The organism is Streptomyces sp. NPDC005931, from assembly GCF_042871235.1.
GTDB lineage: Bacteria > Actinomycetota > Actinomycetes > Streptomycetales > Streptomycetaceae > Streptomyces.
In genome coordinates this window covers 203,407-258,297 of sequence record NZ_JBIAIG010000010.1, presented here as the reverse complement: position 1 = coordinate 258,297, position 54,891 = coordinate 203,407, and the positions used below count along the sequence as shown (strand labels likewise).

At 73.6% G+C, this 54,891-nt stretch carries 54 protein-coding genes and 2 pseudogenes (1 of these 56 only partly in view); 32 read left to right on the top strand and 24 right to left on the bottom strand.

Annotated features, from left to right (window positions below):
- Positions 1-88: 88 nt before the first annotated feature.
- Positions 89-1,036 carry a DMT family transporter gene (locus ACFYOV_RS23595; protein ID WP_389090359.1) on the bottom strand — a complete coding sequence of 316 codons (948 nt, stop codon included), beginning with the start codon at positions 1,034-1,036 and terminating at the stop codon, positions 89-91.
- Positions 1,037-1,110: 74 nt separating this feature from the next.
- Between ACFYOV_RS23595 and ACFYOV_RS23590 the strand changes: the two genes are divergently transcribed.
- Positions 1,111-2,034, top strand: coding sequence for a LysR family transcriptional regulator (locus tag ACFYOV_RS23590; protein ID WP_389090358.1), 924 nt, complete (start codon positions 1,111-1,113; stop codon positions 2,032-2,034).
- Between the two features lie 39 nt (positions 2,035-2,073).
- On the opposite strand, the gene ACFYOV_RS23585 is transcribed toward ACFYOV_RS23590, so the two are convergent.
- Both ACFYOV_RS23585 and ACFYOV_RS23580 read right to left on the bottom strand, forming a co-directional pair.
- Positions 2,074-2,541 (bottom strand): pyridoxamine 5'-phosphate oxidase family protein, encoded by a 468-nt coding sequence (locus ACFYOV_RS23585; protein WP_389090356.1) that lies wholly within the window; start codon positions 2,539-2,541, stop codon positions 2,074-2,076.
- 180 nt (positions 2,542-2,721) lie between these two features.
- Positions 2,722-3,261: a Rieske (2Fe-2S) protein gene (locus ACFYOV_RS23580; protein ID WP_389090355.1), complete on the bottom strand. Its 540-nt coding sequence runs from the start codon at positions 3,259-3,261 to the stop codon at positions 2,722-2,724.
- Positions 3,262-3,411: 150 nt separating this feature from the next.
- Here ACFYOV_RS23580 and ACFYOV_RS23575 point away from each other — a divergent pair, with 150 nt between their 5' ends.
- Entirely contained in the window at positions 3,412-4,176 is a 765-nt protein-coding gene (locus ACFYOV_RS23575) for a HipA family kinase (protein ID WP_389090353.1), read from the top strand.
- Entirely contained in the window at positions 4,173-4,556 is a 384-nt protein-coding gene (locus tag ACFYOV_RS23570; protein ID WP_389090352.1) for a DUF3037 domain-containing protein, read from the top strand. Before ACFYOV_RS23575 ends, ACFYOV_RS23570 begins: the two co-directional genes overlap by 4 nt.
- 24 nt (positions 4,557-4,580) lie before the next feature.
- Here the strand turns inward: ACFYOV_RS23570 and ACFYOV_RS23565 are convergent, their stop codons facing one another.
- Positions 4,581-5,069, bottom strand: coding sequence for an excalibur calcium-binding protein (locus ACFYOV_RS23565; protein ID WP_389090351.1), 489 nt, complete (start codon positions 5,067-5,069; stop codon positions 4,581-4,583).
- Between the two features lie 311 nt (positions 5,070-5,380).
- Between ACFYOV_RS23565 and fabG the strand changes: the two genes are divergently transcribed.
- From fabG to ACFYOV_RS23540, 5 genes are all read left to right on the top strand, one after another.
- Positions 5,381-6,142 (top strand): 3-oxoacyl-ACP reductase FabG, encoded by a 762-nt coding sequence (gene fabG / locus ACFYOV_RS23560; protein WP_389090349.1) that lies wholly within the window; start codon positions 5,381-5,383, stop codon positions 6,140-6,142.
- Between the two features lie 12 nt (positions 6,143-6,154).
- Positions 6,155-6,913, top strand: a complete 759-nt coding sequence (locus tag ACFYOV_RS23555; RefSeq protein ID WP_389090348.1) for an SDR family oxidoreductase — start codon at positions 6,155-6,157, stop codon at positions 6,911-6,913.
- A gap of 190 nt (positions 6,914-7,103) precedes the next feature.
- Positions 7,104-8,690: an ABC transporter substrate-binding protein gene (locus ACFYOV_RS23550; protein WP_389090347.1), complete on the top strand. Its 1,587-nt coding sequence runs from the start codon at positions 7,104-7,106 to the stop codon at positions 8,688-8,690.
- A 90-nt stretch (positions 8,691-8,780) separates the two neighbouring features.
- Positions 8,781-9,464: a uracil-DNA glycosylase gene (locus tag ACFYOV_RS23545; RefSeq protein ID WP_389090346.1), complete on the top strand. Its 684-nt coding sequence runs from the start codon at positions 8,781-8,783 to the stop codon at positions 9,462-9,464.
- Between the two features lie 170 nt (positions 9,465-9,634).
- Complete coding sequence (locus ACFYOV_RS23540; RefSeq protein ID WP_389090345.1) at positions 9,635-10,156, top strand: hypothetical protein; 522 nt, start codon at positions 9,635-9,637, stop codon at positions 10,154-10,156.
- 730 nt (positions 10,157-10,886) lie between these two features.
- Here ACFYOV_RS23540 and ACFYOV_RS23535 read toward each other — a convergent pair.
- The gene (locus ACFYOV_RS23535) at positions 10,887-11,399 is read right to left on the bottom strand and encodes a DinB family protein (RefSeq protein WP_389090344.1); all 513 of its coding nucleotides are present in this window, start codon (positions 11,397-11,399) and stop codon (positions 10,887-10,889) included.
- A 43-nt stretch (positions 11,400-11,442) separates the two neighbouring features.
- Entirely contained in the window at positions 11,443-12,033 is a 591-nt protein-coding gene (locus ACFYOV_RS23530) for a TetR/AcrR family transcriptional regulator (protein ID WP_389090342.1), read from the bottom strand.
- Positions 12,034-12,110: 77 nt separating this feature from the next.
- Between ACFYOV_RS23530 and ACFYOV_RS23525 the strand changes: the two genes are divergently transcribed.
- Positions 12,111-13,334 (top strand): FAD-dependent monooxygenase, encoded by a 1,224-nt coding sequence (locus tag ACFYOV_RS23525; protein ID WP_389090341.1) that lies wholly within the window; start codon positions 12,111-12,113, stop codon positions 13,332-13,334.
- Positions 13,306-14,211: a Gfo/Idh/MocA family protein gene (locus tag ACFYOV_RS23520; RefSeq protein ID WP_389090340.1), complete on the top strand. Its 906-nt coding sequence runs from the start codon at positions 13,306-13,308 to the stop codon at positions 14,209-14,211. Before ACFYOV_RS23525 ends, ACFYOV_RS23520 begins: the two co-directional genes overlap by 29 nt.
- On the opposite strand, the gene lnt is transcribed toward ACFYOV_RS23520, so the two are convergent.
- Complete coding sequence (gene lnt, locus ACFYOV_RS23515) at positions 14,135-15,700, bottom strand: apolipoprotein N-acyltransferase (RefSeq protein WP_389090339.1); 1,566 nt, start codon at positions 15,698-15,700, stop codon at positions 14,135-14,137. The two genes, ACFYOV_RS23520 and lnt, sit on opposite strands and share 77 nt — an antisense overlap.
- Before the next feature lie 264 nt (positions 15,701-15,964).
- On the opposite strand from lnt, the pseudogene ACFYOV_RS23510 reads away from it, so the two are divergent.
- The 3 genes and pseudogenes from ACFYOV_RS23510 (at position 15,965) to ACFYOV_RS23500 (ending at position 17,992) form a co-directional block, all read left to right on the top strand.
- A pseudogene (locus ACFYOV_RS23510) lies at positions 15,965-16,563 on the top strand (hypothetical protein).
- 40 nt (positions 16,564-16,603) lie between these two features.
- Positions 16,604-17,215: a DUF4291 domain-containing protein gene (locus ACFYOV_RS23505; protein ID WP_389090338.1), complete on the top strand. Its 612-nt coding sequence runs from the start codon at positions 16,604-16,606 to the stop codon at positions 17,213-17,215.
- Between the two features lie 36 nt (positions 17,216-17,251).
- Positions 17,252-17,992 (top strand): SDR family NAD(P)-dependent oxidoreductase, encoded by a 741-nt coding sequence (locus tag ACFYOV_RS23500; protein ID WP_389090337.1) that lies wholly within the window; start codon positions 17,252-17,254, stop codon positions 17,990-17,992.
- 45 nt (positions 17,993-18,037) lie between these two features.
- Here ACFYOV_RS23500 and ACFYOV_RS23495 read toward each other — a convergent pair whose 3' ends face one another.
- The 3 genes from ACFYOV_RS23495 to ACFYOV_RS23485 form a co-directional block, all read right to left on the bottom strand.
- Positions 18,038-18,217 carry a hypothetical protein gene (locus ACFYOV_RS23495; RefSeq protein WP_389090336.1) on the bottom strand — a complete coding sequence of 60 codons (180 nt, stop codon included), beginning with the start codon at positions 18,215-18,217 and terminating at the stop codon, positions 18,038-18,040.
- A 98-nt stretch (positions 18,218-18,315) separates the two neighbouring features.
- Entirely contained in the window at positions 18,316-19,191 is an 876-nt protein-coding gene (locus ACFYOV_RS23490) for an undecaprenyl-diphosphate phosphatase (protein ID WP_389090335.1), read from the bottom strand.
- Positions 19,192-19,387: 196 nt separating this feature from the next.
- Positions 19,388-19,858, bottom strand: coding sequence for a winged helix-turn-helix transcriptional regulator (locus ACFYOV_RS23485; RefSeq protein ID WP_389090334.1), 471 nt, complete (start codon positions 19,856-19,858; stop codon positions 19,388-19,390).
- A 117-nt stretch (positions 19,859-19,975) separates the two neighbouring features.
- Here ACFYOV_RS23485 and ACFYOV_RS23480 point away from each other — a divergent pair, with 117 nt between their 5' ends.
- A complete protein-coding gene (locus tag ACFYOV_RS23480) occupies positions 19,976-21,145 on the top strand; it encodes a thiolase family protein (RefSeq protein ID WP_389090333.1) in 1,170 nt (389 codons plus the stop codon).
- A gap of 50 nt (positions 21,146-21,195) precedes the next feature.
- On the opposite strand, the gene ACFYOV_RS23475 is transcribed toward ACFYOV_RS23480, so the two are convergent.
- Entirely contained in the window at positions 21,196-21,990 is a 795-nt protein-coding gene (locus ACFYOV_RS23475) for a TVP38/TMEM64 family protein (protein WP_389090331.1), read from the bottom strand.
- Positions 21,991-22,039: 49 nt separating this feature from the next.
- Here ACFYOV_RS23475 and ACFYOV_RS23470 point away from each other — a divergent pair, with 49 nt between their 5' ends.
- From ACFYOV_RS23470 to ACFYOV_RS23460, 3 genes are all read left to right on the top strand, one after another.
- Entirely contained in the window at positions 22,040-22,762 is a 723-nt protein-coding gene (locus ACFYOV_RS23470; RefSeq protein WP_389090330.1) for a DNA alkylation repair protein, read from the top strand.
- 508 nt (positions 22,763-23,270) lie between these two features.
- Entirely contained in the window at positions 23,271-24,440 is a 1,170-nt protein-coding gene (gene tuf / locus ACFYOV_RS23465) for an elongation factor Tu (protein WP_389090329.1), read from the top strand.
- 680 nt (positions 24,441-25,120) lie between these two features.
- Complete coding sequence (locus tag ACFYOV_RS23460) at positions 25,121-25,912, top strand: spermidine synthase (RefSeq protein ID WP_389090407.1); 792 nt, start codon at positions 25,121-25,123, stop codon at positions 25,910-25,912.
- On the opposite strand, the gene ACFYOV_RS23455 is transcribed toward ACFYOV_RS23460, so the two are convergent.
- Complete coding sequence (locus tag ACFYOV_RS23455) at positions 25,874-27,172, bottom strand: MFS transporter (protein ID WP_389090327.1); 1,299 nt, start codon at positions 27,170-27,172, stop codon at positions 25,874-25,876. The two genes, ACFYOV_RS23460 and ACFYOV_RS23455, sit on opposite strands and share 39 nt — an antisense overlap.
- A 60-nt stretch (positions 27,173-27,232) precedes the next feature.
- Positions 27,233-28,240 carry a hypothetical protein gene (locus tag ACFYOV_RS23450; protein WP_389090326.1) on the bottom strand — a complete coding sequence of 336 codons (1,008 nt, stop codon included), beginning with the start codon at positions 28,238-28,240 and terminating at the stop codon, positions 27,233-27,235.
- 144 nt (positions 28,241-28,384) lie between these two features.
- Here ACFYOV_RS23450 and ACFYOV_RS23445 point away from each other — a divergent pair, with 144 nt between their 5' ends.
- Positions 28,385-28,822, top strand: a complete 438-nt coding sequence (locus tag ACFYOV_RS23445) for a DUF4442 domain-containing protein (RefSeq protein WP_389090406.1) — start codon at positions 28,385-28,387, stop codon at positions 28,820-28,822.
- 250 nt (positions 28,823-29,072) lie between these two features.
- On the opposite strand, the gene ACFYOV_RS23440 is transcribed toward ACFYOV_RS23445, so the two are convergent.
- Together ACFYOV_RS23440 and ACFYOV_RS23435 are read right to left on the bottom strand one after the other, a co-directional pair.
- The gene (locus ACFYOV_RS23440) at positions 29,073-29,744 is read right to left on the bottom strand and encodes a CBS domain-containing protein (protein ID WP_389090324.1); all 672 of its coding nucleotides are present in this window, start codon (positions 29,742-29,744) and stop codon (positions 29,073-29,075) included.
- Between the two features lie 53 nt (positions 29,745-29,797).
- Positions 29,798-30,262: a cyclic nucleotide-binding domain-containing protein gene (locus ACFYOV_RS23435; RefSeq protein WP_389090323.1), complete on the bottom strand. Its 465-nt coding sequence runs from the start codon at positions 30,260-30,262 to the stop codon at positions 29,798-29,800.
- A gap of 267 nt (positions 30,263-30,529) precedes the next feature.
- Between ACFYOV_RS23435 and ACFYOV_RS23430 the strand changes: the two genes are divergently transcribed.
- From ACFYOV_RS23430 to ACFYOV_RS23420, 3 genes are all read left to right on the top strand, one after another.
- On the top strand, positions 30,530-31,435 hold the full coding sequence (locus ACFYOV_RS23430; RefSeq protein ID WP_389090322.1) for a universal stress protein: 906 nt from the start codon (positions 30,530-30,532) through the stop codon (positions 31,433-31,435).
- Between the two features lie 1,272 nt (positions 31,436-32,707).
- Positions 32,708-35,086 carry a phosphoketolase gene (locus ACFYOV_RS23425; RefSeq protein WP_389090320.1) on the top strand — a complete coding sequence of 793 codons (2,379 nt, stop codon included), beginning with the start codon at positions 32,708-32,710 and terminating at the stop codon, positions 35,084-35,086.
- Positions 35,087-35,184: 98 nt separating this feature from the next.
- Positions 35,185-35,835, top strand: coding sequence for a DedA family protein (locus ACFYOV_RS23420; RefSeq protein ID WP_389090319.1), 651 nt, complete (start codon positions 35,185-35,187; stop codon positions 35,833-35,835).
- Positions 35,836-35,935: 100 nt separating this feature from the next.
- On the opposite strand, the gene ACFYOV_RS23415 is transcribed toward ACFYOV_RS23420, so the two are convergent.
- Complete coding sequence (locus ACFYOV_RS23415; protein WP_389090317.1) at positions 35,936-36,469, bottom strand: gamma carbonic anhydrase family protein; 534 nt, start codon at positions 36,467-36,469, stop codon at positions 35,936-35,938.
- Between the two features lie 107 nt (positions 36,470-36,576).
- Here ACFYOV_RS23415 and ACFYOV_RS23410 point away from each other — a divergent pair, with 107 nt between their 5' ends.
- Positions 36,577-37,407, top strand: coding sequence for an acyltransferase (locus ACFYOV_RS23410; RefSeq protein ID WP_389090316.1), 831 nt, complete (start codon positions 36,577-36,579; stop codon positions 37,405-37,407).
- 8 nt (positions 37,408-37,415) lie between these two features.
- Here the strand turns inward: ACFYOV_RS23410 and ACFYOV_RS23405 are convergent, their stop codons facing one another.
- On the bottom strand, positions 37,416-38,273 hold the full coding sequence (locus ACFYOV_RS23405; protein ID WP_389090315.1) for a DMT family transporter: 858 nt from the start codon (positions 38,271-38,273) through the stop codon (positions 37,416-37,418).
- Positions 38,274-38,375: 102 nt separating this feature from the next.
- Here ACFYOV_RS23405 and ACFYOV_RS23400 point away from each other — a divergent pair, with 102 nt between their 5' ends.
- On the top strand, positions 38,376-38,948 hold the full coding sequence (locus ACFYOV_RS23400; protein WP_389090313.1) for a helix-turn-helix domain-containing protein: 573 nt from the start codon (positions 38,376-38,378) through the stop codon (positions 38,946-38,948).
- Between the two features lie 43 nt (positions 38,949-38,991).
- Complete coding sequence (locus ACFYOV_RS23395; protein ID WP_389090312.1) at positions 38,992-39,552, top strand: YbaK/EbsC family protein; 561 nt, start codon at positions 38,992-38,994, stop codon at positions 39,550-39,552.
- Positions 39,553-39,608: 56 nt separating this feature from the next.
- Here ACFYOV_RS23395 and ACFYOV_RS23390 read toward each other — a convergent pair whose 3' ends face one another.
- A complete protein-coding gene (locus ACFYOV_RS23390; RefSeq protein WP_389090311.1) occupies positions 39,609-40,916 on the bottom strand; it encodes a cation diffusion facilitator family transporter in 1,308 nt (435 codons plus the stop codon).
- 61 nt (positions 40,917-40,977) lie between these two features.
- Here ACFYOV_RS23390 and ACFYOV_RS23385 point away from each other — a divergent pair, with 61 nt between their 5' ends.
- Complete coding sequence (locus tag ACFYOV_RS23385) at positions 40,978-41,337, top strand: ArsR/SmtB family transcription factor (RefSeq protein ID WP_389090309.1); 360 nt, start codon at positions 40,978-40,980, stop codon at positions 41,335-41,337.
- A 21-nt stretch (positions 41,338-41,358) separates the two neighbouring features.
- On the opposite strand, the pseudogene ACFYOV_RS23380 reads toward ACFYOV_RS23385, so the two are convergent.
- Both ACFYOV_RS23380 and ACFYOV_RS23375 read right to left on the bottom strand, forming a co-directional pair.
- Positions 41,359-42,583 (bottom strand): annotated as a pseudogene (locus tag ACFYOV_RS23380) (4-hydroxybenzoate 3-monooxygenase).
- Between the two features lie 72 nt (positions 42,584-42,655).
- Positions 42,656-43,063 (bottom strand): CoA-binding protein, encoded by a 408-nt coding sequence (locus ACFYOV_RS23375; RefSeq protein WP_389090404.1) that lies wholly within the window; start codon positions 43,061-43,063, stop codon positions 42,656-42,658.
- A 179-nt stretch (positions 43,064-43,242) separates the two neighbouring features.
- On the opposite strand from ACFYOV_RS23375, the gene ACFYOV_RS23370 reads away from it, so the two are divergent.
- The 5 genes from ACFYOV_RS23370 to ACFYOV_RS23350 all read left to right on the top strand — a co-directional run bounded on the left by ACFYOV_RS23370 (position 43,243) and on the right by ACFYOV_RS23350 (position 49,656).
- Entirely contained in the window at positions 43,243-44,022 is a 780-nt protein-coding gene (locus ACFYOV_RS23370) for a hypothetical protein (protein WP_389090308.1), read from the top strand.
- Entirely contained in the window at positions 44,019-44,558 is a 540-nt protein-coding gene (locus ACFYOV_RS23365; protein ID WP_389090306.1) for a SixA phosphatase family protein, read from the top strand. The genes ACFYOV_RS23370 and ACFYOV_RS23365 overlap by 4 nt, the downstream gene beginning before the upstream one ends.
- 41 nt (positions 44,559-44,599) lie before the next feature.
- Complete coding sequence (locus ACFYOV_RS23360; protein ID WP_389090304.1) at positions 44,600-45,226, top strand: YigZ family protein; 627 nt, start codon at positions 44,600-44,602, stop codon at positions 45,224-45,226.
- 232 nt (positions 45,227-45,458) lie between these two features.
- On the top strand, positions 45,459-46,622 hold the full coding sequence (locus tag ACFYOV_RS23355) for an exonuclease SbcCD subunit D (RefSeq protein ID WP_389090303.1): 1,164 nt from the start codon (positions 45,459-45,461) through the stop codon (positions 46,620-46,622).
- 40 nt (positions 46,623-46,662) lie between these two features.
- Positions 46,663-49,656, top strand: a complete 2,994-nt coding sequence (locus ACFYOV_RS23350; protein WP_389090302.1) for an AAA family ATPase — start codon at positions 46,663-46,665, stop codon at positions 49,654-49,656.
- Positions 49,657-49,680: 24 nt separating this feature from the next.
- On the opposite strand, the gene ACFYOV_RS23345 is transcribed toward ACFYOV_RS23350, so the two are convergent.
- The gene (locus tag ACFYOV_RS23345; protein WP_389090300.1) at positions 49,681-50,127 is read right to left on the bottom strand and encodes an Lrp/AsnC family transcriptional regulator; all 447 of its coding nucleotides are present in this window, start codon (positions 50,125-50,127) and stop codon (positions 49,681-49,683) included.
- Between the two features lie 94 nt (positions 50,128-50,221).
- On the opposite strand from ACFYOV_RS23345, the gene ACFYOV_RS23340 reads away from it, so the two are divergent.
- Positions 50,222-50,701 carry a rhodanese-like domain-containing protein gene (locus tag ACFYOV_RS23340; RefSeq protein ID WP_389090298.1) on the top strand — a complete coding sequence of 160 codons (480 nt, stop codon included), beginning with the start codon at positions 50,222-50,224 and terminating at the stop codon, positions 50,699-50,701.
- Positions 50,702-50,875: 174 nt separating this feature from the next.
- Here the strand turns inward: ACFYOV_RS23340 and ACFYOV_RS23335 are convergent, their stop codons facing one another.
- Both ACFYOV_RS23335 and ACFYOV_RS23330 read right to left on the bottom strand, forming a co-directional pair.
- On the bottom strand, positions 50,876-52,564 hold the full coding sequence (locus ACFYOV_RS23335; protein WP_389090296.1) for a DUF885 domain-containing protein: 1,689 nt from the start codon (positions 52,562-52,564) through the stop codon (positions 50,876-50,878).
- Positions 52,565-52,596: 32 nt separating this feature from the next.
- A complete protein-coding gene (locus ACFYOV_RS23330; RefSeq protein ID WP_389090294.1) occupies positions 52,597-53,088 on the bottom strand; it encodes an Lrp/AsnC family transcriptional regulator in 492 nt (163 codons plus the stop codon).
- Between the two features lie 60 nt (positions 53,089-53,148).
- Here ACFYOV_RS23330 and ACFYOV_RS23325 point away from each other — a divergent pair, with 60 nt between their 5' ends.
- Entirely contained in the window at positions 53,149-54,333 is a 1,185-nt protein-coding gene (locus ACFYOV_RS23325; protein ID WP_389090293.1) for a trans-sulfuration enzyme family protein, read from the top strand.
- A 173-nt stretch (positions 54,334-54,506) separates the two neighbouring features.
- Here the strand turns inward: ACFYOV_RS23325 and ACFYOV_RS23320 are convergent, their stop codons facing one another.
- On the bottom strand, positions 54,507-54,891 hold the end of the coding sequence (locus ACFYOV_RS23320; protein ID WP_389090291.1) for a GNAT family N-acetyltransferase. Its footprint extends 1,055 nt past the window's final position; 385 of the gene's 1,440 nt are visible here — the last part of the coding sequence; its start codon lies off the right edge, out of view; the stop codon is at positions 54,507-54,509.

The window sequence follows — 54,891 nt, the reverse complement described above, 5'->3', positions numbered from 1 at the left end:
GCCGCAACACCGTCCAACGCCGCGACGCTTCGGCTTTCGCGCCGGGCCCGGGGCCGCCGTTGCGCCGTCGCTTTCCGCCCCGCCCGCGTCAGCCCCGCGTCCTCCTCGGCCGTACCTGAGTCAGCGCCGCGCCGGCCAGTACGACCACCGCGCCCACCGGGGTCGACCACGTCAGGGTCTCGCCGAGGATCGTGATGCCCGCGGCGGCGGCGATGACCGGGACGAAGTAGGTGACCATCTGGCCGGTCGTCGGGCCGACCTCCGCGACCAGGCCGTACTGGACGAGTACGGCCAGGCCCGTGCCCAGGGTGCCCAGCGCCGCGATCGCGAGCAGCGGTCCGACGGCGAAGCCCGCCGGCACGCTGGTGAACAGCGGGGTGACGACGGCCAGCTGAACGGTGGCGAGGAGCAGTTGCGCGCCCGTCAGCGACAGGTTCGAGTGGCTGCTGCCGGCCAGCGTGCGGCGGACGTAGATCCAGCCGACGGGGTAGCTCAGCGAGGCCAGCAGGGCCATCGCCGTGCCGCGGGCGTCCAGGCCGTTGAAGCCCTGCCAGGCGCCCAGCACCGTCAGCACCCCGAGGAAGCCCAGGACGAGCCCCGCCACCCGCAGCCGGGTCGGACGGTCCTCCGACAGGGCCACCAGCGACAGTGCCATGCCCCACAGCGGCGATGTCGCGTTGCAGATGCCCGCCAGCGTGGACGGGATGGTCAGCTCCGCGAACGCGAACAGGGAGAACGGCAGGGCGTTCAGCAGGAAGCCGGCCACGGCCAGATGGCCCCACGTCCGCGCGCCGCGCGGCAGTCGCTCCCGCCGCACCGCCATGGCGACCGCCAGGACCGCCGTGCCGAACGCCAGACGGCCGAGCGTGACCTGGAACGGGGCGTAGCCCTGGGTGCCGACCTTGATGAGAAGGAAACTGAAGCCCCAGATCAGGGACAGGGCGCCGAAGCGCAGGCGCCAGTCCAGTCGCGGACGGTGGCGGTCCGGCGCGGGGCCGGCCTGGCTCGGGGCGGTGGTCGCGGTGACGCTGCTCATGCACGCAACGATGCGGGAGCCGATCTCGTAGCACAATCGAGATTTCGCACCGGATATCTCGTAGCATCGCTTATATGTTGAACCTGGAGCGCCTGCGCACCCTCGACGCCCTCGCCCGGCACGGCTCGGTGAGCGGCGCGGCCGAGGCGCTGCACATCACGACGTCGGCCGTCTCGCAGCAGATGGCCAAGCTGGAGCGCGAGGCGGGCCAGCCACTGCTGGCCAGGAACGGCCGCGGCGTCCGCCTGACCGACGCGGGCCGGCTGCTCGCCGAGCACGCGGCACGCATCCTGTCCCAGGTGGCACTGGCCCAGTCCGACCTGGAGGCGCACCGCGGGCAGGTCGCCGGCGAGCTGCGGGTGTCCGCCTTTCCGACCGCCGCGCGCGGACTCTTCCCGGCCGCGCTCGCCGACCTGCGCCGGCAGCATCCCGAACTGCGGGTGCGCTCACGGGAGCTGGAGCCGGAGAACGGCATCGCCGGAGTGGTGCGCGGCGACCTCGACCTCGCCGTGGTGCTCGACTGGTACAACAAGCCGATGCCGCAGCCCGACGGCCTGGTCAAGGCGCCGATCCTGGACGACCCGGCCGACGTGGCGCTCCCGGTCGGCCACCGGCTCGCGGGCCGGGACGAGGTGGACCTCGCCGACCTGGCCGAGGACGAGTGGATCACCTGGGGTGAGGGCGAGTTCTGCCACGAGTGGCTGATGTTCACCCTGCGTTCGAAGGGCATCGAGCCGGTGATCGGGCACCGCGCTGCCGAGAGCCATACCCAGCTGGGGCTGGTCGCCGCGGGTCTCGGCGTGTGCATCGCGCCGCTGCTCGGTCGGCATCCGCTGCCCGCCGGGGTGGTGACCGTACCGCTCACCCAGCGGGTACGGCGGCACGTGTACGTCGTCTGGCGCGCGGACGCCGACCGCAGGCCGTCGATCCGGGCGGCGGTGACGGCGCTGCGTGCTGCGGGCGAGAGGGTGCGGGAGCCGGCCGGGTGCCCGGCGTGAGCGGGCGGGTGGCGCGCCCGGGGCGTGCGGCGGCGTGCGTCACAGGGCTGCCAGCTTCCTGAAGTCCCAGGACACGACCTTCTCCGGGGTCAGCCGCAGCCAGGCGTGCCGTCCGTCGTGCGGCATCTCGTCGAGCCCGAAGTTCTTGCGGGCGAACAGCGTCTCGGGCAGGTCCAGTTCGGCGTGCAGCTCACCCGTGCGCGGGACCTCACCCACGAACTCCACGCGCCCGGACAATTCGGCGCCGCGCAGTTCGTCGTACTCCTCGCCGGTGTCGACCACGACGGCCACCCGCGGGTCCCGGCGCAGGTCGGACCAGCGTTTGCTGCGCACCACGGAGTACAGCCACATCGAGGTGCCGTCCCAGGCGAACCAGAGCGTGCTGACGTGCGGGGCGCCGTCGGCGGACACCGTGGCGACGCGGCAGGTGCGCTGGGTGGTCAGGAAATCGTCCAGCTCGCCCGGCGTCATCATGATCTTCCGGCCCCGGCGCTGCGTGGCGGACATGCGGTCCTCTCTTCTCCCACGTCGTGCCAGAGAGATCCTCTGACATCACGTCAGAAAAGGATGGGCCGTCTCTCCCTCGCGCGCAATGGTCGCCTGCTCCCGCCCTCTCCCGCCCGCATGGTCCCCGCGCGGACCGTCGCGGGGACGCGCGGCGGCCGCACCCCCGCGACGGTCCGGCGCTCAGGCGAGGGTGATCGAGTCCCCGCTGACGGTGATCCGCACGGCGGGCAGCGGCTTCTTCGCCGGGCCGCTCTGCACACTGCCGTCGGTGATCGAGAAGTTGCTGTTGTGACAGGGGCAGTTGATGACCCCGTCGGCGACGCTCTCCACCGCGCACCCCCGGTGGGTGCAGGTCGCCGAGAACGCCTTGAACTCGCCCGCCGTCGGCTGGGTGACCACCACCTTCCGGTCCGCGAAGACCTTGCCGCCGCCCTCCGGGATGTCGGCGGTCGCCGCCAGCGCGGCACCGGCGGCGGCCCCACCGCCCGACCCGTCGCCGCCGGCGCCGCCCTTGTCCCGCGAGCCGGATGCGTCCGGGCCGGAGTCCACGGCGGAGCTCGACGCGTCGTCGCCGGAGCCGGTGCACGCGGCCAGCGCGAGGGCGAGCCCCGTCGCCCCGGCCGCGGCCACTACGGTACGACGGGCCGGTCCCGCGGGGCTGCCGCCCTCCTCGAGCGGGGCCGGGAGCCTGCGGGAGGGCTGGTGCGATGCGCTGGTCATGCCGGTGTGCCCCTTCCTGGGCGGGTGCCTGGTCGTGGACAGGTACGGCCGACGCCCCGGCGCCGTTCAGCGGGAACGGCTCCCCGCGGGCCCGCTGTTCGTGTCCCCGGTCGCCTCCGGCACGCGGCGGTACGCCAGTAGCCTGGGGCGATGCTCAAGGAAGTCATCGCGACCCGCTTCATCGCGCCGCTGCGCGAGGGCGGCTCGCTGCCGGGCCTGATCGAGGCCGACGACTTCGGCACCTACGTGCTGAAGTTCACCGGCGCGGGCCAGGGCCGCAAGACCCTCGTCGCCGAGGTCGTCTGCGGGGAACTCGCCCGTCGGCTGGGATTCAGGGTGCCGCCGCTGGCCACGGTCGAGGTCGATCCGGTGCTCGGGCTCGGCGAGCCCGACCAGCAGGTGCAGGAGCTGCTCAAGTCCAGCGGGGGCACCAATCTCGGCATGGACTTTCTGTCCGGCGCGCTGGGCTTCGACCCGGTCGCCTTCACCGTGAGCCCCGAGGAGGCCGGGCGGATCCTGTGGTTCGACGCGCTGGTGAACAACGTCGACCGCTCCTGGCGCAACCCCAACCTGCTCCGCTGGCGCCGCGAACTGTGGCTCATCGACCACGGCGCCACCATGATCTGGCACCACAACTGGCCCGGTGCCGAGTCCTCCGCGGCCCGCCCCTACGACGCCTCCGACCACGCCCTGCGCTCCTTCGCGCCGGACGTGGCCTCCGCCGCCGCGGACCTAGCGCCGCGGGTCACCGAGGATCTGCTCGCCGAGGTCACCGCCGAGGTCCCGGACGTCTGGCTGGCCGGCGAACCCGGCTTCGACACCCCGGAGGACCTGCGACGCGCCTACGCCCGGCCGCTGCTCGCCCGCGCCGCCTCCGTCCACCGGCGCATCCACGGCATCGAGGGGACCGCATGAACGACCGGCACGTCTTCGAGTACGCGGTGCTGCGGGTCGTACCGCGCGTCGAACGCGGCGAGTGCATCAACGCCGGTGTGCTCGTGTACTGCCGCCATGAGGCGTTCGTGGCGGCCCGCACCCACCTGGACGAGAACCGGCTGCTGGCCCTCGACCCGGACGCGGACGTGGCCGGCGTGCGGGCCGCGCTGCGTGCCGTCGAGGGCGTGTGCGCGGGTGGCGGTGCGGCCGGGCAGGCGGCGGGCGACGACGCGGGCCGGCGCTTCCGCTGGCTGATCGCGCCCCGCTCCACCGTGGTCCAGCCCGGCCCCGTGCACACCGGCCTCACCGCCGATCCGGCGGCCGAGGTGGAGCGGCTGCTCGACCTGCTGGTGCGCTGACCGGCGGGAGCGCGCCGGGGCGCGTCAGGTCCGACGGCGCCTGACCCAGTAGCCGGCCGCCAGCGCGCCGCCCGCCAGGAACGCCGCGCCGATGCCGATGTCCCAGTCGCTCGGGCCGGTGCCCGCCGAGCCGCCCACTCCGCCCTGCACACCCCGGGTCGGCGCGACGGCGGCGGGAGTCGTGGGCACCGTCGGAGCGGCGGTGGGCGTCGCGGTCGGGGGTGCAGTGGTGGGCGCCGGGGGCGCGGTGGTGGGCGCCGGCTGAGGATAGCTGGTGGAGGACGTGTGCCCGCCGGCCCGCCGGGGGAGCGCCTCGCACGCGATTCCGTCGTACGGTCCCTGGTCCTCGTCGAGGCGGTGGGGATCGTTCGAGTCCGTGTCGAACAGGGCCTGCGCGTCCTCCTGGTACGTGAAGTCGCGGCAGTCGAGGTCCTGGGCGTGAGCGGTGCCGGCCAGCGGAACGGCCGCGGCGAGCACGACGAGGGTGCCTATGGAACTGGTGCGACGGCGCATGGAGCGCCTCCTTTCCGGCCAACAACGGCTGGCGCTTCGACGCTAGGGGCGGTCCGGCGCCGCGGCGCTCCGCGGTACGCCGATCGGGTGCTCGGCGCCCGCGTCCCCGTTTTCCGCCGTTTCCGCGCGGGACGAACACGGTGGGAGATCCGAGGGTCCGGCGCCGGACGCGCGGGGAATGGATCACACAGCACGACGTGCCGTTGACACCGGGTGCCAGGGCTTCTAGCGTCACGTCTGCTGAAGGTACTAAGCGGTCGCTCACCCACGAGGCCGCAGGAGCCGCATCCCAAGGGCGAGGAGAAACAGCAATGTCCACCACTGAGCAGCGGGTCGCGGTCGTCACCGGTGCCGCGCGCGGCATCGGCGCCGCCACCGCCGTACGACTGGCCGCCGAGGGCCACGCGGTCGCCGTGATCGACCTCGACGAGGCCGCTTGCAAGGACACCGTCGAGAAGATCACCGCCGCCGGCGGCAGGGCCGTCGCGGTCGGCTGCGACGTCTCGGACGAGGCGCAGGTCGAGGCCGCCGTCGCGCGGATCGCCGAGGAGCTCGGCGCGCCGACCATCCTCGTCAACAACGCGGGCGTGCTGCGCGACAACCTGCTGTTCAAGATGAGCGTCGCCGACTGGGACACCGTCATGAACGTGCACCTGCGCGGCGCCTTCCTGATGTCGCGGGCCTGCCAGAAGCACATGGTCGACGCCGGCTTCGGCCGCATCGTCAACCTGTCCTCCTCCTCCGCGCTCGGCAACCGCGGCCAGGTGAACTACTCGGCGGCCAAGGCCGGCCTCCAGGGCTTCACCAAGACCCTCGCCAAGGAGCTCGGCAAGTTCGGCATCACCGCCAACGCCGTCGCTCCCGGCTTCATCGCGACGGAGATGACCAAGGCCACCTCCGACCGCGTCGGCATGAACTTCGAGGACTTCAAGGCGGCGGCCGCCACCCAGATCCCCGTGAACCGCGTCGGCGAGCCGGAGGACATCGCCAACGCGATCGCCTTCTTCACCGGCGAAGCGGCCGGCTTCGTCTCCGGCCAGGTCCTGTACGTGGCCGGCGGACCGCTCGACTAGGGAATACGGAACATGACTTCAGTGGAGCTTTCGGGCAAGGCGGCCCTCATCACCGGCGCCAGCCGCGGCATCGGCTACGGCGTCGCCGAAGCGCTCGTCGCACGCGGCGACCGTGTGTGCATCACCGGCCGCAACGAGGACGCACTCAAGGAGGCCGTCGAGAAACTCGGCCCCGACCGTGCCGTGTACGCCGTCGGCAAGGCACACGACGAGGCACACCAGGCCCTCGCCGTCGAGCGGGCGATGGAGGCCTTCGGCCGGGTGGACTACCTGGTCAACAACGCCGGCACCAACCCGGTGTTCGGGCCGATCGCCGACCTCGACCTGAACGTGGCGCGCAAGGTGTTCGAGACCAACGTGATCTCGGCGCTCGGCTTCGCCCAGCGCACCTGGCACGCCTGGCAGAAGGACAACGGCGGGGCGATCGTCAACATCGCCTCCGTCGCGGGCCTCGCGCCCTCGCCCTTCATCGGCGCGTACGGCGTCAGCAAGGCGGCGATGATCAACCTCACCGTGCAGCTGGCGCACGAGTTCGCGCCCAGGGTGCGGGTCAACGCGATCGCTCCCGCCGTGGTGAAGACCAAGTTCGCCGAGGCCCTGTACGAGGGCCGGGAGGCCGAGGCAGCGGCCGCCTATCCCCTGGCCAGGCTCGGCGTGCCGTCCGACATCGGCGGCGCCGTGGCGTTCCTCACTTCGGAGCAGTCGGACTGGGTCACCGGGCAGACCCTGGTCGTCGACGGCGGCATCTTCCTCAACGCCGGCGTGGCCTGACGCGCACCGGATCCGGCACGGGCGCCCCTTGACGAAAGCGGCGCCCGTGTCCGCGTTTCGGGGCGAAGGGGACGATGACAACGTCGTCATCGAGGTCCCCATCTCAAGGACCGTACCGGGGAGGGCCGCCGGGCGGAACACTGCGGTATGGTCTGCCGACCTCTGGTATGGCAGATCGAGGAGCGTGCGCGTGTTCAACCGGAACCGATGCCTGCGGCGGGTGGCGGCCATCGCGTCCCTATCGTCCCTGGTCGCCGGGTGCGGCGTCCTGTCGTCCGACACTCCGGAGGACGAGGGGCCGATTGTCGTGGGAACCACCAGCTCCCCCAGCACGCTGGATCCCGCTGCCTCCTGGGACAGCTCCTGGGAGCTGTTCCGCAACATCTACCAGACGCTGCTCAGCTACCCGGTCGGGGCGAGCACGCCCCAGCCGGACGCCGCCAGGAGCTGCGAGTTCTCCGACAGCTCGAACCAGGTCTACCGCTGCGAACTGCGCGAGGGACTGACGTTCTCCGACGGCGGCGCGCTCGACGCCAAGGCGGTCAAGCACTCGATCGACCGGGTCCGCTCGATCAACGTCAACGGTGGCCCCGCCGGCCTGCTGGGCAGCCTCGAGCGGGTCCAGGCGCCCAGCGAGCGCGAGGTGGTCTTCTACCTCAACAAGCCCGACGCCACCTTCCCGTTCGTGCTCGCCACCCCCGCCATGTCGATCGTCGACCCGGACAGCTACCCGGCGCGCGAACTGCGCAAGGACGGCGGCGTGGTGGGCTCGGGCCCGTACACCCTCGAGTCGTACGACGAGGGCAAGGAGGCCGAGCTCGTCCGCAACGACCGGTACAAGGGCTACGCGGAGCGCCGGAACAGCGCGGTGACCATACGCTACTTCCAGGACTCCAGCACCATGGTCAAGGCGCTGCGGGACAAGCAGATCGACCTCACCTACCGCGGTCTGGCAGCCGGGGACGTCATCGACCTCCAGGGCAAGACCTCCAAGAAGGAGGAGATCCAGCTCGTCGAGGGCAGCGGCACCGACATCAACTACCTGGTGTTCAACCCCAAGGATCCGTGGGCAGGGAAGAAGGCCGTCCGCCAGGCCATCGCCCAGGTCGTCGACCGCGGCGCCATCGCGCACAAGGTCTACAAGGACACCGTCGACCCGCTGTACTCCATGGTCCCCAAGGGCCTGACCGGCCACACCACGGGCTTCTTCGACGACTACGGCGACCCGAGCGTCGCCAAGGCCCGCGCGATCCTGACCGAGGCGGGCATCACCCAGCCGGTGCCGCTCACCCTCTGGTACACCACCGACCGCTACGGTTCCGAGACGGCACTGGAGTTCAAGGAACTGGAGCGCCAGCTCGAGGCGTCCAAGCTGTTCGACATCACCCTCAAGAGCCGGCCGTGGAAGACGTACGTGGCGGGCTACCAGAAGGGCGAGTACCCGGTCTTCGGGCGTGGCTGGTTCCCTGACTTCCCGGACGCGGACAACTTCATCGCGCCGTTCGTCGGCGAGCAGAACGCGCTCGGCACGCCCTACGAGGCGACCGAGATCACCAACAAGCTGCTGCCCCAGTCCCGCCGCGAGAGCGACCGCTCCAATGTGGTGAAGGAGTTCGAGGAGGCCCAGCAGATCCTCGTCGACGACGCCAGGCTGCTGCCGCTCTGGCAGGGCCGGCAGTACGTGGCGGCGAGCCGGGACATCTCGGGCGCCGAGCGGGCCCTGGACCCGTCGACGATCATGATGGTGTGGGAGCTCTCCCGGAAGACCAGCTGGTAGAGCGCCCGTCGGCGGTCCCCGGGGCCGGTTGTCAGTGGTCGCCTGTAGGTTCTTGAGCCTGCAAGTGACCGCAATCGTGAGGACGTTGACGTGACCGACATCGCCATGCTGCCCGAGTCCTGGCGCGGGGTTCTGGGTGACGAGCTGCAGCAGCCCTACTTCAAGGAGCTGACCGAGTTCGTCGAGGACGAGCGGGCGAAGGGTCCCGTCTATCCGCCCCGCGAGGAGGTCTTCGCGGCGCTGGACGCGACGCCGTACGACAGGGTGAAGGTCCTGATCCTCGGTCAGGACCCCTACCACGGCGAGGGTCAGGGGCACGGCCTGTGCTTCTCGGTCCGCCCCGGGGTGCGGATCCCGCCGTCGCTGCGCAACATCTACAAGGAGATGCAGGCGGAGCTGGGCACGCCCGTTCCGGACAACGGCTATCTGATGCCGTGGGCCGAGCAGGGCGTGCTGCTGCTCAACGCGGTGCTCACGGTGCGTGCCGGCGAGGCCAACTCGCACAAGGGCCGGGGCTGGGAGCGGCTCACCGACGCGGTCATCCGCGCGGTGGCAGAGCGGCCCGACCCGGCGGTGTTCGTGCTGTGGGGCAACTACGCGCAGAAGAAGCTCCCGCTGATCGACGAGACGCGGCACGTGGTGGTCAAGGGCGCGCACCCCTCGCCGCTGTCGGCCAAGAAGTTCTTCGGCTCGCGTCCGTTCACCCAGATCAACGAGGCGGTGGCCCGGCAGGGGCACGAGCCGATCGACTGGACGATCCCTAACCTGGGCTGAGGTTCCGGTGGGAGCGGGGATCCGGAGCGGCCCGGGCGGCTCCGGGCATCCCCGCACCCGGGCTTCGTGCCCGTGGGCCGTTCGGCTCCGTACGGAGCGGCTCGCCGGGAATGTCACCGCCCGCGGTTAGCGTCGGGGTGGGACAGCCGGCGAGCGGTGCGGAGGGCGCGGTGGCGGAGCGACAGGGTCGGACGGCGCCGGACGCCGTGCTGACGCGGATCGGGCAGATCGTGATCCTGCACCACGCCGGGGACCGCGAGGAGGCCCGGCGCCGCCTGCTCGACCTGTGGGCGGAGATCGGCGAGCACGGCGGACCGCTGCACCGCTGCACCCTGGCCCACTACCTGGCTGACACGCAGGACGACCCCGAGGACGAGCTCGCCTGGGACCTGCGAGCCCTGACGGCCGCGGAGGAAGTGGCCGGCGACCGGCTCACCGCGTACGGGGGCTCCCCGGCCGTGCGGGCGCTCTACCCCTCACTGCAGCTGAACCTCGCCGCCGACTACGACCGCCTCGGCCGCCCCGACGCGGCCCGCACCCACCTGCGCCGGGCCCGCGGCGCGGCACACGCCCTCGCCGACGATCCGTACGGCAGGGGTGTGAGGGCGGCCATCCGGGAACTGGAGATCCGCCTGGGAGAGGGCGGGGCACCGGGCGGGGGCGGCTGGGGACCGCCGAGGCAGCGTCCGTAGGGAGCGCCGGACACGGCCCGGGCACGGCGCCGACGGCACGGGCGGAACCGGGTCGCGCACGACCCCGCTGCGCCGGGATACGGCGAGGGATCCCCGTCCCCGGAGGCTCGTCGGGTCAGTTCGGGTACGCGTCTTTGCAGGCCTTCGCCTCCGGGCTGTCCGGTTGCCAGCCGCCCAACTCCCTGCCGAGGGCACAGACGTCCCGGTCGGGGCCGATCGGGCCGGGGGCGCCGGAGAGGCCCGGGGAAGGCCGGTGAGGGCGGTCCGTTACGCGGGGGGGCGGCGTGGGCCGGCGCGGGGCGGGCGGCGCGGTGGGTGGGCGGCGTGGTCCGGGCGTTGCCCTCCGTGGACGGTGTGGCCCACTCGGGGGGCGCCGCGTGGCCGCGGGACGGGGACGCGGGCCGTTTCGGGGGCTGCGACGGGCCGATCATCTCGAGCGCCTCGCGCGCCGGTGCCTGCACGACCTGCGTCCGGGTCCGCCCGTCCGGGCGCGGGTGCGGCGGCAGGGTCGCCACCGCCGGGCCGGGCACGGGAGGACGGTGGACCGTTACGCAGCCCGAGAGGGCCGTGACCGCCACGGTCACCAGAAGCGCTGCTGTGGTCGTCGTTCGCTGCACGCGCGCCACTCTGCTGGGGCGTGCGGCCCGGGGTGCGGCGGACAGGCGGAGGATGCCCCGCACGGGTGACGTCCCGCTCCGTACGGGGGCAGGCCCCGGTGCCGTGGGTGACGTCAGTCGCCGGTCGCGCCGTCGATCCGTTCACGGATCAGGTCGGCATGGCCGTTGTGCCGGGCGTACTCCTCGATCATGTGGGTGTAGACCCAGCGCAGGGTCACGGGACCGCCGCCGATCCGGCTCACGGCCCTGGAGTCGTCGTCCAGGCCGAATCCGGACGCGATGCGCCGGGCGATTCCGATTTCGGCCTGCCAGGTGCGGTACGCCTCCTGCCACGTGTCCGCCTCGCTGAGCCGGAATTCGCCGTCGGGGTCGGCGTCGCTGAAGTAGATCGGGCCGGGTGAGTCGTCCGCGAGCACCTTGCGGAACCAGATGCGCTCCACTTCCGCCATGTGCCGTACCAGCCCCATCAGGGACAGGGTGGACGGTGCCACGGCGGCCGTCCTGAGCCGGTCGTCGCTCAGGCCCTCGCACTTCCACGCGAGGGTCTGCCGGTGGAAGTCGAGCCAGCCCTCCAGCATGGTGCGCTCGTCGGCGTGCGGATCGGGGATGCGGCGCTCGGTGGTCATGCCCGCATCGTGCTGCACCGGAGGCGGCGCATCCAGCCGGTTTTCAGCTGCCGATCATCCCGTCCAGCAGCTCCCGCAGGCTCGCCCCGACCTCCTCGGGACCGGGGACACGCGCGCTGAACGACCCCGCCACGCAGGAGAACAGCAGCCCGTCCGCCCAGGCCACCAGGGACAGTGCGTGCCGTTCCGGGTCCCTCGAGCCGAGGGCGGTGACCAAGGCGGTGAGCTGTTCGCGGAAGCGGGCGCCGGCCGCGTCGAAGTAGGCCCGCAGTTCGGGGCGGCGGGTGGCCTCCAGCGCGAGTTCGTAGCGGGCCAGCGTCAGGTCCCGGTTGCGGGTCAGGGCGCGGTGGGTGGCCAGGGCGAGCGCGTGCACCACCGGGTCGGCGCCGGCCCGCGGGTCAGGCATCTCGTGCAGCGCGAGAACGCGTGCCTCGCGGTCGGCCAGTCGTCGCACCGCCAGCTCCAGCAGGGCCTGACGGGTGCGGGCCAGGTTCGACGTGGAGCCCTGTGGAAGGCCCGCCGACTCGTCGACCGCCCGGTGAGTGAGGCCGCGCATCCCGCGCTCGGCGAGCAGGGCGAGGGCGGTGTCGGCGACGAGGTCGGCGCGGTGGGCGCCTGCGGTGCGTACGGACATGACGTCAAGCTACCCGCCTCACTACGTCTGTAGTACAGTCGAGGCATCGGGCACTACATCTGTAGTTCGGAGGAGCCATGGCACAGGTGAGGCGGGCCGTCGTGATCGGTGCGGGGATCGGTGGCCTGACCGCCGCCGCGGCCCTGCACCGCAAGGGCGTGCGGGTGACGGTGCTGGAGCGGGCCGGCTCCCTGGAACCGGTCGGCGCGGCCATCTCGCTCGCCCCCAACGCGCTGCGGGGCCTGGACGTCATCGGGCTGGGCGACGACATCCGCGCCCTGTCCGCCTGGCAGGGCGACGGGGGACTGCGCGCACCGAGCGGCCGGTGGCTCTCGCGCTCCAGCGCCGCCGCCGCGGCCGAGCGCTTCGGCGGTCCTCTCGTCCTGTTGCACCGCGCCACCCTCGTGGACCACCTGGCTGCCCGGATCCCCGCCGGTGCCGTGCGCACAGCGGCCGAGGCGACGGTCCTCGACCCCGGCGACGCACACCGGCCCGCCCGGGTCGGCACCCCCGACGGCGAACTGGAGGCCGACCTGGTGGTGGCCGCCGACGGCATCCACTCCGGGGTGCGCCGCGTGCTCTTCCCCGACCATCCCGGCACCGAGTACTCCGGATTCACCACCTGGCGGGTGGTCGTCCCGCTGCCCGGGGTGCGGTTCTCCTCGCACGAGACCTGGGGGCCGGGCCGTATCTGGGGCACCCACCCGCTCAAGGACGGCCGTGTGTACGCGTACGGGGCGGCCGTCGCGCCTGCCGGTCGGCGCGCGGCCGACGAGAAGGCCGAACTGCTGCGCCGCTACGGCGACTGGCACGACCCGATCCCCGCTGTGCTGGCCGCCGTCCGCCCCGAGGACGTCCTGCGGCACGACGTCCACCACATCACCCGGCCGCTGCCCGCCTTCCACCGCGGCCGCGTCGCGCTGGTCGGGGACGCCGCGCACGCCATGCCGCCGACCCTGGGGCAGGGCGGCAACCAGGCCGTCGAGGACGCCGTCACGCTGGCGCACCACGCCGAGGACCTGGCCGCCTACACCGCGGCCCGGCTGCCCCGCACCACCGCCATCGCCCGCAAGGCCGTCAGGGTGGCCCGCCTCAACATGATGACCGGCCGCCTGGGCATCGCCGTACGCGACACCGCCCTCACCGCGCTGTCGAAGGCCGGTCCGGCGCTGGTCCTGCGCGGCTTCGACGGGATCGCCGACTGGCGGCCGCCGCAGTCCCCGTATGCTTCCGAACGGACCGCGGCAGGCAATCGTCAGAGGAGCACACCCCGTGAAGGTCGGTTGCATCGGACTCGGTGACATCGCGCAGAAGGCCTACCTTCCGGTGCTCGCCTTCCAGCCCGGGGTCGAACTGCATCTCCAGACGCGTACGCCGGCCACGCTCGCCCGGGTCGCCGACGGCCTCCACCTGCCGCCCGGCCAACGGCACGCCGATCTCGACTCGCTCCTCGCCCAGGACCTCGACGCCGCCTTCGTGCACGCGCCGACCGTGGTCCACCCCGACATCGTGACCCGGCTGCTGGAGGCCGGCGTCCCCACCTACGTCGACAAGCCGCTCGCCTACGAACTCGCCGACTCGGAGCGGCTGGTGGCGCTCGCCGAGGAGCGGGGCACCAGCCTGGCCGTCGGCTTCAACCGACGCTTCGCCCCCGGCTACGCCCAGTGCGCCGACCATCCGCGCGAACTCATCCTCATGCAGAAGAACCGGATCGGGCTGCCGGAGGAACCGCGCACGATGATCCTCGACGACTTCATCCACGTCGTCGACACCCTGCGCTTCCTGGTGCCCGGGCCGGTCGACGACGTCACCGTCCGCGCCCGCACCGAGGACGGTCTGCTGCACCACGTGGTGCTCCAGCTCGCCGGGGACGGCTTCACCGCGCTCGGCGTGATGAACCGCCTCAGCGGCTCGGCCGAGGAGGTCCTCGAGGTCTCGGGGCAGGACACCAAGCGGCAGGTGGTCAACCTCGCCGAGGTGATCGACCACAAGGGGCAGCCGACCGTGCGCCGGCGCGGCGACTGGGTTCCGGTGGCCCGGCAGCGCGGCATCGAGCAGGCCGTGCTGGCCTTCCTCGACGCCGTGCGCGCGGGCCGGGTGCTCAGCGCGCGGGACGCGCTGGCGACCCATGAGCTGTGTGAGCGCGTGGTGCGCGCGGTGCGGGAGCGGACCGCCTGAGCCGCGTGCTCCGCAGCACCTCGGCGACGGCCCAGGCGGCCAGCACCAGCAGCGCCGTGTGCAGCGGCCAGTCGCCGAGGCGGACGTAGGGCGTGGTGCCGTGGGCGAGCGGAACGTCGTACACCTGCGCTTTGCTCGTGTCCGTGCCGAGCCACGGACCGAGGCGCTGCCCGCCCGGGCCGTACACCGCGGAGACGCCCGTGAGGGTCGCGTGCACCATGGGGCGGCCGGTCTCGGCGGCCCGCAGGGCGGCGAGCGAGGCGTGCTGCTCGGGGGCCCAGCTCTGCTGGAACGTGGACGTCGAGGACTGGGCGAGCAGGACGTCGGCGCCGTCCCCGGCGAGGTGCCGGCTCATGTCGGGGAACGCGGTCTCGAAGCACACCATCGGGCCGATCCTCAGCCCGCCGCCCGTGTCCATCACCACCTGCCGCGCACCGCGCCGCCGGTCCTCGCCCGCCGCCTTGCCCACGGACGTGGCCCAGCCGAGCAGGGAGCGGGCCGGGATGTACTCCCCGAACGGCACCAGCCGCATCTTGTCGTACCGGTCACCGGTCGGGCCGTCCGGGCCGACCAGCACCGAGCTCTTGTAGATGCCGGGTCTGTCGGAGCGCCGGGCGTCCACGTTGACGAGGATCTCGGCATCTGTCGCACGGGACAGCGCCGCCAGACGCCGCGCCAGGTCGGGCCGCTCGGCGAGGTCGAAGCCGACGCTGCTCTCGCCCCAGACCACCAGGTCGACATCCTGTCCGGCGAGCCGGCGGGTGAGCCGTTCCTCGAGGTCGAACCGGCGGTCCGGCCCGGTCACGACACCCGGCTGCACGACCGCGATGCGGACCCGGTCGTCCGTGGCCGGCCGGGGCGACCACTCCCACGCCGCGGAGGCCACGGTGGCCGTGGCGACCAGCGCGGCGACGGCGGGCAGCCGGACGGAGCGGAGGGCGACGAGCACGGCCACGGCGACGTTCAGGGCCACGATCAGGAAGCTGGGCAGCCATATCCCCCCGACCGAGGCCAGCCGCAGTGCCGCCTCCACCTGCCACTGGCTCGCACCGAGCACGCCCCAGGGCCCGCCCAGCCCCTCCCAGGAGCGCACCAGCTCGATCGCCAGCCACCCCGACGGCAGTACGAGGAGCGAGGCCGCGACGCGCCCCCGTGACGGCTCCCCGCCCAACAGCCGGCGCACCAGCCAGCCCCACGGCGCCCACAGGGCGCCGAGCAGCGCGGCGATCACGAAGGTGAACACGTGCAGGTTCGGCAGCAGCCAGTGGTGCATGACCAGCATGAAGCCGAACCCGCCCCACCAGCCGTCGCAGGCCGCCCGTTTCCCGGTGGGCGCGGTGCGCGCCAGCAGGATCCAGGGGACCAGGGCGACGTAGGCGAACCACCACAGGGACGGGGCGGGGAAGGACAGGACGGGCAGGGCGCCCAGGACCGCGGCGGCGGTCGAGCGCCGCCACGGGGAGGCGAGCCAGTGGCCGAGCGTCTTCATAGGCGCCTCCCTACCCCGTGGTGCCTCCAGTGTGCGCCCCGGGGAAGATCCCGGATAGACCGTATCGTGATCAGTTGATCACACCGGCCCGCTGTCGGTTGGGAAGACGGCACCCTTTCTCCCGCACGACCACGCCGCTCGGGCGCCGTGGGTTCGTCGGGGCCCAGCACACGAGGCTCGGGGTGCGCACGACCGGTCGCCCGGACCGAGGCCCGGAGCGTGGATCATGGGGAGGTGGGGAAGCGGACCAGGAGAGCGGCCCGGGTGGAGCGACCGGGGACCGAACCGGAGCCGTCCGCATACCGGCGGGCACTGCGGAACCGGCTGCTTGCCGCCCCGGTGGTGCCCGCTCCCGAGCCCTGGCGGCCAGTCGTCGAGCCCTGCGCCCCCGTAGGGGGCTCCTCGGGATCGGCTTCGCCGCGCACCCGGACAGCGGGCACGATCTGGTGATGGTCGTCTCGCACGTCACCGGGGAGAAGATCGCCCGGGACGGGATCCGGGCCCGGAGGACAGTACGCCCGACGCCGGACCTGATCCGTCATGCCCGGGGTTGGGACGGGTCGCCGGCCGCCGGGTGCCCCTCGTCGGCCTCTTCGGCGGAGGACTGCACACCACGACCGCGGACGGCTGGATGCTGGAGGCCGTCGCGCCGGTCCGGCCGCATGAACGCGTCCTGCTGTCCCGGGACGGCGGGCTGCCCCACTGCGGCCCCTGCGGGTCGGTGGTGGCACATCTTCCACGCGGACCACTGCGAACTCCGGGCCTTCGGCTTCTCGCCCTCCGGGCAGACCCTGGCCGTCGCGACGAGCGGAGACCTGTCCTTGGGGACCTGCCGGGCCCCCGGCCACGGGGTGAGCGGATAATCAGTGGCCCTGACCGCGGGCGGGGGGCGAGGCTGGGGGTGTGAATGATCAGTCGGCCCGGCAGCGGCCCGTGTTCGAGGTTCGTGCTCACCACACCGAGTCCACCGTCACCGTGTACCAGGCGTACCGGCCGGAGATCGGCCGCGCGGCGGCCCGCCAGGGGCGTTTTCCCTCGGCCTGGAAGCGGGAGCGCATGACCTGGATCAAGCCGTCGTTCCTGTGGATGATGTACCGCTGCGGCTGGGGCACGAAGAAGGACCAGGAGACCGTGCTGGCCGTGGAGATAAGCCGGGAGGGGTTCGTCTGGGCCCTGCGGAACGCATGCCTGTCGCACCTCGTGCCCGCCCTGCACGGCGACCGGGCGGGGTGGCAGCGGCAGTTGCGGCAGTCGCCCGCGCGGGTGCAGTGGGATCCGGAGCGGGATCTGCACCTCGATCCGCTGCCGTACCGCTCCCTGCAGCTCGGCCTCGCCGGGGAGGCGGCGGCCCGGTATGCCGACGAGTGGATCGTGGGCATCGAGGACGTCACGCCGCTGGCGGCGGAGATCCACGGTCTGGTGCGCGCGGGGGAGCCGGACCGGGCGGCCGGGCTGCTGCCCGAGGAACGGCCCTACCCCCTGGACGAAGACGTTCTCGCGCATCTGCGAGCCTAGGGATCTTCGGCTGGGACTGTTCACCTGGAGGTATGCATGAAACGTCCGGTCACCGTGGTCACGGGTGGCAGCCGGGGTATCGGGGCCGCGACCTGTCTGCGCCTCGCGGCCGACGGGCACGACGTGGTCGTGAACTTCGCCCGGGACGCCGCTGCCGCCGAGGCGGTGGCGGACGGGGTGCGCGGGGCCGGGGCCCGTGCCGTCACCGTGCGCGGCGACACGTCCGTCGAGGCGGACGTGGAGCGGCTCTTCGACGTGGCCGAGCGGGACCTGGGGCCTGTGACGGGGCTGGTGAACAACGCGGCGGTGACCGGCCCGCTGGGGCGGTTCACGGACGTCGACATCGCGACCGTGCGCCGGGTCGTCGACGTCAACCTCATGGGCACGCTGCTGTGTTCGCGGCGGGCCGCGCGGCTGATGGTGCCGCGCGGTGAGGGGGCGATCGTGAACATCTCCTCCGGGGCGGCCACGCTCGGCAGCCCCGGCGAGTACGTGCACTACGCGGCGACCAAGGCCGCCGTGGACACGCTCACCCTGGGCCTGGCCAAGGAGCTCGGTCCGGACGGCGTCCGGGTCAACGCGGTCGCGCCGGGCGTGATCGACACGGAGATGCACGCCGCCATGGGCGCCCCGGACCGTGCCCGGCAGATCGCCGGCTCGGTGCCGCTGCGCCGCGCGGGCCGGGCCGAGGAGATCGCCGCGGCCGTCGCCTGGCTGATGTCGCCGGAGGCCTCGTACACGACGGGCGCGGTGCTACGGGTGGCGGGCGGCCGCTGAACCCGCCCCTAAGCGTGGCCGGCGGTCAGTGCGTCGCGGGTACGCTCACGCCGCCTCCACGACGCCGTCTCTGATCGCCGCCGCCCACTCGACCACCAGCAGCTCGTACTCGGCGCGCTCCTCGGCCGACAGGGATCCGCCCGCGCGGAGCCACAGGGCGCGGATCTGCTCGTTGACCTCGGCGGCGGGCCGCACGGAACCAGGGGTCACGAATTCGGGGGACATGCGGGCAAGCCTAGGGCCAGGCGCTGACACTGCGCTACCGGACGACTACGCGCACCGTATGGGTTCGGTCACTCCCCGCACCGCGGCGACAGGCGCGGTCAGCCCGCCGACTCCGCCGCGTGCGGGCTGAGGGCACCTGTGGCGACCAGGACGATGATGACGACGCCGAGCGCGATGCGGTACCAGACGAACGGCATGAAGCTCTTGGTCGAGATGAACTTCATGAACCACGCGATCACGGCATAGCCGGTGCCGAACGCGATGATCGTCGCGAAGATCGTCGGCCCCCACGAGACGTGGCCGCCCTCCGTGGCGTCCTTGAGCTCGAACAGCCCGGAGGCCAGCACCGCGGGAATGGCGAGCAGGAAGGAGTACCGTGCCGCGGCCTCGCGCCGGTACCCCATGAACAGACCACCGCTGATAGTGGCGCCGGACCGGGAGACGCCCGGGATGAGCGCCATCGCCTGGCAGACGCCGAATATCAGGCCGTCCTTGACTCCGAGGTCCTCGAGTCCCTTGCGCTGCTTGGGCGCGCGGTGCCGCCCGCCGTCCTCGTCCCGCGCCGCCAGCCGGTCGGCGACGCCGAGGACGATGCCCATGCCGATCAGCATCGTCGCGGTGATCCGCAGATCGCGGAACGGCCCCTCGATCTGGTCCTTGAGCGTTACACCGAGCACGCCGATCGGGATCGAGCCGACGATGACCAGCCAGCCCATCCGCGCGTCGTGGTCCCGGCGCATCTCCTTGTCGGTCAGCGAGCGGGTCCACGCGGACAGGATCCGCCCGATGTCCTTGCGGAAGTAGATCAGCACCGCGGTCTCCGTGCCGATCTGGGTGATCGCGGTGAAGGCCGCGCCTGGGTCCTCCCATCCCGAGAAGGCCGCGGTCAGCCGCAGGTGCGCGCTGGAGGAGACGGGGAGGAACTCGGTCAGCCCCTGGACGAGTCCGAGGATGAGGGATTCAAACCAAGACATGAGGTAACGGAGTCCAAGTGCCGATCGTGGAACGGGCGACGACGGGCACACCGGACCGCGGAGCGCGCGGTGATCAATGATCAGGTGTGCCGAGGGGGAAGCGTATCGCCCCCGGGTGACGGCTCGGACACAGGGGCTTCACGGCCGCCGCGCAAGGGGCTCGGCACGCCGCCGTCGCGGTCCGGGCCGGTGCGGCTCAGGCCGCCGCCGGGCCGCTCACCGTCCATCCCGCGGCCTGCGGATGCGGGGTCAGGTCCTCGTGCCGCACCGGATCTCCGCAGGCCCGGCAGGTGACGACCGGAATCAGTTCGTTGCCGCAGGCATGCTCCAGCACCATCGGGCGGTCGTCGTCCTGGCGGAGGTGGCGGTCGCCCCACTCCTTGAGGGTCAGCAGGACGGGCTCCAGTTCCAGCCCCGCGCGGGTGGGCCGGTACTCGAAGCGCTGCGGGCGCTCGCTGTAGGGGCGCTTGGTCAGGATGCCGGCCTCGACGAGTCGCTTCAGCCGCGTGGCGAGGATGTCGCGGGGGGCGCCGATGTTGCGCACCAGTTGGTCGAACCGGCCGTTGCCCAGGCACACCTCGCGCAGTACGAGCAGCGAGTACTTCTCGCCGACGAGCGCGAGGGCGTCGGCGATGGAGCAGGGGCGCGGGTCTTTTGAGGCGGCCATACCGCCAAGTCTAGAGGAGGGTTTGCTTTTCCAACTCATGCGGCTATGGTGAGTTCGGATTTCCTACTCACCAGTAGTGGCCCGGTCACCGCCCGGGCGGTCAAGGAGGCCCGCGCCATGCGTGACGCAGTCGTCGTCGAAGCCGTTCGCACTCCCATCGGGAAGGGCAGGCCCTCAGGTGCCCTCGCCCACGTCCACCCCGTCGAGCTCCTCGCCCACACCCTGCGCACCCTCGTCGAACGCTCCGGCGTCGACCCGGTGCTGATCGACGACGTCATCGGCGGCACCGTCGACCAGGTCGGCGAACAGGCCATGAACACCACCCGTTACGCCGCCCTGTCCGCGGGCTTCCCGGAATCCGTCCCCGCGACCACCGTGGACCGCCAGTGCGGCTCTTCCCAACAGGCCGTGCACTTCGCGGCGCAGGGCGTCATGGCGGGCGCGTACGACCTCGTCGTCGCCTGCGGCGTCGAGTCGATGAGCCGGGTGCCGATGTGGTCGAACGTGCCCGAGGGCAAGGACCCCTTCGGTCCCGGGATCGCCGAGCGCTACCCGGAGGGACTGGTCCCGCAGGGCATCAGCGCAGAACTCATCGCCGCGAAGTGGTCGCTCACCCGCGAGCGGATGGACGCCTTCGCGGTCGCCTCGCACCGCAAGGCCGCCGCAGCCTGGCAGGCGGGGCTGTTCGACGCCGAGGTGGCGCCGCTGGACGGCGTCTCGCGGGACGAGTGCGTCCGCCCGGACAGCACCCCGGAGATCCTGGCCGGCCTCAAGCCGGCCTACTACGACCCCGACCACGCCGAGCGCTTCCCGCAGATCGAGTGGAACGTCACCGCCGGCAACGCCAGCCCGGTCAACGACGGAGCATCCGCCGTCCTCATCACCTCCGGCGAGACCGCTGCCCGGCTCGGCCTGCGCCCGCTCGCCCGGCTGCACAGCTTCGCGGTCACCGGCTCCGACCCGCTGCTGATGCTCACGGGCGTCGTCCCGGCCACCGAGAAGGTGCTGCGCAGGGCCTCCCTCACCCTCGACGACATCGACGTGTTCGAGGTGAACGAGGCGTTCGCCAGCGTGGTGCTGGCCTGGCAGCAGGAGACCGGAGCCGATCCCGCCAAGGTCAATGTGCACGGTGGCGCCGTCGCGCTCGGTCACCCGCTGGGCGCGAGCGGCACCCGGCTGACGACGACGCTGGTCCACGCGATGCGCGCACGCGGTGCCCGCTACGGTCTGCAGACCATGTGCGAGGCGGGCGGGCTCGCCAACGCGATGGTGCTGGAACGCCTCTGAACGGCCCGTGGGGGCCTTGACGCCCCGGCTGCCTCCGGAGCCCGGATCCGTCAGCGTCCGCGGAGCCGGTGCCGCTTGCGCCAGGCCACCGCCGCACCCGCGAGGCCCGGTACGGCGATGCAGGCGAGCGCGATGAGGAAGGCCGGCGACGTCGGCGTCGAGGCACGGGCGCCGGCGACGGTGTAGGCGGCGGTGTTCGGGATCGAGCCGAGCGCCGTCGCCAGCAGGAACGGCAGCAGGCCCATGCGGGAGACGGCGGCACAGTAGTTCGCCGCGGCGAACGGCACGCCGGGGAAGAGCCGGGTTGCCAGCATGGACCGGAAGCCGTGCCGGCTGAGCTGGTGGTCCGCCGCCTGCAGCAGACGACCGCGCAGCAGCGGGCGCAGGGCGTCCTGCCCGAGCGCCCGCCCGAGACAGAAGGAGAGACCGGCGCCGAGCACCGTACCGGCCAGCGCCGCGCCCAGGCCCAGCTGCGAGCCGAACAGCGCGCCCGCGGCGAGGTTCAGCAGCGGACGTGGCACGAACGCCACCGTGCACACCCCGTACGCCACCGCGTAGGCCACGACCGCCGCCGCCCCGCCGAGCTGGGACGGCCAGCCGTCCGTCAGCAGCCTCTGCGGCTCGAGCAGCAGCATGGCGGTGGCCGCCGCCGCGAGCAGAACCACGAGCAGGGACAGCCGTGACCAGGGCGACAACAGGACTCTGGCACAGCGGGCGGCCGGGCCGGTCGCCGTGACGGGCCCGAGGGAGGAGGCGGCCGCGGGGACGGCGGCGGCGAGATCCGTGGCGGTGGCCCGGGGAGAGGCCGTGGCGGTGCCCCCAGAGCGGGTGGTGGCATCGAGCATCCGGTGACACTAACCGACACCTGCGTGTGATCGCCGTAGTGTGCGTCTCATGAGCGTCACAGAGGCGGTCGCACCGCGCGTGCCGGGCAGCCCGCTCGCGGACACCGTGCTGGAGCGGCTGACCGCCGTCTACGGGGCAGCCGCCGATCCCGAACGGGCCGTGGCCATGCGGGCCTACATGAAGGACGTGGCACCCTTCCTGGGCCTGACCACACCGGCTCGCCGTGCCCTGTCCCGCACCGTCCTGGAGGGACTGCCCCGCCCCGCCGAGACCGACTGCACCGCGATCGCCCTGCGCTGCTGGGCACTGCCGGAGCGGGAGTACCAGTACTTCGCGGTGGACTACCTGCGCCGCCACGTGCGGCACTGCGCCTCCGGGTTCCTGACCGTGGCCCGGCACCTGGTCATCACCGTCCCGTGGTGGGACACCGTCGACCCTCTCGCCGCGCACGTCGTCGGAGCGCTGGTCGCGGCCGATCACCGGCTCGCGGCGGACCTGGACGACTGGATCGACGACGACGACCTCTGGCTCGTGCGCGCCGCGCTGCTCCACCAACTCCGCTTCGGGGAGCGCACCGACACCGAGCGCCTCTTCGGCTACTGCCTGCGCCGGTCCGGACACCCGGACTTCTTCGTCCGTAAGGCCATCGGCTGGTGCCTGCGCGAGTACGCCAGGACCGACCAGGACGCCGTACGAACCTTCATGGCACGCGAGGGGGGCCGCTTCGCGCCGCTGTCCGTACGGGAGGCGCTGAAGCACATCGGCGCCTAGGGCCGCTCGTTCGGATCAGGTCGCAGGAAAACGGCGGCGTCTTGCAGCCCAGGTGAGCGGGGTCCGGTGTGTGCAGCTGCACGGCGGAGGAGGGCGTCGACGCGGAGCGTCGGCAACCGACGGCAACGCCGCAGAATCGCGTACCGGACCCCGTGTCTGCGGCGTGATCCGAACGACGGGCCCTGGGGGCGACCCCGGGGCCGCACCGGCGCCGCGCCGCAGAAAACCGTTCGACGCCGGGGGGTCGCGTCCGCGAGGATCAGCGGCATGTCCCGGTACGCCTTCCCCCTCACCGCATCCGCAGCCGCGGATGCCCCGAAGGCTGCCCTTCCCGTCTTCCCCGCCGCCGTCGACGGCGCCCGAAGCTGACCCTCCCCGGATCGTCCGGCGGACCCCGCAGGGGGAGGGTCGGCAGGTTCCCCGGGGTCCCCGTTCCGGCCGCGCGGCCGCGTTCCGCCGTGCCCGGGACCGCTCAGGCGTGATCACCGAGAGGCTTCCAGGTACCGCCATGTCCAAGACGGCGTACGTCCGCACCAAACCGCATCTGAACATCGGCACGATGGGCCATGTCGACCACGGCAAGACCACCCTGACCGCCGCCATCACCAAGGTCCTCGCCGAGCGCGGCACCGGCCGCTTCGTGCCGTTCGACCGCATCGACCGGGCGCCGGAGGAGGCCGCGCGCGGCATCACCATCAACCTCGCGCACGTCGAGTACGAGACCGACACCCGGCACTACGCGCACGTCGACATGCCCGGCCACGCCGACTACGTCAAGAACATGGTCACCGGGGCCGCGCAGCTCGACGGGGCGATCCTCGTCGTCTCCGCGCTCGACGGAATCATGCCGCAGACCGCCGAACACGTGCTGCTCGCCCGGCAGGTGGGGGTGGACCACATCGTGGTCGCGCTCAACAAGGCCGACGCCGGTGACGAGGAGCTGACCGACCTGGTCGAGCTGGAGGTCCGGGACCTGCTCTCGGCCCACGGCTACGGGGGCGACTCCGCGCCCGTCGTCCGGGTCTCCGGACTGAGGGCCCTGCAGGGCGACCCGCGCTGGACGGCGTCCGTCGACGCGCTGCTCGACGCGGTGGACACCTACGTGCCCCTGCCCGAGCGGTACGTGGACGCGCCGTTCCTGCTGCCGGTGGAGAACGTGCTCACCATCACCGGCCGGGGCACCGTGGTGACCGGGGCCGTGGAGCGCGGCACCGTCCGCGTCGGCGACCGGGTCGAGGTGCTCGGCGCCGAGGTGGAGACCGTGGTGACCGGTCTGGAGACCTTCGGCAAGCCCATGACCGAGGCCCGGGCCGGGGACAACGTGGCGGTGCTGCTGCGCGGTGTGCCGCGCGACGCGGTGCGCCGCGGGCACGTGGTCGCCGCACCCGGCAGTGTGGTGCCCAGCCGGCGCTTCACCGCGCAGGTGTACGTGCTGTCGGCCCGCGAGGGCGGCCGGGTGACTCCGGTGTCGACCGGATACCGGCCGCAGTTCTACATCCGCACCGCGGACGTCGTCGGTGACGTCGACCTCGGCGGCGCGGCGGTGGCGCGTCCCGGCGACACGGTCACGATGACCGTGGAACTGGGCCGCGAGGTACCGCTCGAACCCGGCCTCGGCTTCGCCGTCCGTGAGGGCGGCCGCACGGTCGGCGCGGGCACGGTGACGACGGTGTTGTGAACGCCCCCGCGGCGGGGCTCTCGCCGGACACGGCCGACACGGCTCGCGTCCGCGCGTGCGCCGTGGGGCCGCGGCCCCGGCCACCCGGGCGTGCGCCGTGGGGCCGGGGCCACCCGGGCTGAACCCGCCCGGGCCGGGACCCGGCTCGAGGCGTGCGGTGTGGGGGGCCCGGGCGCGTGCGCACGGGGGCGGGTGCGCGTCCGGACCGGGCCCGACCCGATTCCTGTGCCCTCGTCCCCGCTGCCCGGGTGACACGGCAGGGAAGGGCCCGTCTCCTGGCGGGAGGCGGGCCCTCGCCGGTTCGTCGGCGCGTTCGCGCCGCGACCGCCACGACGGCGCGCTCCCGACGGACGGGAGCCTCCGGATCCGTTCCCGGTACACGGCCGCCTTCGTTCCCGTCGGTGCGGGTGCGCTCGGGGCGGTGCCGACGCCCCGGTCCTGCGCGTCAAGCCCTGCGTACCCCGGCCCGTTGCCGGGGCCCTCGTCCGGGTGGACCGTACCGCCGGTCGGGACGGCCGCCGTCTCCGGCCTCCACGCACTCCTGGCGCCACGCCGCCGGTCCGCGCACCGCCCGCGCCCGGGCGTGAACCGTCCGGCGCGCGCCCCGGCACAATGGGGCGGTGCACGAGCCCGAACCCGTCCCCGTGACCCGCGCCGTCGACCACGGCACCGCCAGGCTGATGCCCGACATCGACCGGAAGCGGGCCTGGCTGGTGACGGTCGACGGGGCCCCGCAGTCCTACGTGGACCTCGACGAGCCGACCCACCTGGAGTTCGAGTACGCCCGCCGGCTCGGGCACGTCCTGGACACCCTCGCCGAGCCGCGTCGTGCGCTGGACGTGCTGCACCTCGGCGGCGGCGCGCTCACCCTGCCCCGCTACGTGGCCGCGACCCGGCCCGGCTCCCGTCAGGACGTCGTCGAGGCCGACCGCGGACTGCTGGAACTCGTCGCCGAGCACCTGCCGTTGCCGCAGGGCTCCGGCATTGCGCTGCACGCGGCGGACGCCCGCGCCTGGCTCGAGGGCGCGCCCGCCGACTCGGCGGACGTCCTGGTCGCCGACGTCTTCGGCGGCTCACGCGTCCCGGCGCACCTCACCTCCCTCGCCTACGTCCGCGAGGCGGCGCGCGTCCTGCGCGACGACGGGGTGTATCTCGCCAACCTCCCGGACGCGGCGCCGTTCACCTTTCTGCGCTCCCAACTCGCCACGCTCGGTGCGCGGTTCCAGGAGTTGTTGCTGATCGCCGAACCGGGCGTACTGCGCGGACGGCGGTTCGGCAACGCGGTGCTCGCGGCGGCCCACCGCCCCCTCGACACCGCGGCCCTCACCAGGCTCACCGCCGCCGATCCCTTCCCCGCCCGTGTCGAACACGGTGAGGCGCTGCGGGAGTTCACCGGCGGTGCGCGGCCCGTGCGGGACGAGGACGCCGTGCCGTCACCCGAGCCCCCCGACGGCGCGTTCGGCATCGGCTGACCCGCTGTCCGTGCCCGTCGCCGCACCGGTGACGTGCCGGGTGCGGCGGCGCAGCCCGCGCACGTCCGGCACGCACAGCACCGCGGCCGTGACCACGACGACCAGGGTCGCGCAGCCCCACAGTGCCTCGGTCCGCCCGAACGCCGTCTCCGCGGGACCCGCGAGCGCCGTGGCCAGGGGCACCAGCGCGACCGAGCCGAACCAGTCGTACGCCGACACCCGGGAGAGCTTGTCCTCCGGGATCTCCTGGTGCAGCGCGGTCATCCAGGAGACGCCGAACACCTCGAGGGTGACGCCGGTCAGGAACATCACCGCGCACAGCACACCGGCCGGCACCGGCACGGCCAGGGCGGCGGAGGGCAGCGCCAGCGGGAACACGCACAGGGTGCCGACGAACAGCAGCCGGTGCGGCTTCCAGCGGGTCATCAGCAGCGCGCCGGCGACCGTGCCCGCCCCGAAGAAGGCCAGCGCCAGGCCCCACGGACCGGCACCGCCCAAATGGTCCCGGGCGACCAGCGGGCCGTAGACCGCGTCGGCGGCACCGACCACCGCGTTGGCGACGGAGAACTGGACGACGACGCCCCACAGCCAGGGTCGGCCGGCGAACTCCCGCCAGCCCTCCCGGAGATCGGAGAGCAGGCCCCCGCCGCGGACGCGCGGCGGGATGTGCCGCACGTCCAGGAAGGCCCGCAGGGCCGCGGCGAGGGCGAAGGCCGCCGCGTCCGCCGCGAGCACCCAGCCCGGTCCCATCGCGGCGACCATCGCGCCGCCCAGCGCCGCGCCGCCGAGCCCCGCGCCCTGCATCGCCATCCGGAACACCGCGAAGGCCCGGCCCGCCTGGTCGCCCTCGACCGAGGACAGCAGCATGCCCTCGGCGGCCGGGCTGAAGAACGCCAGGCCGGTGCCGCCGAGGGCGCTCAGCAGCATCATCTGCCACAGCCGTGGTTCGCCCGCCAGGACGAGGACGGCGAACGCGGCCTGCGACAGACAGTTCAGCGTGTTGGCCGCGACCATCACGCGATGCCGCGGAAGCCGGTCCGCGACGGCGCCGCCGATCAGCAGGAACAGCACCAGCGGCAGGGTGCGGGCGGCGGCCACCAGGCCCACGTCGCCGCCGTCTCCGCCCGCGCCGAGGACGGCGAAGGCGGCGGCGATCAGCGCGCCGCCGCTGCCCAGGTTGGTCACCACGGCCGAGGCCGTCAGCAGGGTGTAGTTGCGGCCCGCCCAGGCGGGGCGGCGACGGGAGACGGGGTTCGGCACCTCGTGACTATCGCCAAGACGGGGCCGGGTTGCCAAATGAGCCCGGCCCCGACCGGGCGGCTAGGACTCCTCGGGCGGTTCCTCGGTGAGCCGCACCGTGCCGAGGATCTTCTGCACGGTCGCCTCCGGGATCTCGTCCTCGACGCCCTTGGCGCCGTACAGGTTCCAGGTGACGAAGTCGCCCGCGCCGTTCTTGAACGCGAAGGTGATGGCCTTGCCCTCGGAGTCGCACTTGCCGTTCTGGGGGGTGTTCTCCGAGTGCGCGGTCGCGACGCTGCCCTTGAGGCCCGACTTGGTGGTGTACGGCTTGGGTTTGGCGAACTTCACGCTCTTCTTGTCGGGCTGGGTGTACCCGCCGAAGATCCACCACGGGACGCGGGTCTCGGCCGCCATGTCGGTGTCCTTGGCGCCGTTCTCACCACGGGTGCCGGCGGTGGCGAGGGCGGTGTCCTCCTCGCGGCCGTCCTTGTCGTCGTCGCTGGTGCACCACTTGGACTTCAGATAGGCCGGGGCGGTGACGGTGGTGCGGTCCATCTCACCGTCCTTGTCCTCCCATTCGAAGCCCACGCTGGTACCGGGGGACTCGATCTCCCAGTCGGCGGGGACGTCGAACTTGGTGCCGAAACGCGTGTTGACGACGACCTTCCAGCCCGGAACGGTCGCCTTCTCCTCGTCACCGCCCCGCGGGTTGTCGCCGGAGGCGGACGTGCTGGGCTCGGCGGAGGTGTCCTTGGAGGTGGTCGCCGACGGCTTCCCGTCCTTCTTGCCGGCCGTGTCCTCCTTGTCGCCGCCCAGCACCAGGAAACCGGTGACACCGGCGGTCAGGACGACCGCCGTAGCCGCCACGATCGCCACCAGCTTCGTCCGGCTGCCGCCGCCCCCGCCCTGCGGCGGTCCCGGCTCTCCCGCCGGGGCCGGCGTCCCCCACTGCGGCTGTTGCGGGTAGGGGTTCGGCTGCTGGTAGCCGGGCTGCTGATAGGGATTCGGCTGTTGGTACCCCGGCTGCTGGTACGGGTTGTTCGACTGCGGGTTCTGCTCGCCCCCGGGCGGCTGCTGTCCTGGCCACATGGGCAGCAACCCTAGCGGCGCCCCGGACACGATTCGGTCACCGCCCTTTGACGGGGACGTAGCAACCGGGCCGCGCAGGGGCCTCCCGCGGAGCTGGCCAACGATGCTACTCGCGGGTAACCTGCGCTCATGAGCGCAGACCAGATGTCCATCGGCGACATGCTCGCCGCCACCGTGCCCATGGCCCGGACCCTGAACCTCCAGTTCCTGGAGACCACCGCGGACCGGGCGGTGGTGGCCCTGCCGGACCAGGACGCGTACCACAACCACGTGGGCGGGCCGCACGCCGGGGCGATGTTCACGCTCGGTGAGTCCGCGAGCGGTGCGATCGTGCTGGCCGCGTTCGGGGACCAGCTCTCGCGTGCCGTGCCGCTCGCGGTCCGGGCGGAGATCTCGTACAAGAAGCTGGCGATGGGCCCGGTCACCGCGACGGCGACGCTCGGCCGCCCGGCCGCGGAGGTCGTGGCCGAGCTCGACGAGGGCAGGCGCCCGGAGTTCCCGGTGTCGATCGCCATCCGGCGCGAGGACGGGGCGGTCACCGGCGAGATGACCGTGGTCTGGACCCTGCGGCCGAACGGCTGACCGCCGCTCTCCCGCGCGGGACTACGGCCGGCTGTCGGCTTCCCGCCGACCTGGGCCCGCCGGTCGCGGCGTGGCGGCGGAAAGGGCGCCGACGGGTCGGGCGCCGGCGCCGGGTCGGACGGTCACGTCCGGCGGGGCGCAGGGCGGCCACGTACCCCCTGCACCCCCGCGGTGGTGCCCTCGGCCCTTGCGAGTTCTGTCTTCGGAACGTGTTCCAGGCCGTTTCGGGGGCCGTTCGAGATTCGACCCGTCACGGGCGGGACGCACCGGTGGCCGGTGCCTCGTCCGCCGGCGCGAACTCCACGTCCACGACGCCCTCGACGGCCCGGATCAGACGGGCGGCCGCGGGAATCAGAGAGGTGTCGCGGACCTGCCCGACCAGCCGGACCACGCCCTCGTCCACCTCGACCCGCACCGCCGACCCCGGGGCGGGGAACAGGTGCGCCACGACCTCGCGGCGGACCTCCTCGGCGATTTCCTCGTCGTCGCGCAGGAAGACCCGCAGCAGATCGGCGCGGCTGACGATGCCCTCGAGGATGCCGTCCTCGTCCACCACGGGAAGCCGCTTGACCCGGGAGCGTGACATCAGGCGCGCGGCCTCCGCGAGCGTGACGTCGGCGCGGACCGTCACGGCCGGGGAGGTCATCAGCTCCTCCGCGGTCAGCCCGCCGGCCTTGGCCAGGTCGGACAGGCGGCGCAACTGGGTGTACCGGTCGGGATCGCTGTCGCGGAACTCCTCCTTGGGCAGCAGGTCGGCTTCGGAGACCACGCCGATCACCCGGCCCGCGTCCGTCACCACGGGCAGGGCACTGACCTTCCGGTCCTGCAGCAACCGGACGATCTCCTTGAAGCAGGCCCCCCGTCCGACGGCGGCCACCGCCCGCGTCATGACGTCGCTGACGATGTGCGGCTTGCCGTGCATCTCGACTCCTTCGCTGCGGTGGCCGGGCCGCGGGTTCGGCGGGCTCGGGGGCTTCAGAGGGCGCTGCCGGCGCCGTACGGGGCGTACAGGTCCAGCAGCCGGATCCGGGCGGCGCGCAGCCGGTGGGTGACCACGGTCCCCACCCAGTTGGCGATGTCCCGGCCGAGGACGGGGTCGTCCTGGCACAGCGCGAGAACGGTGGCAGCGTCGAACTCGAGGGCGCGGACCGGGGTCGCGGCCTCGGCGCCCAGGTGCCACACGTGCGGCGGGTACAGCCAGGACCAGCCCACGAGTTCGTTGTGTCCCAGGCGCTCGATCACGGCGGCCCGGCGCCCGGGGACGTGCATGTCGAGTTCGACGGTGCCGGTGCGCACGACCCAGAACCGGTCCGCGCGGCCGCCCTCCTCGAACAGCCGCGTGCCCGGCGGGAACGACACCTCGTGGGCGGTCTGCACGATCCGGGCCCGGTGCTCGGCGGGCAGTGCGCGCGACATGCTGGCGGAGGGCGGAGCGATCATGGCGGACCTCCCGGGATGGACGAACTGCCGTTGGGCTTTCAGCGTCCGGCGGCCGTCCGTCCCCGACCATGGGCCGTACGGCCCTGGCGCGGGGGCGTTCGGTCCACTTCGCCGGCGGGCAGGGGCCGTTGGCCGGCCGGTGGCGACGAGGGCCGATCGGTCAGGTGCCCGGACCATGCGGTCCCTGTCGCCGGACCGTGCGGCCCTGTCGGAAGATCGTCCGCTGCAGGACACTGAAGGTGATCCCCCAGACAGCAGGAGGCGCACATGTCCCGCACCATCACCATCGGCCTCGACGGCTCGGCCGAGAGCCGCGCCGCAGCGGAGTGGGCTGCCCGCGAGGCCAAGCTGCGCGGTGTACCGCTGCGGCTGCTGCATGTGTGGGAGCCGGTGCCGGAGCCCATGGCCGAGGCGCCGCTGCTCGGGGCCGAGACGCAGCAGCACTGGAGCGAGCGGGTGCCACGAGAGGCGGCCGAGGGTCTGCGCCTGCGGCACCCCGGCGTCGATGTCATCAAGGACCAGCGGCCGGGCCGGGCCGCCGAAGTGCTGGTCAAGGCCGCGGAGGAGAGCGAGCTGCTCGTTCTCGGGTCGCGGGGGATGAGCGGGTTCGGCGGATTCCTGGTCGGGTCCGTGGGCCTCGCGGTGATCGCCCACCTCGAACGGCCCGTGGTCCTGGTCCGCGCCGGCGAGCAGGCGGCCGACGAGCACGAGCCGGACCCCGCGGGCATCCCGTCCGCGGCCACCCGCTACCGGCCGGTGCTGCTCGGCCTGGACGCCGACAAGCCCGACGACGCGGTGATCGAGTTCGGCTTCGCCGAGGCGGCACTGCGCGGCACGGGGCTGCGTGTGGTGCACGGGTGGAACCTGCCGCCGTACTACGCCTACGGCCTGCCGGCCGATCCTGAGCTGTACGAGGAGGTCGCCGGCCGGCAGGCCGCGGTCCTGGCCAAGGCGATCGCCCCCTGGCGGGAGCGGTACCCGGACGTCGAGGTGCAGGAGGAGTCCTTCGGCGGCAGCCCGTCCATCCGCCTGATCGAAGCCTCCCGCGAGGCCTCGCTCGTGGTCGTCGGCCGCCGCATCCGCCGCAACCCGCTCGGCGCCCACATCGGCCCCATCACCCACGCGGTGCTCCACCACGCGGCGGCTCCGGTGGCGGTCGTCGCCCACGGCTGACCCGGTGACGCGGGGCCGCTGATCCCCTCCATCGCCGTCCGGGCCCGGTCCCGGTCGGCGGTGCCGGGTCGGCGGCGCCGGTCCGTGGTGCGGGTCGGCGGTCCCGGGTCCGTGGTGCCCGGGTCGGCGGCGCCGGTTCGTGGTGCCGGGTCGGCGGCGCCGGTTCGCGGTCCCGGTTCGTGGTGCCGGGTCGGCGGCGCCGGTCCGCGGTCCCGGTTTGTGGTGCCGGTCCGTGGTGGGGTTGGCGGTCCCGGTCCGTGGTCCTGGTCCGTGGTGCCGGGTCGGCAGTGTGGGTCGGTGGTGCCGGCCGGTGCTCCCGATCCGTGTCTGGCGGTCCGCGCCCCCGGACCGCCACCCCGGCCTCCGGCCGGAAGCGGGATCCGGGTTCCTACCCCTGCTCCGGGTCGTTGCCCCGGTTCGGGTGCCTGCCTCCGATCCGGGTCCTGGCTCCGACCGGGTTTCGGTCCCGGGCGTCAGGGCTGAGTCCGGTGATCGGCTGGGGCTCGCCTTCCGGCCGGGGCCCGGCCCGGTCGGCCTTCCGCCTGTGGTCCTGTTTCGAGCCCGGCCTTCGGTCAGGGCTCCGCTGCGATGGGGGGCCTCGCCTCCGGTTGTGGTCGTCGTGTATTCCGGTCACCTGTGTCGGTCCCGATCCGGGGTCGGCGCCGAGTCGAGCCCTGTCCTTCGCCCGGGGCCGTCCCCTGCGCTCCGGGCTGGCGCTCCGGGCCTCCGGCCCGGAGGCATGGACTCGGCCACGGCTCTCCGTCATGAGCCCGCTGCTGCCCCCGATCCCGTCCCCACCCTCGCCGGGCCGGGGCGGCGACGGCCTGGGCGGCGCCGTACCCGCCCCTGCCGCAGGCCGCGCTCGGCCCGGTCGCCCTGGGCCGGCCGCAGCAACCCCGACCCGTCCCGCCCCGGCCCGACCGCCGGCTCCCCGGCGCACACGGAGCGCCCCCGTGCGGTGCCCGCCGGAGCCCGGGCCAACGGTCTTCGCACGACCACCGGTCTGCCGTCCCACCCGGCCGGCGGGACGGCGCCCGCTCCGGTGTCCCCCCGGCCGGAGTCCCCAGGCTCGCTCCTCCCTGGCCGGAGCCCCCGAGGCGCCTGCCACTTCGGCGGCGTCCCGGCTGCGCCGCACGGCACGGAAGCGCAGCGTCGGGCATCGTCGCGCGGGAGACTGGTACCCCTGCCTGAAGCCCGACGCGGAGAGCGGACCGCCCTCGGAGGGTGCCGCCACCGCCCGACCACCGACGTCGACCACCTCACGGAGCCACGATGCCCGAGGAGCAGGACAGCCGGACCGTACTCACCGACGACGAGCTGCGCGCCCTGGACGCCCACTGGCGGGCCGCCAACTACCTGGCCGCGGGCCAGATCTACCTGATGGCCAACCCGCTGCTCACCGAGCCGCTGAAGCCCGAGCACATCAAGCCGCGGCTGCTCGGCCACTGGGGCACCTCGCCCGGGCTGAACCTGGTGTACACGCACCTGAACCGGGTGATCCGGGCGCGCGGGGTGGACGCACTGTGCATCTGGGGGCCAGGGCACGGCGGTCCCTCGGTGCTGGCCAACTCCTGGCTCGAGGGCAGCTACAGCGAGACCTACCCGGACGTCGCCCGGGACGCGGCGGGCATGGAACGGCTGTTCCGCCAGTTCTCCTTCCCCGGCGGCGTGCCCAGCCACGTCGCCCCCGAGGTCCCCGGCTCCATCCACGAGGGCGGCGAGCTCGGCTACTCCCTCGCGCACGCCTACGGTGCCGCGTTCGACCACCCGGGCCTGGTGGTCGCCTGCGTCATCGGGGATGGCGAGGCGGAGACCGGGCCGCTGGCCGCCTCCTGGCACTCCAACAAGTTCCTCGACCCCGCGCACGACGGCGCCGTCCTGCCGATCCTGCACCTGAACGGGTACAAGATCGCCAATCCGACCGTCCTGGCCCGCCTCCCCGAACCCGAACTCGACGAGCTTCTGCGCGGCTACGGCCACGAGCCGCTGCACGTGAGCGGCGACGACCCGGAGACCGTCCACCGCGCCATGGCGCGGGCCATGGACACCGCGCTCGACCGCATCGCCGAGGCGCAGCGCGCGGCCCGCGAGGAAGGCTCCGCCGAGCGCGTGCACTGGCCGGTGATCGTGCTGCGCACCCCCAAGGGCTGGACCGGCCCCGCCGAGGTGGACGGCGAACCCGTGGAGAACACCTGGCGCTCCCACCAGGTCCCGCTGTCCGGCGTCCGCGAGAACCCCGAGCACCTGCGGCAGCTGGAGACCTGGCTCACGTCGTACCGGCCCGAGGAGCTGTTCGACGCCGAGGGCCGCCCCGTCGCGGACGTCCTCGCCTGCCTGCCCGAGGGCTCCCGGCGCCTCGGCTCCACCCCGTACGCCAACGGCGGGCTGCTCGTGCGCGACCTGCCGCTGCCCGCGCTGGACGACTTCGCCGTGCCCGTCGACAAGCCCGGCACCACGCTGCACGAGCCCACCAGGGTCCTCGGCGGCTTCCTCGAACGGGTGATGCGGGACACCGCCGAGCGGCGCGACTTCCGGCTCGTCGGCCCCGACGAGACCGCCTCCAACCGGCTCCAGGCCGTCTTCGAGGCCAGCGGCAAGGCCTGGCAGGCCGGGACCCTCGGCGTCGACGAGCACCTCGACCGGCACGGCCGCGTGCTGGAGATCCTCTCCGAGCACCTGTGCCAGGGTTGGCTCGAGGGTTATCTGCTGACCGGCCGGCATGGACTGTTCTCCTGCTACGAGGCGTTCGTGCACATCGTCGACTCCATGGTCAACCAGCACATCAAATGGCTGAGGACCTCGCGCCAGCTGTCCTGGCGCGCCCCCATCCCCTCCCTCAACTACCTGCTGACCTCGCACGTCTGGCGCCAGGACCACAACGGCTTCTCCCACCAGGACCCCGGCTTCGTGGACCACGTGCTCAACAAGAGCCCCGAGGTCGTACGCGTCTACCTCCCGCCGGACGCCAACACCCTGCTCTCGGTCGCGGACCACGCCCTGCGCAGCCGCGACTACGTCAACGTCGTCGTGGCCGGCAAACAGCCCTGCTTCGACTGGCTGTCGATGGACGAGGCACGAGTCCACTGCGCACGTGGTGCCGGGATCTGGGAGTGGGCCGGCACCGAGAACGGCGGGGAGCCGGACGTGGTGCTGGCCTGCGCGGGGGACGTGCCCACCCAGGAGGTGCTGGCCGCCGTCCAGCTGCTGCGCCGCCATCTGCCCGAGCAGGCCGTCCGCGTCGTGAACGTGGTCGATCTGGCGCGGCTGCTGCCACGCGAGGAGCACCCGCACGGCATGACCGACTTCGAGTTCGACGGCCTGTTCACCGCCGACAAGCCGGTGATCTTCGCCTACCACGGCTATCCCTGGCTCATCCACCGCCTCGCCTACCGCCGCACCGGGCACCGGAACCTGCACGTCCGCGGCTACAAGGAGTCCGGCACCACCACTACGCCGTTCGACATGGTCGTCCGCAACGACCTCGACCGCTACCGGCTCGTCATGGACGTCGTCGACCGTGTCCCCGGCCTCGCCGTGCGCGCCGCCGCCGTGCGCCAGCGGATGGCCGACGCGCGCACCCGGCACCACGCGTGGATCCGCGAGCACGGCACGGATCTGCCCGAGGTCGCCCAGTGGAGCTGGAACGCGTGAGCACCGGGCGCCGTCCTCCGAGCCGGTAGGCTTCCGGTCCGTGCGCCGCGTCGGGCGCACGGACCGCACTACGCATCGGGGATCGGAAGGAAACGGCGTTGCACGTCCAGGAATGGCTCGAGACCGTACCCGCGGTCGCCGTCTACGCGCTGGTGGGAGTGGTCATCGGACTGGAGAGCCTGGGCATCCCGCTGCCGGGCGAGATCATCCTCGTCTCCTCCGCGCTGCTCGCCTCCCAGCACGGCGACATCGACCCGGTGATCCTCGGTGCCTGCGCCACCGCCGGCGCGATCATCGGCGACTCCATCGGTTACGCGATCGGCCGCCGGGGCGGACGCCCGCTGCTGGCCTGGCTGGGCGCGAAGTTCCCCCGCCACTTCAGCGAGGGGCACATCGCCACCGCCGAGCGGTCCTTCCAGAAGTGGGGCATGTGGGCGGTCTTCTTCGGCCGCTTCGTCGCCCTGCTGCGCATCTTCGCGGGGCCGCTCGCGGGCGTGCTGCGGATGCCGTACTGGAAGTTCCTGACCGCCAACGTGCTCGGCGGCATCCTCTGGGCGGGCGGCACCACCGCCGTCATCTACTACGTGGGCATCGTCGCCGAGGCGTGGCTGAAGCGGTTCTCCTGGCTGGGCCTGGTTGCCGCGGTGCTGATCGGGGTGACGTCGATGCTGGTGCTGAAGCGCAAGGCGAGGACGGCTACGGCCCAGCGGGAGACGACCGAGCGGGAACCGGTCCCGGCCACGGACTGACTTCTTCCCGGCGCCCGCGCCCCACGGAGTGCCGCCGCCCGGCGCCGTGCTCGCCGCGGCCAAGGCCTCCCATGGAGGTCGGGCTTCGTACTCGCCGCGGCTACGGCCTCCCGTGGACGTCCCGGTGCGCCTTGGCCAGTTCCGCGTACATCGTTCCGTTGAGGGTCAGGCCCTCGCGTTCCTCTTCCGTCAGCTGCCGCCGGACCTTCGCCGGCACGCCGGCGACGAGCGAGCCCGGGGGCACCTCCATGCCCTGCGGCACCAGTGCCTGCGCCGCGACCAGCGAACCCGCGCCGATCACCGCGCCGTTGAGCACGGTCGCCCCCATCCCGATCAGGCAGTCGTCCCCGACGGTCGCCCCGTGCACCACGGCGTTGTGCCCGATGGAGACCCGTTCGCCCACGCTGACGGGGAAACCCGGGTCGGCGTGCAGCGTGCAGTTGTCCTGGACGTTGCTGCGCGCGCCGACGGAGATCCGCTCCACGTCCCCGCGCACCACCGCCCCGTACCAGACGCTCGTGCCGGCGTGCAGCGTCACGTCCCCGATCACCGTGGCCATGGGCGCGACGAACGCCTCCGGGTCCACCACGGGTTCCTTGCCGCCGATGCCGGTGATCAGCGCCCTGTGCGTCATCGTCGCCTCCTCGTCGGATGATGGAAGGCACCGTACGCCACCCGGTGGGGTGAAGATCACAGGGCTCCCGGGGCATCCGCGGGACGCCCGGCGACTACGGTGAGCGGGTGCCGAAGAGCAGGAACACGTTCTCGTCCTGGCCGCGCCGCCTCGCGCAGCGAGCGGTCCACGCGGGCTGGGCCTGGGCGCAGCGCACGGGCTCGGTGACCGCCGAGCAGCCCGGCCGCTTCCGCTTCGGCGCGATGGGAACAGGTACCAGGCTCGCCTTCCCGCTCGGCACGGTCTTCGGCGAACCGTGGATCCACCTGGGCGCCCACTGCATCGTCGGCGAACAGGTCACCCTGACCGCCGGCCTCATGCCCGACCTCGACCTCGGCCCCGACCCCATCCTGCGCATCGGCGACGGCGTCGTCCTGGGCCGCGGCAGCCACGTCATCGCCGACACCACCGTCACCATCGGCAGCGACTGCTATTTCGGGCCGTACGTCTACGTCACCTCCACCAACCACTCCTACGACGACCCCCACGAACCCATCGGCAAGCAGTGGCCGCGCATGGAGCCGGTGGAGATCGGCCCGGGATGCTGGATCGGCACCGGTGCGGTGATCCTGCCCGGCGCGCGGATCGGGCGGAACGTGGTCGTGGCCGCGGGCGCGGTGGTGCGCGGCACGGTGCCCGATCACGCCGTGGTCGCGGGCGCCCCGGCCCGCGTCGTACGCCGCTGGACGCCCGCGGACGGCTGGCAGCCGCCCCTGCGCACCCCGGCGCCGGTACCCATCCCGGAGGGCGTCACCCCCGAGGAGCTGCGGGCCCTGTCCGAGCTGGACGACGAGAGCATCGCGAGACTGACGCGGCTGGACGGGGCGGACGCCTCCGCGCCGCCGGAGCCGGACGGCGGCGGCAGGGCCAGGCTCGCCGAGCTGGAACCCGGCGGCTGACCCACCGCTCACCCGGTCGCCAGCAGCACCGTCCCGACGAGCGCGAGCCCCGCGCCCGCGGCCTGGATCGCGCGCAGCCGCTCCCTGAGGAAGCCGCGGGCCGCCGCCGCGGTCACCACCGGGTAGAGCGAGGCGAGCACCGCAGCCACCGTGAGCGGGCCGGTCTGCGCGGCGACGGAGTACGTGCCGTTCGCCGCGACGTCGGCGAGCCCCACGAAGGCGAGCGCCGGCAGCGAGCGCCACGGGAAGCCGCCGGGGGGCAGGGCCGGGTTGCCGCGCCGCACCGACACGTACAGCGCGAGACCGCCCGCGGCAACATTGGTCACCCGCTGGACGAACAGGGCGAGGAAGAGACCCGTGAGCGTCGTCGACGCCTCGGCGATGAGCGCCATCACCGCGCCGAACCCGAGGGCCGCGAGCAGCGTGAGCAGGATCGACTGCCGCTGCACCGGCGCGCCCCCGAACCGCGGGCCACCGGCCAGGGCGACCCCGGCGACGGCCACCAGGATGCCGGTGAACTGGAGCACACCGGGACGCTCGCCGAGCACGAGGCCCACGGCCACCGGCACCGCCACGCCCAGCGAGCCGAGCGGCGAGACCACCCCCATCGGTCCCAGGGCCAGGGCCCGGTAGAAGGCCAGCATCGCCACCGGCCCCACCAGCCCGGCGGCCACCGCGAACCACAGCCGGCCGTCCGCCGCGCTCCAGGCGCCGCCGGCGACCACGATCACGCCCAGGACCGCGACGGCGATGCCCTGGGAGACGACGACCACCGTGAGCGCGGGCGTGCGCCGGGTCAGCAGCCCTCCGCCGAAGTCGGCCAGACCCCACAGCAGACTGGTGGCCAGGGCGAAGAGTGCTGTCACGGGGAGCCTCGCAGTACAGTTCGGTGCACGATGGGGTGCACCCCACCGTAGTCGAATCAACTGAACTGTGTCATCCAAAATATTGGACGGAGCGGACCGGACGTGTCGGACCTCGACCTGCTGACCCAGTCCCTGGCGCGCAACGTCAAGCGCTGGCGAACCGAGCGCGGCTTCACCCTGGACGCGCTCGCCGCACGCGCCGGGGTGAGTCGCGGCATGCTCATCCAGATCGAGCAGGCCCGCACCAACCCGAGCATCGGCACGGTCGTCAAGATCGGCGACGCGCTCGGCGTCAGCATCACCACCCTGCTCGACTACGAGCGGGGCCCGAAGGTCCGCGTCGTCCCCGCCGAGCAGGCCGTGCGGCTCTGGCACACCGAGGCCGGCAGCTGGAACCGCCTGCTCGCCGGGACCGAGGCCCCCGGTCCCCTGGAGATGTGGGACTGGCGGCTGATGCCGGGCGACAGCAGTGACTCCGATCCGCACCCCACGGGCACGGTCGAACTCGTCCACGTCACCACCGGGGAGCTGACGCTCACGGTAGACGGAGAGGAGTACCGCGTCCCGGCGGGCGCGAGCGCCTCCTTCGAGGCCAACACCCCGCACACCTACGGCAACAAGGGCGACGTGCCGATGGAAATGGTCATGACCGTCTCGGTGCCGCCCGTGCACTGAGACACCTCTCCGAGGGCCGCCGGCCCGCTGTTACCGTGCGGCCATGCGCGCACCCATCGGAGACTTCGACCACGCGACGCCCGCCACCGAGTGCCTCGACGAGCTCACCGGCCCGGTCGCCGCCGCCGTCCGCTCCTGGGGCGGCAGCGTCCCCGCCGACCGGATCCTCTACGTCGAGACCGACCCGCGCTGGGCCGACACCGCCGTCTTCGTCGAGCACTACGGTCGCGACCTGCTGGAACGGTCCGCGAACTGTGTCGTGGTCGCGGGCAGGCGGGGCGGCGGGAGCACCCTCGCGGCGTGCGTGGTCCTCTCCACCACCCGGGTCGACGTCAACGGCGTGGTGCGGCGCCGGCTCGGAGCCCGCAAGGCGTCCTTCGCCCCGACGGACACCGCTACGGGGCTGACCGGCATGGAGTACGGCGGCATCACCCCGGTCGGACTGCCGGACGACTGGCCCGTCCTGGTGGACGCCGCCGTCGTGGACCTGCCGTACGTGCTCGTGGGCAGCGGCCGCCGGCGCGGCAAGCTGCTGGTGCCGGGCAAGGCGTTCGCGGAGTTGCCGGGCGCGGTCGTCCTTGAGGGGCTGGGCGTCGCCGGCTGAGCGCCACGGGTGGTGGGCGGGTCGCCGCACGCCCCGCCGACCCGCCGCGCCGCTCGTCAGGTCGTCGCATGGTGGGCGAGGGCCAGATGGGGGTCCGCCTCGCCGGGGGCGGGCTCCGGGTCGGCGTGGACCAGCGCCGCCGTCAGGCGAGGTACGGCGTGCAGCAGGGCGTGCTCCGCCTCGACCGCGATCCGGTGGGCCTCGCGCACCGTCACCCCGCCGTCCACGACGACCGCCACCTCGGCGCGCAGCCGGTGGCCGATCCAGCGCAGCCGCAGCTCACCCACCCCGCGCACGTCCGGCACCCGTGCCAGTGCCCGCTCGGCCCGGTCCACCAGCGCCGGGTCCACCGCGTCCATCACCCGCCGGAACACCTCCCGGGCCGCGTCCCGCAGCACCAGCACGATCGCCGCCGTGATCGCGAGCCCGACGACCGGGTCGGCGAGCTGCCACCCCAGCGCCGCGCCACCGGCCCCGAGCAGCACGGCCAGCGAGGTGAAGCCGTCGGTGCGTGCGTGGAGACCGTCGGCCACCAGCGCCGCCGAGCCGATCGCCCGGCCCACACGGATGCGGTACCGGGCGACCCACTCGTTGCCCGCGAACCCGACCAGTGCGGCCACGGCGACCGCCGGGACGTGCTCCACGGGGCGCGGGTCGAGCAGCCGGTCGACCGCCGTCCAGCCGGCGAATGCCGCCGACGCGGCGATCGTCAGCACGATCGCGATCCCCGCCAGGTCCTCCGCCCGTCCGTAGCCGTAGGTGAAGCGCCGGGTGGCCGCCCGCCGCCCCAGCACGAAGGCGATACCCAGCGGTACGGCGGTCAGCGCGTCCGCCGTGTTGTGCACCGTGTCGCCGAGCAGGGCGACCGACCCCGAGAGGGCCACCACGACCGCCTGGGCCAGCGCCGTCGCGCCGAGCACCGCCAGTGAGACCCACAGGGCCCGCATGCCCCGGGACGAGGACTCCAGCGCCGAGTCCAGCTTGTCGGCGGTCTCGTGGGAGTGCGGGGTGAGGAGGTGGGCGAGGCGATGGCGCAGGGCGCCCGCGCGGCCGTGCCGGTGCCCGCCCGTGTGCGCGTGGGGCTGTCCGCCCTTGTGCGCGTGGTGCTCGCGGGTGTGGGTGTGGTCGTGAGTGCCGGTGTGATCCGGGGTGCGCTGGTGGGTGTGGGTGTGGGTGGGGTCGTGAGTGGCGTCGGGGACGTGGTCATGGGCCTGTGGAGCCGCGCCGCCGTGACGCGGGACGGGGCCCTGCCCGTGCCCGTGATCCGGCCCGTGTCCGTGCCCCAACGCGTGGCCCGGCCCGTGCCCGTGCCCCAACGCGTGCCCGTGCCCGGGCTCCTCGTCGTGGTCCTGCCGTTCGTTCACGTGGGTCCCCTTCCGGTGCGGGAGGTGGACGCGGTGATGTCCACGGGGCCATTATGTGCGTATGAGCGCACGCATGCACCTATCACCTGCGCACGATGCGCACCCGCGCAACCCGGGCGAGGAAGAGTTCGCCCTCGCGGCGGAACTGCTCGCGCTGCTCGGCGACCGCACCCGGCTGACCCTGCTGCACGCCCTGACCGGGGGAGAGGCCGATGTCGGCACCCTCACGGAGGCGTGCGGTGCCGCCCGCCCGGCGGTCAGCCAGCACCTGGCGCGGCTGCGTCTCGCAGGGCTGGTGGACACGCGGAAGGAAGGCCGCAGGGTGATCTACTCCCTGCGTGACGGCCATCTGCGCCGCCTGGTGGACGAGGCACTGAAGGTGGCCGACCACCGCCTCGGTGACCGCCCCGTGCACGACTGACACGGGCGGGCGCGGAGCCGCTCAGTACCGCTCGGCCGTGCCCAGGTACTGCTCCGCGAACGCGGCTGCGGCGACGGGGGAGCTGAACAGCCGGCGCAGGCGGGCGAGGGTGGTGCCGGCGCGGAACGGGTCGCCCGCCGCAGTGCCGTGGAACAGCTCGGACAACCACTGCGAGAACTCCTGGTAGTCCCACACCCGCCGCAGACACGCCTGCGAGTACGCGGCCAGTGCGCCGCCGTCGTCCTTCGCCAGCCGTGCGGCCAGGGCGTCGCCCAGCAGGAAGGCGTCGTGCAGGGCGAGGTTCATGCCCTTGGCGGCGATCGGCGCGACCAGATGGGCCGCGTCCCCGGCCAGGAACAGCCGCCCGGACGCCATCGACTCGAGCACGTAGTCGTGCATGTCCAGCACGCGCTTCTCGATCAGCCGGCCCTCGGTCAACGGGGCCGCGCCCGCCGCGCCGAGCCGCCGGCGCAGCTCCGCCCACACGCGCTCGTGCGGCCAGTCGTCCGGGTCGTCGCCGGGCGGACACTGGAGGTAGTAGCGGGTGACCGCGGGGCTGCGCGGCATCTGACCGGCGAAGCCGTCCGGATGGCAGCCGAACAGCACGCAGTCGGCGGACGGCGGCGCCTCGGCGAGCAGGGCCAGCCAGCCGATGCCGTAGTCGTGCCGCGCCACGCGGGCCCGGTCCGGCGGCAGCGAGGCCCTGCTCACCCCGCGGGCCCCGTCGCAACCCGCGACGAACTCGCACGCGACGACCTCCCGCCGCCCCGTCTGCGGACAGACGTAGGACACGGACGGCCGCTCGCCGTCCAGGCCGTGCAGCCGCACGTCCCGCACGCCGAATCGTGCGGCTCCGCCCCGCACGTCCGCGTACGTGCGCACCAGGTCCGTCACGAGCAACGGCTGGGGATACACCCAGTGGTGGCGGCCCGTCAGCTCCTGGTAGGAGAAGCGGTACCGCTCCCCGTCGAAGCGGAACTCGCACGCGGTGTGCCGCTCCGCCCGCTCCAGCAGGTGGTCCGCCAGGCCACGCTCCTCCAGACCGCGGACCGCCCATTCCTCGATCACACCGGCCCGGGGGCGCCGTTCGATGGCTTCCCGCGTCTCGGTCTCCAGGACGAGGCACTCCACACCGGCCGCCCCGAAGGATGTTGCCGACGGTCAGCCCGGCGGGGCCGGCGCCCACCACGACGACCGGAAAGCACTGCGGGACAACGGAGTCGGCGTGTGCGGACGTCGCGGTCACCGGGTCATTATGGCGGCCCGGCATCCGGGCGGCACCGCTCCGTGCGGCAGCTTCGCGCGGTGGCGCGGGTGGCTAGCGCAGCCGGGGTATCTCGATAGCGGGGCAGCGGTCCATCACCATCTCCGGGCCCGCCGCGCGCGTCCGGTCGTAGGCCGCCACATCGACGACGCCGAGCTGGAACCACACCGCCCCGGCTCCCTTGGCGACCGCCTCGTCCGCGACGCCGCCCGCGAGGTCGCTGTTGACGAACACGTCCACGACGTCCACGGCGAAGGGAATGTCCGCGAGCGAGGCGTAGCCCTGCTCGCCGAGCACCGTCTCCGCCTTGGGGTGCACGGGCACCACGCGCTTGCCGAAGCGCTGGAGCACCTGGGCGACGCCGTACGCCGCGCGCCGCTGGTTCGTCGACAGGCCCACCACGGCCCACGTGTCACCGAGCTCGGTGAGGATCCTGCGGACCGTTGCCTCGTCGCCGTACACCGTGGGCCTCCTGAAAGTCGTCGGGATCTGTTCGCCGAGAGCTGTCATGCGGACAACGGTCCACGGTCCGTGGTGATTCCCGGCACTCGCCGTGACGGCCCGCCGTCCGGGTGCGCCACGGGCGCCCGGAAAGCGCGCGAGACGCCCCACGCGCCCTCTCACGCGCCTACGCTCGCCTCGTGCTGCGCATCACCGACGCCCGAACCGGCGACCTCGTCGACGCCGCCCCCGCCCGGCGGGGCCTGACCCGCGTGGAGGTCCACGCGCAGGAGTTCGACCCGACGAACCTGCGCGTGCTCCTCGTCGCCGACCTCCTCGTCCGCGCCCTGGAACTCGGCGGCACCCCCGTCTGGGCGCTGCTCTCCGCCGAGCACCGGCGGACGGAACTGCGCGCGGCGGCCTCGGCCCTCGGCGTCCGGCCCTTCGAAGAGGGCCACAAGGCCGGGACCGGCCTGGGCGAGGCGCAGGTCCTGCACGTCGTCGCCGAGGGCGGCCCGAGACCCGACGGCGTACGGATCGCGGCGGCGCCCGTCGGGTGGGACGACCGGGGCGCTGCGCACCCCGCCGGTCCGGCCACCGCGCCGACCGGATGGGACGTCCCCGGCGCACCCGGCGGAACCGACCCCGCCGTCCTGCGCCTGGCCCTGCTCGCGCAGCCCAGGGCCACGCCCCTGCTGCTCGGCCCCACCGCCCTGGGCGACGCCGAGGACACCCTGGCGCGCTGGCGCCGTGCGGTCGCCGTCTGGGCGCAGCGGCCCTCACGGCCGATCCCCGACGAGATCCGTGCGGACCTGCGCCGCGCGTGGGAGAACGACCTGGACGCGACGGGCGTGCTCCGTGTCCTGCGCGGCGTGGAGACCGCGCCGGAAGTGCCCGACGGCGCCCGCTTCGAGACCTACGCCTACGCCGACCGGCTGCTCGGCCTCCACCTCACCCGCGACCTGGGAGCCCCGCAGTGATCGAGCGTGCCGCCGGGCCACTGCGCCGGCTGGTCGTCCTGCGCCACGCCAAGTCCGCGCGGCCCGAGGGCGTGGCCGACCACGAACGTCCGCTGTCCCGGCGCGGGCGCAGGGACGCCCCGGCCGCCGGCCGCGCGCTCGCCGAGGCCGACTGCCTGCCCGGCCTCGCCCTGTGCTCCACCGCCGTGCGCGCGCGGCACACCTGGGAACTGGCCTGCGCCCAGTGGGGGACGCCCCCGCCGGTCCGCCTCGACCCGCGCCTGTACGGCGCCGACGCGCCCGAACTGCTGACGGTGGTGCGCGAGGTGCCCGCGGAGGTCGAGACCCTGCTGCTGATCGGGCACAACCCGGGCCTGGAGGATCTTGTCCTGACCCTGGCAGGCGACGGACTCGACGACACCCTGGACCGGGTGCGGGCCAAGTTCCCCACCTCGGCCTTCGCCGTGCTGTCCTGGCGCGGCGCGGGCTGGCGCGACCTCGCCCCCGGCGCGGCCCTGCTCACCTCGGTGACCGTGCCCCGGGGCCGCGAACCGTAGCCCGGAGGGCCCGCCCGCGCGGCGGTGCATAGGCTGGCCGGATGCAGGACGAGTACCGCACCGTCGCGCGCACGGGAGTGCACGAGACCGAAGTCAACCGCTCCCGCTTCCTGTGCACCCTCGCACCGGCGGCCACCGAGCGGGAGGCACAGGACTTCATCGCCGCCGTGCGCAAGGAGCACGCCGACGCCACCCACAACTGCTGGGCCTACGTCATCGGTGCCGACGCCTCGGTCCAGAAGGCCGGCGACGACGGCGAACCCGGCGGCACGGCGGGCCTGCCCATGCTCCAGATGCTGCTGCGCCGCGACATGCGGTACGTCGTCGCGGTCGTCACCCGCTACTTCGGCGGTGTCAAACTCGGCGCGGGCGGGCTCATCCGCGCCTACGGCGGCGCGGTCGGCGAGGCCCTGGACGCCCTCGGCACCCTCACGCGGCGGCGTTTCCGGCTGGCCACGGTGACCGTGGACCACCCACGCGCCGGCAAGGTGCAGAACGACCTGCGCTCCACCGGGCGCGAGGTGCGCGACGTGCGGTACGGCGAGGAGGTCACGATCGAGATCGGTCTGCCGGATGCCGACGTGGACGCCTTCCGCGCCTGGCTCGCCGACGCGACCGCCGGCACGGCCGGGTTCGAGCTGGGCGGGGAGGCGTACGGGGACGTGTGAACGCCCCCGCGGAGGCGATGCGCGGGTGGAACACACGTGAGAGGCGCACACGTGGGAGGCGCACACGTGAGAGGTGACGTGTGAGAGGCGCACACGTGAGGTGATGTGTGAGAGATGCCCCACCCACAGAGGGCCTTTAGGCGCATAACGGGCATAGAGGATCGCGGTCATGACGGAGCGATACGGGAGTAACCGCCCGTGATGTCAGACCCGGCCGTTAGTCTCGGGGATCATGAGACTGCTGCACACGTCCGACTGGCACCTGGGCCGGGCCTTCCACCGGGTCGGCATGCTCGGTGCCCAGGCCGAGTTCATCGGCCACCTCGTCGCGACCGTGCGTGAGCGCGCCGTGGACGCCGTGGTCGTCTCGGGAGACGTGTACGACCGCGCGGTGCCGCCCCTCGCCGCGGTCGAGCTGTTCGACGACGCCCTGCACCGCCTGGCCGCCCTCGGGGTGCCCACGGTGATGATCTCCGGGAACCACGACTCGGCCCGCCGCCTCGGCGTGGGCGCCGGGCTCATCGGGCGTGCGGGCATACACCTGCGCACCGATCCCTCCGCGTGCGGCACCCCCGTGGTGCTGTCCGACGCCCACGGCGACGTCGCCTTCTACGGACTGCCCTACCTGGAACCGGCCCTGGTGAGGCACGAGTTCGGGGTCGAGAAGGCCGGGCACGAGCAGGTACTCGCCGCCGCCATGGACCGGGTCCGCTCCGACCTCGCCGCCCGCCCGGCCGGCACCCGTTCCGTCGTCCTCGCGCACGCCTTCGTCACCGGAGGCCGACCCAGCGACAGCGAACGGGACATCACCGTCGGCGGAGTGGCCGCCGTGCCCGCCGGGGTCTTCGACGGGGTGGACTACGTGGCGCTGGGGCACCTGCACGGCTGCCAGACCCTCACCGAGCGCGTACGCTACTCCGGCTCCCCGCTGCCGTACTCCTTCTCGGAGGCGGACCACCTCAAGACCATGTGGCTGATCGAGCTGGCCGGCGACGGATCCCTGACCGCCGAGCGCGTCGACTGCCCGGTGCCCCGCGCGCTGGCCCGGATCCGCGGCACCCTGGAGGAACTGCTCGCCGACCCCGCCCTCGCGCGGCACGAGGGGGCATGGGTCGAGGCGACGCTCACCGACCCGGTCCGCCCGGCCGACCCCATGGCCCGGCTCACCGAGCGCTTCCCGCACACCCTCAGCCTCGTCTTCGACCCCGAGCGGGCGCCGGACGACCCCGCGGCCTCCTACGCCCGCCGGCTCGAGGGCCGCAGCGACCAGCAGATCGCCGAGGACTTCGTCGCGCACGTGCGCGGCACGGGCCCCGACGCGCGGGAACGGGCCGTGCTCCGCGACGCCTTCGACGCGGTCCGCGCGGACGAGGCGGTTCGGGAGGTGGCGCGGTGAGGCCGCACACGCACACCCGCGAAGCAGAAGGGGCCGCCCGGTGAGGCTGCACCGGCTGGAGATCACCGCCTTCGGGCCCTTCGGGGGCACCCAGACGGTCGATTTCGACGAGCTGTCGGCGGCGGGGCTCTTCCTGCTGCACGGCCCCACCGGCGCGGGCAAGACGTCCGTCCTCGACGCCGTCTGCTACGCCCTGTACGGCTCCGTTCCCGGCGCCCGGCAGAGCGGCCAGGGCACGGCCCTGCGCAGCGACCACGCCGCCCCGGGCACCCGCACCCAGGTCGCCCTCGAACTCACCGTGGCCGGCCGCCGGCTGGAGATCACCCGGCAACCCCCCTGGGAACGGCCGAAGAAGCGCGGCCGGGGCACCACGCTGGACAAGGCCCAGACCTGGCTGCGCGAGTACGACACGGCCGCGGGGGCCTGGAAGGACCTCAGCCGGTCCCACCAGGAGATCGGCGAGGAGATCACCCAGCTGCTCGGCATGAGCCGCGAGCAGTTCTGCCAGGTCGTGCTGCTGCCCCAGGGCGACTTCGCCCGCTTCCTGCGCGCCGACGCCGAGGCGCGGGGCAGACTGCTCGGCCGCCTCTTCGACACCCGCCGCTTCGCCGAGGTCGAGAAGCGCCTCGCCGAACACCGCCGCGCCACCGAGTCCCGGGTCCGCGACGGCGACGCCGCCCTGCTGGCCGACGCGCACCGGATGCAGCAGGCCGCGGGCGACGCCATGGAGCTGCCGGAGCTGGCACCCGGCGACCCCGGCCTCGCCCACGCCGTGCTCACCGCGGCGGCGGTCGCCCGCAGCGCCGCGCGCGAACGGCTCACCGTCGCCGACTGCCGTCTCGCGGCCGCCGAGTCCGCGCAGGCCGCCGCCGACCGGGCACTGGGGAAGACACGCGAGCGTGACCGGTTGCAACGCCGGTTCGCCGAGGCCCGGGAGCGGGCGGCGCGGCTCCAGGAACGGGCCGGCGCCCATCGGGAGAACCAGCAGCGCATGGAGCGGGCCCGCAAGGCCGAGGCGATCGCACCCGCCCTCGACCTGCGCGAGACCGCGGACGCCGAGCACCGCCTGGCCGCCGCCGCGGAGGTACGCACGCGTGCCCAGCTCCCGCCGGCCCTCGCCGACGCGGGCGCCGCCGGGCTCGCCGCCGCCGCGCGCCGCACCACCGAGGAACTGGGCGGCCTGGAGTCGGCCCGCCGGGCCGAGCGGCGGCTGGCCGAACTCCTGGCGGAACGCGCCGAGCTGGATCGCCGGGAGCGGGCCGACGAGGACGTCCTGGAGGACGCCGAGACCTGGCTCGCGCGGTGGGCGGAGACCCGCGCCGGGCTCCGGAGCGGCATCGACGCGGCCCAGGAGGCAGCGACCCGGGCCGAGCAGCTCGCCGTGCAGCGCGACCCGGCCCGCAAGCGGCTCGAAGCCGCCCGGATGCGCGACCGCCTCGCCGAGGACAGCGAGCGGGCCGCCGAACACGCCCGCAGCACCCGCGAACAGGCCCTCGAGGCCAAGAGGCACTGGCTCGACCTCAAGGAACAGCGGCTCGACGGCATCGCCGCCGAACTCGCAGCCCGCCTGACCGACGGGGAGCCCTGCGCCGTCTGCGGCGCCACGGAACACCCGGCCCCGGCCCGCAGGGTCGCCGGTCACGTCGACCGCGAGGCCGAGGAACGAGCCCTGGCCGAGTACCAGGGCGCGGAGGAGCGGCGCGCCGAGGGCGAGCGCCGCCTGGGCCACGTACGCGAGGCGCTGGCCGCCGCGGGGGCGGAGGCCGGGGACGCGCCGACCGAACAACTCGCGCGCGAGGCCGAGGAACTGGAGCAACGGTACGCCCGCGCCCGGGAAGCCGCCTCCGCGCTGCACTCCGCCCAGGAGCGGCTGCGGCAGGCCGAGCAGGAGCACGAGCGGCGCACCGCGGCCCAGCGGGATGCCGCGGTCAGGGCCGCGTCCAGGGTCGGCCACCGGGAGCGGCTGGAGAGTGAGCGGGTACTTCTGGAAGAGGAGCTGAGCCGGGCACGCGGCACCGCGCAGAGCGTCGCCGCGCGGGCGGAGTACCTGGAACGGACCGTCGCACGGCTCACGGACGCCGCCGAGGCCGCCCGCACCGCCGAGGACACCGCCCAGCGCCTCAAGGACGCCGACGCCCGCCTGGCCGACGCCGCGTTCCGCGCGGGCTTCGACACCCCGCAGGCCGCGGCCGGCGCCCTGCTCGACGACGCCGCCCACCGCGACCTGCAACGGCGTCTCGACGCCTGGCAGCACGAGGAGGCCGCCGTCCGCGCCGTACTCGCCGAGCCGGAGACCGCGGCCGCCGCGCAGCAGCCGCCCGCCGACCTCACCACCGCGCAGCGTGCCGCTGACGACGCCGCGCGCCGCATGCGCGAGGCCGCCTCCGCGCGGGACGCCGCCGCGCGGTGCTGCGCGGAACTCGACCGGCTCTCGGCGCATGCCGCCGCCGCGGCCCGCGGGCTGGGGCCCCTGCGGGAGGAGTACGACCGGGTGGCCCGCCTGGCCGGGCTCACGGCGGGCACCTCGGCGGACAACGAACGCAGGATGCGCCTGGAGTCCTACGTGCTGGCCGCCCGCCTGGAGCAGGTGGCCGCCGCCGCGACGGCGCGGCTCCAGCGCATGTCGTCGGGCCGCTACACCCTCGTCCACTCCGACGACCGCACCGGACGCGGCCGCAGCGGCCTCGGCCTCCACGTGGTGGACGCCTGGACCGGGCGGGAACGCGACACCTCGACGCTCTCCGGCGGCGAGACCTTCTTCGCCTCGCTCGCCCTCGCGCTCGGTCTCGCGGACGTCGTCACCGACGAGGCGGGCGGGGTCCGGCTGGACACCCTGTTCATCGACGAGGGATTCGGCAGCCTCGACGACCAGACCCTCGACGAGGTCCTGGACGTCCTGGACTCCCTGCGCGAGCGCGACCGCAGTGTGGGCATCGTCAGCCACGTGGCCGACCTGCGCCGGCGCGTCCACGCCCAGCTGGAGGTCGTCAAGGCAAGAGCGGGATCGGTGCTGCGTCAGCGCGGGGTCCGCTGAGCCCGGGCCCCGGTGCGCCGTTGGTCAGCGCCCCAGCGGGCGGCGCGGCAGCGGCGAGGAGTAGACGACGCTGGTGGTCACCGAGCCGAGCCCGCCGATCCGCCCCGACACCTCCTCCAGGTGCCGCATCGAGCGGGCGGCGACCTTGATGACGAAGCAGTCGTCGCCCGTCACATGGTGAGCCTCCAGGATCTCCGGCGTCGCCGTCACGAGGTCGTGGAAGGGCTTGTAGTTGCCGGTCGGGTAACGCAGCCGGACGAACGCCAGGATCGGCAGGCCGAGCCGTTCAGGGTCCACCACCGCCGCGTAGCCCCGGATGATGCCCGCCTCCTCCAGGCGGCGCACCCGTTCGGTGACCGCGCTGGCGGACATGGAGACGGCGCGCGCCAGCTCGGCGAAACTGGCCCGTCCCTCCCTCTGGAGGACGTCGAGGATGCGCCAGTCGGTGGCGTCCGGGGAATACGCGGTCATCCCGGATGGATAGCAGGGAAATCCCCGGCCGAGCAAGGGCAAGGCCGTGGATCACCGCTTCAGGAAGGCGAGCGGCGCCCGTAATTTCTCTGCCATGACCACTACCACCACGGTGAACCCCGTCCTGCGCGTGGCACCCGCCTCCCCGGCCCGCGCCGCCGCCCACTTCCGGGCGAGCCTCGCCCTCCACGCCGACGTCTCCGACGTGGCCGCCGCGTTCGCCGCGGGCGGCGACCCCGGCTTCGTCCTCGTGGACAGCCGTTCCACCGAGGCCTGGGACCAGGGCCACGTCCCCGGCGCGGTCCACCTCCCGACGGCGCTCGTCGCGGAGCAGGCCGGAGCGCTCCTGGACCCGTCGGTCCCGGTCGTCACCTACTGCTGGGGACCGGGCTGCAACGGCGCCGCCCGCGCCGCCCTGGCACTGGCCGAACTCGGCTACCACGTCAAGGAGATGCTGGGCGGCTTCGAGTACTGGGTGCGCGAGGGCCTCGTGTTCGAGACCTGGCGCGGCCGCGAGCAGCGTGCCCCCGACCCGCTGACCGCGCCGGTGGCCGGGGACGACTGCGGCTGCTGAACCCCCGCGGCCCGCGCCGGGCCCGGTTCCCCGCGGGCACGCGGAGCCGGGCACGGTGCGACGGGTGGAGACCCGACTCGTCCCGTCCGGCGCCTGCCCGGCCCCGGCCCCGGTCCCGACGAGGCGATCAGCTCCGGGGTCGGATTCCGGCGCCGACCGGGACGGCCGCGCGGCTCACAGCGCCGACAGCTCCTCCACCAGGTCGTCCAGACCCAGCGAGCCCTGCGACAGCGCCGCCATGTGCCACGCCTTGAGGTCGAACGCGTCGCCGTGCCGCCTGCGGGCGTTCTCCCGGCCCAGCAGCCACGCCCGCTCGCCCAGCTTGTAGCCGATCGCCTGGCCCGGGATCGTCAGGTACCGGGTCAGCTCGCTCTCCACGAAGTCCGCCGGCCGGCTGCTGTGCGCCCCGAAGAACTTCTGCGCCAGCTCCGGCGTCCACCGCTCGCCCGGGTGGAACGGCGAGTCCGCCGGGATCTCCAGCTCCAGGTGCATGCCGATGTCGACGATGACCCGCGCGGCCCGCATCATCTGGGCGTCGAGGTAGCCCAGCCGCTCCTCCGCGTCCGTGAGGAAGCCGAGCTCGTCCATCAGCCGCTCCGCGTACAGCGCCCAGCCCTCCGCGTTGGCACTGACCATGCCGACGGACGCCTGGTAACGGGAGAGATCCTCCGCCACGTGCACCCACTGCGCCAGTTGGAGGTGATGGCCGGGGACGCCCTCGTGGTACCAGGTGGAGACCAGGTCGTAGACCGGGAATCGGGTCAGGCCCATCGTCGGCAGCCAGGTGCGGCCCGGCCGCGAGAAGTCCTCCGAGGGCGGGGTGTAGTAGGGCGCCGCCGCGCTGCCCGGCGGCGCGATCCGCGACTCCACCTTCCGCACCCGCTCGGCGAGTTCGAAGTGCGTGCCGTCCAGGGAGTCGATCGCCCGGTCCATCAGGCCCTGGAGCCACTCGCGGACCGCGTCCACGCCCTCGACGTGGCGGCCGTGCTCGTCGAGGTGGGCGAGCGCCACCCAGGGCGTCGCGGCGCCCGGCAGGATCTTCTCCGCCTCCTTCCTCATCTCGCCGAGCAGCCGGTGGAACTCCGACCAGCCGTACGCGTACGCCTCGTCCAGGTCGAGGTCGGTGCCGTTGAAGTAGCGGGCCCAGCGGGCGTAGCGCTCACGGCCCACCGTGTTCGGCGCGCCCTCGATCGTCGGCGCGTACACGTCGCGCATCCAGTCCCGCAGCTCCACCACGGCCGCGGTCGCCGCGCGAGCGGCCTCGTCCAGCTCCGCCCGCAGCGCGTCCGGTCCCGCCGCGGCGAAGTCCTCGAACCAGCCCCGGCCCTCGCCCGTGTCGGACCACTCGGTGAGCTGTCCGACGAACGTGGCGGTGGGACGCGGAGCCGCGTACAGCTTGCGCTCCAGCCCGAGCGCCAGTGACTGCCGGTATCCCGCCAGTGCGGCCGGCACCGCACGCAGCCGTTCGGCGACGGCCGCCCAGTCCTCCTCCGTCTGCGTCGGCGTCACGGTGAACACCTCGCGCACCGAGTGCGCGACCGTGCCGATGTTGCCGACCGAGCGCAGCCCCTCCTCGGCCTCGTGCACGGCCAGTTCCGCGGTGAGCCGCTCGCGCAGCAGCCGTGCGCAGCGGCGTTCGATGCCGCTGTCCGCGCCGGGCCGGTGCTCCGCCTCGTCGAGCCGCGCCAGTGTGGCGCGCTGGAGCTCCGCGAGCGCCTCCTGACCGGCGGGTGAGAGATCGGGCAGTCGGGAGGAGCTCTCCTTCACGCCGAGGAACGTACCGGTGACCGGGTCGAGGGCGATGAGCTCGTCGACGTAGGCGTCGGCGACCTCGCGGGGCAGCGGGCTGTGGGTCTGTGACATGCGGACCATCCTCGTACGACGTTCGCCGTACGTCACCCGCTTTGAGCCGAGGGCGAAGGAGGCAGCAGCGGCCCGCAGTCCCACTGCTGGAAGATCAGCCGCGTCTCCACCCGGGCCACCTCGCGCCGGGCCGTGAACTCGTCCAGCACCAGCCGCTGGAGATCCGCCATGTCGGCCACCGCGACGTGGACCAGATAGTCGTCCGGGCCGGTCAGATGGAACACGGTCAGCGACTCCGGCAGCGCCCTGATCCGCTCCACGAACGGCCCCACCAGCTCCCGCCGGTGCGGTCTGACCTGCACCGACAGCAACGCCTGGAGGCCCCGTCCCAGCTTGGCCGGATCCAGCTTCAGCCGGTGCCCGAGGATGACCCCGGAGCGGCGCAACCGGGTCACCCGGTCCAGACAGGTCGACGGCGCGACCCCGATCTGCGCGGCGAGATCCCGGTACGTCGTCCGGGCGTCGTTCTGCAACAGCCGCAGCAGGTGGAGATCCACCGGATCCAGTACGACAGTTTCGGCCACTGGCCGAACGTAGCACGGGCTCTGGCTCCGAACACCCGGTCGGTGTTCACCCTTCCGTCCATGGACTTCGGCATGGACACGCACACCGCCAGATCACTCGCCACCGAGGCCGTGCACGCCGGCCGGGACGACCTCGCCCGGCAGGGACTGCACGCCCCGCCGATCGACCTGTCCACCACCTACCCCTCGTACGACAGCCGCGGGGAGGCCGCCCGTATCGATGCCTTCGCCGCGACCGGCGCCGAGCTCGACGGTCCGCCGGTCTACGGGCGGCTCGGCAATCCCACCGTCGCCCGCTTCGAGACCGCCCTGGCCCGGCTCGAGGGGACGGAGTCGGCGGTCGCGTTCGCCAGCGGCATGGCCGCGCTCAGCGCCGTCCTGCTGGTACGTGGCTCGATGGGTCTGCGCCACGTCGTGGCCGTACGTCCCCTGTACGGGTGCAGCGACCATCTGCTGACCGCCGGGCTGCTCGGCTCCGAGGTCACCTGGACCGACCCGGCCGGCGTCGCCGACGCCCTGCGCCCGGACACCGGCCTGGTCCTGGTGGAGTCCCCGGCCAACCCCACGCTCGCGGAGATCGACCTGCGGGCCGTCGCCCACGCCTGCGGATCCGTGCCGCTGCTCGTCGACAACACCTTCGCCACACCGGTGCTCCAGCGGCCCGTCGAGCAGGGGGCGCGGCTGGTGCTGCACAGCGCCACCAAGTACCTCGGCGGACACGGGGACGTGCTGGCGGGCGTCGTCGCCTGTGACGAGGAGTTCGCCGGGCGGCTGCGGCAGGTGCGGTTCGCCACCGGCGGGGTGCTGCATCCGCTGGCCGGCTACCTGCTGCTGCGAGGCCTGTCCACCCTGCCGGTGCGGGTGCGCGCCGCGTCCGCCAACGCCGCCGAGCTCGTCCGGCGCCTGGCCGCCGACCCGCGCGTGGCGCGGGTGCACTACCCGAGCATCGGCGGGGCGATGGTCTCCTTCGAGGTGCACGGCGACCCGCACGCGGTGATCGGCGGTGTCCGCCTGATCACCCCCGCCGTGAGCCTCGGCAGCGTGGACACCCTCATCCAGCACCCGGCGTCCATCAGCCACCGGATCGTGGACGCCGACGACCGAAGGAACGCCGGCGTGAGCGACCGGCTGCTGCGCCTCTCGGTCGGCCTGGAGGACGTCGAGGACCTGTGGGCCGACCTGGACCAGGCCCTGTGCGAGCGGACCGCCGCTGCGGCCCGCCCGGAGGCCCTGGCCCAGAGCTGACGCGGCGCCTCACCGGCGACGGACGGCCCGGCGGACACCGCCGGGCCGTCCCCTGTGTCCTGGCGCCATGTGCCGTACCACCATGTACCGCGACGCCATGTGCCGCACACCGTGTGCCGTGACGACGCTGCCGTGTGCCACCAGGCCGGAGCCGCGGCGCACGCCCGGACCGCTCAGGGCCGGCCGATCCGGCGGCCCCGCTCCTCCCACGCTTCGTGCGCTCCCCGGTCCGCCGCCCGCGCGGCGGCCGGTGCGCCGTCCAGGCGCGCCGTGATGACGAGGGTGCCCTCCTCGACCTGGTAGTCGAGCGGCAGACCCAGTCCGCGCATCGCGGCGACCATGGCGGTGTTGGACGCCTGCGTCACGGCGTAGACGTGGGCGCAGCCTGCCTCGGCGGCCATCGCCACCAGGCGGCCGAGGAGTTCGCCGCCGACGCCCCGGTGCTGCCAGGCGTCCTCGACGATCAGCGCGACCTCCGTCTCGTCGCCGTCCCACAGCAGATGGCCCAGGCCGACGATGCGTCCCGAGGCTGTCTGCGCGGCGAGCGTGCGTCCGAAG

Bases quoted from the DNA above. Each gene is read 5' to 3' on its own strand.
- ACFYOV_RS23475 (WP_389090331.1), bottom strand. From the start codon at position 21,990: ATGCTCGATGCCACCACCCGCTCTGGGGGCACCGCCACGGCCTCTCCC.
- ACFYOV_RS23460 (WP_389090407.1), top strand. From the start codon at position 25,121: ATGCCCGACATCGACCGGAAGCGGGCCTGGCTGGTGACGGTCGACGGG.
- ACFYOV_RS23525 (WP_389090341.1), top strand. From the start codon at position 12,111: ATGGCACAGGTGAGGCGGGCCGTCGTGATCGGTGCGGGGATCGGTGGC.
- ACFYOV_RS23570 (WP_389090352.1), top strand. From the start codon at position 4,173: ATGAACGACCGGCACGTCTTCGAGTACGCGGTGCTGCGGGTCGTACCG.
- ACFYOV_RS23435 (WP_389090323.1), bottom strand. From the start codon at position 30,262: ATGATCGCTCCGCCCTCCGCCAGCATGTCGCGCGCACTGCCCGCCGAG.
- ACFYOV_RS23470 (WP_389090330.1), top strand. From the start codon at position 22,040: ATGAGCGTCACAGAGGCGGTCGCACCGCGCGTGCCGGGCAGCCCGCTC.
- ACFYOV_RS23415 (WP_389090317.1), bottom strand. From the start codon at position 36,469: ATGACGCACAGGGCGCTGATCACCGGCATCGGCGGCAAGGAACCCGTG.
- ACFYOV_RS23440 (WP_389090324.1), bottom strand. From the start codon at position 29,744: ATGCACGGCAAGCCGCACATCGTCAGCGACGTCATGACGCGGGCGGTG.
- ACFYOV_RS23555 (WP_389090348.1), top strand. From the start codon at position 6,155: ATGACTTCAGTGGAGCTTTCGGGCAAGGCGGCCCTCATCACCGGCGCC.
- ACFYOV_RS23595 (WP_389090359.1), bottom strand. From the start codon at position 1,036: ATGAGCAGCGTCACCGCGACCACCGCCCCGAGCCAGGCCGGCCCCGCG.
- ACFYOV_RS23585 (WP_389090356.1), bottom strand. From the start codon at position 2,541: ATGTCCGCCACGCAGCGCCGGGGCCGGAAGATCATGATGACGCCGGGC.
- ACFYOV_RS23395 (WP_389090312.1), top strand. From the start codon at position 38,992: ATGCGCGCACCCATCGGAGACTTCGACCACGCGACGCCCGCCACCGAG.
- ACFYOV_RS23325 (WP_389090293.1), top strand. From the start codon at position 53,149: ATGGACTTCGGCATGGACACGCACACCGCCAGATCACTCGCCACCGAG.
- tuf (WP_389090329.1), top strand. From the start codon at position 23,271: ATGTCCAAGACGGCGTACGTCCGCACCAAACCGCATCTGAACATCGGC.
- ACFYOV_RS23575 (WP_389090353.1), top strand. From the start codon at position 3,412: ATGCTCAAGGAAGTCATCGCGACCCGCTTCATCGCGCCGCTGCGCGAG.
- ACFYOV_RS23480 (WP_389090333.1), top strand. From the start codon at position 19,976: ATGCGTGACGCAGTCGTCGTCGAAGCCGTTCGCACTCCCATCGGGAAG.
- ACFYOV_RS23345 (WP_389090300.1), bottom strand. From the start codon at position 50,127: ATGACCGCGTATTCCCCGGACGCCACCGACTGGCGCATCCTCGACGTC.
- ACFYOV_RS23500 (WP_389090337.1), top strand. From the start codon at position 17,252: ATGAAACGTCCGGTCACCGTGGTCACGGGTGGCAGCCGGGGTATCGGG.
- ACFYOV_RS23495 (WP_389090336.1), bottom strand. From the start codon at position 18,217: ATGTCCCCCGAATTCGTGACCCCTGGTTCCGTGCGGCCCGCCGCCGAG.
- ACFYOV_RS23430 (WP_389090322.1), top strand. From the start codon at position 30,530: ATGTCCCGCACCATCACCATCGGCCTCGACGGCTCGGCCGAGAGCCGC.
- ACFYOV_RS23485 (WP_389090334.1), bottom strand. From the start codon at position 19,858: ATGGCCGCCTCAAAAGACCCGCGCCCCTGCTCCATCGCCGACGCCCTC.
- ACFYOV_RS23535 (WP_389090344.1), bottom strand. From the start codon at position 11,399: ATGACCACCGAGCGCCGCATCCCCGATCCGCACGCCGACGAGCGCACC.
- ACFYOV_RS23490 (WP_389090335.1), bottom strand. From the start codon at position 19,191: ATGTCTTGGTTTGAATCCCTCATCCTCGGACTCGTCCAGGGGCTGACC.
- ACFYOV_RS23335 (WP_389090296.1), bottom strand. From the start codon at position 52,564: ATGTCACAGACCCACAGCCCGCTGCCCCGCGAGGTCGCCGACGCCTAC.
- ACFYOV_RS23580 (WP_389090355.1), bottom strand. From the start codon at position 3,261: ATGACCAGCGCATCGCACCAGCCCTCCCGCAGGCTCCCGGCCCCGCTC.
- ACFYOV_RS23590 (WP_389090358.1), top strand. From the start codon at position 1,111: ATGTTGAACCTGGAGCGCCTGCGCACCCTCGACGCCCTCGCCCGGCAC.
- ACFYOV_RS23450 (WP_389090326.1), bottom strand. From the start codon at position 28,240: ATGTGGCCAGGACAGCAGCCGCCCGGGGGCGAGCAGAACCCGCAGTCG.
- ACFYOV_RS23355 (WP_389090303.1), top strand. From the start codon at position 45,459: ATGAGACTGCTGCACACGTCCGACTGGCACCTGGGCCGGGCCTTCCAC.
- ACFYOV_RS23565 (WP_389090351.1), bottom strand. From the start codon at position 5,069: ATGCGCCGTCGCACCAGTTCCATAGGCACCCTCGTCGTGCTCGCCGCG.
- lnt (WP_389090339.1), bottom strand. From the start codon at position 15,700: ATGAAGACGCTCGGCCACTGGCTCGCCTCCCCGTGGCGGCGCTCGACC.
- ACFYOV_RS23530 (WP_389090342.1), bottom strand. From the start codon at position 12,033: ATGTCCGTACGCACCGCAGGCGCCCACCGCGCCGACCTCGTCGCCGAC.
- fabG (WP_389090349.1), top strand. From the start codon at position 5,381: ATGTCCACCACTGAGCAGCGGGTCGCGGTCGTCACCGGTGCCGCGCGC.
- ACFYOV_RS23360 (WP_389090304.1), top strand. From the start codon at position 44,600: ATGCAGGACGAGTACCGCACCGTCGCGCGCACGGGAGTGCACGAGACC.
- ACFYOV_RS23385 (WP_389090309.1), top strand. From the start codon at position 40,978: ATGAGCGCACGCATGCACCTATCACCTGCGCACGATGCGCACCCGCGC.
- ACFYOV_RS23340 (WP_389090298.1), top strand. From the start codon at position 50,222: ATGACCACTACCACCACGGTGAACCCCGTCCTGCGCGTGGCACCCGCC.
- ACFYOV_RS23445 (WP_389090406.1), top strand. From the start codon at position 28,385: ATGTCCATCGGCGACATGCTCGCCGCCACCGTGCCCATGGCCCGGACC.
- ACFYOV_RS23425 (WP_389090320.1), top strand. From the start codon at position 32,708: ATGCCCGAGGAGCAGGACAGCCGGACCGTACTCACCGACGACGAGCTG.